Consider the following 50089-nt stretch of genomic DNA (forward strand, 5'->3'; position numbering starts at 1 on the left):
CGGTAGGCTTTGCTAACCCAATTTCCGCAATTTGCGCTACTTCTGGAGTAACTGGTGCTGTAATTGTGCCATTATCCTCAGAAAATGACACTTCTAGCAGTTCCTGCTCATTACCTGTATCAGGCAATAGCTCAATTAGAGTATTTATTGTATCAGCGCTAGCTGGCTGATTGCCAGTCTCCAAGCTGTCTATTGCGGAAACTGCTTGTGGTGTAGAGAAATTAACAAATTCTAGGTCTGTATCTTTTTCAAAAAATAGTTCTTCCTGTAAATCTGATGATACTGTAGTTTCAACTGGAATCTGTCGGGTTGTTTGTGGGTTAATGTTGCCTAGATCGAACAGATCCGTATCTGCTGTTACAGCCTCAGAATCCACCACAGTTGGAGGGACAGATGTGGCCTCAACGATGTTCAACGTTGATTCTGAGGCTGTGGAAACCTCAAGACTTGGATTATTAATATCTCCGGTACCAAACAAACTGGCGTAAAGTTGGTCTACTTCATCACCAATTAATGCAGAAATATCTTGCGCTAATCCGGTCTGGTTGGAAGATTGAGACGAGTTTATACCAAGCTGCAACAGCACTGCATCTAAATCTTCTGTAATGTTAGTATCCTGTTGCTTAGGATCAGTTGTGAGTGAAGATGTTTCTGGCTGTATAGCCTCCAAGGCTTGGGGTGCAACTCCAGCAGAAATCTCGGCGGAGTCAGGCAATGATGGTGATGTATCAGATTCGACCTTAAGGAAAGATGACTGGAAACTAGGGGATTGCTGCTGCAAATGCTGGGTCAAATTGTTGAGAAAGCTGGCCATCAGCTGTTCGCCTTGCATCCCCTGACTATGCATTCTTGCCAATGCTTGCGACAGGGACTCGTGATAAGTATTAATGTTGCGTTGTAGTGCTTCAAATACTATATTTACAGTCCCATCTAGTGATAATAAACGTTGATCTAACTCCCCAGACAGGTGAGTTAAACGCTCCGCAGGGTCTGGGGATTGTAATAACGGTTGAGTTGCAGAGATTTCTCGTTCTGAGTTTCCACTATTTGCTCCTGAAGAACTGGCGGAATTTTCCCGCGTCTGTGCTGGCAGTGGCGTTAAAGTTGGCACAAGACGACTCATGAGTACTTGTAAAAACTCAGTAATTATCTGTTCCTGGTTTGTCAACTGCTGCGCTAAGGAGTAATTTTGCAATCGCCTTTGCTCTAGCTGCCTAATTTCCTGTATGAGAGCGGCTCGCTCTTGCAAGAGCAATTCTAATTCCGATCGCAATGGCTGGATCAAGCTCGAAAATTCACTTTTTAATTGTCCTGACCCAATAGCACTCTGTTCCTGATTGGGTTCGGGACGGGGTAGTGGATACTGATCATTACCTCGATCAATAAATTTTGTTAATAAAGGCGATGGCTTTGCCAACGTCAAGGGCGATCGCAGTTCTTTAGAAGACTGATTTGGGATGCCATTCTCTAATGCTTTTTCTTCTAGCCTCACCAAGAAGTTGCGAATTCGTTCTAAAACTTCTTTAGGCTCTTGCACCTGACCAGACAGAAATCTAGACAGCTTGCCACCACTGGCAAGTAAGTTGTCAATGTCTGCGATCAGCTTTTGAATTTCGTCTGCACTGGAAGTCACTTTTATCACCTTACTTAGAGATGGATGTATGTCAATTAATGTAACAATTACTTTACAATCACTCTATCCCTATGGGGATCTTGCTACGCGCAGCGTCCGCCATAAGAAAAGTTTTGAGTGGCAAAAGCAGCTGCTTGGACTTGTGACTGTCATTATGTTAAGGATTACCGCGAGTCGTGGCAATCTTCAGTCAGCTTTTGTATGAGAAGCCTAGTACCGCAAGGCGGAAGTCAAAAATCAAAAGTATTATAGAATAAGCCCTTTAGGAATTTTAGATGGTTACTCTATTTACGCCGTAGCGTACTAGTTTTACAGATCATTAATTGCCTATTTTTGAAAATCGCTAAAATACCTGAGCAATAATTTACTCCCTTTAGTATCATTAATGTTGTTTGCCTATATTCTGAACTAATCAAATTTGGAGTGCAGCTATCCCCTAAGCAATAAAACCGTCGGCTATAAACTATTTTTTGCAAAACTTTTATCCTGTTTAAACTTATAGGTAAAGATTATTTAGAAAAACGTTCTTGTCGCTTTCTTATGTAGCATAGTTTAGTTTTCTTTTTGAAAGGGAGCTGTGCAATGATAGCTTAGGCTGAAAATGGCGCTCTTGTTTGTTGTGTGTATATATAGCCGCTTGAATAAAGATGTCGTAATGGAAGACCGATCTAGCTTGCAAGCACAGGCTAATTCCTGGATGATCACCTCGGCTCCCTTTTTTCAAGGGTTGCCAGAAACTGCTGTAGAATCAGCCCTCATCCATCTTGTTACCCGCACTCACCCAGCCAATCAGGTAATTCTGCTAGAAAATGACTGGGGCGGTTCTGTGTATTTTATTTTGAACGGATGGGTAAAAATTCGCACGTACAATCTGGAGGGAAAAGAGGTAACGTTAAATATTCTTGGCAAAGGGGAATTGTTCGGCGAAATGGCGGCGCTAGATGAAGTACCTCGATCCACTGATGTGATTACCTTGGCCCCGACGGTAATCGGTAGTATGCCTGCTCAGGATTTTGTCAAGTTACTTCAGATAGAACCTTTAGCTGGAGTTAGATTAGCGCAACTAATGGCGCGACGTTTGCGCCAAGTAAATCGCCGATTGCGGTTGCGGGAATCTGATAGCCAGTCACGGGTGGCAGATACATTGGTATTTTTGGCAGAAGGACAGGGAAAAAAAGGGCAAACAGGAACTGAAATCCCTAATTTACCTCATCGGGAATTGAGTAGTTTGAGCGGACTGGCACGGGAAACTGTGACAAGAGTGTTGACAAGACTGGAAAAAAAAGGCTTGATTAAACGGGATCAAGAGACTATTTGCATTCCCGATGTGTCAGCTTTGGAAAGAATGATTGTTTAAAACTTGTCAGATATGAGTATTTTAGATTCTTTGCCAGATGAGCCAGAGGAAAATCTATCCCCTGATTCTTCAACTCCCCACAATCATTGGTTAGACAAAGAACAGCAGTTAATGCCTCCTCAACTCAAGGCTGATGCACCCTTAAGGATGGTGGAAACGGCATTTTTAGCAAGTGCTGCTAGCTTGATTTGGTTTATTAATTTCTACTTTCCCTTGGGGCCAGTTTTGCGGATATTTTTTCCCGTACCAATCGCTCTAGTTTATCTGCGTTGGGGTAGGCGTGCGGCATGGATGTCAGCACTCACTTCTGGGTTACTGCTGACGGTACTAATGGGACCAGCCCGCAGTTTGCTGTTTGTCATGCCTTACGGATTTATGGGCGTGCTTTTAGGAGCAACGTGGTGTCGTCGTCGTGTTCCCTGGATTGTTTCTATCACCTTGGGTACGCTGTTGGGTACTTTGGGAGTCTTTTTTCGGCTGTGGTTGCTGTCTGTTTTGTCAGGTGAAGACCTATGGATTTATGTAATTACCCAGGTGACTGAGTTTATAGAGTGGGTATTTTTTAACTTGAGTTTGTTGACCAGTCCCAGTGTGTTTTTGATTCAAGTGGGAGCGATCGCTTTAATTGTACTCAACAACTTTATCTACCTTTTTGTGGTACACCTGGCAGCATGGTTCCTTTTTGATCGTCTGGGTAACCCCATTCCCCCTCCACCACGCTGGGTGCAAGTCCTTATGGATTATGAAGGACAGTGAGGAGGTGTGAGTTAATACTAAGGACTTGCGAAAAAATAAAGCGATCAATTCTCCTTGAACCTTGACGAGTAGGTGTAATTTGAAACGAAAAATCTGTATGCGATCGCCTACTTCTTGAATTAAACCTAAAACCTCCTACCAGAGTCAATTCACCCCGTTGAACTCACGCTATATTAGGTTCCTTTGGCATTATTCCCGGAACCATCATGTACGTTTATATTGGTTCTTTAGTTGGTAATCTTGCCACGCTCAACACCTATCATCAATCAATTACTCCAGAAACTCAAATCTGGCAATGGGTAATACGAGTAGTTGGGTTAATTGCTACCGTTGCCGTGACTGTATATATTACAAAAATTGCTCAGAAAGCGCTTGCTCAAGTGTGGCAATAGAAGAAATCACAATCTACGATCAAATTAACAATCATTCAGATATTTAAAAGTATTGATGCCAAAAAATTGCAGAAATTTTTTAGCTTAAGTGTATTAACTATGACTAGCCCTTTCAAGGTGACTCGTAAAATATCGGCTTTTTTCTCAGTATTCTCTCTGCCTCTGCGGTTACAATTTGGAGAAATTGGGGAGCGTAAAGGAGAAGGTGCGACCTTTAATAACATTGGGTCAGTTTACCTCTACTTGGGTCAGTACCCGAAAGCCTTAGAGTTTTTTCAACAAGCATTAGCCATTAACAAACAAGTTGGCGACAAGTCGGGGGAAGGTGCGACCCTGAATAACATTGGGTCAGTTTACCACAAGACCCAAATACCCGTGTCATTTTTATCCCCCAAGCCGAGTTATTTTTCGTTCCCTTCCCAGCTTTGCAAGATCAGTCTGGCAAATACCTAATCGAAAAACATACTATTCTCACCGCTCCCGCTATCCAAGTTTTGCAGTTAACCCATCAGCAAAAAATAAACAAGCGCAAAGCAATAAAAAATCGTCCTGCATTGGTAGTCGGTAATCCGACAATGCCCCAGCAGTTGTTACCGCTACCAGGTGCAGAACAAGAAGCACTGCAAATTGCTGTAAATCATTGATTGCTGAAACGTTTATACAGGAAAGTTTCAATTGTATCTGTCAATTCCCAAACGGACAAAATAATTTAAAGGCTGTATTCCTTATTAAACAAGCATAAAAAATAAAAGACTGAGCTGTCTAAGTTTATCGGAATTTGTAATTTTGAATTCCCCTAAAAGGTAGTTGACTTTAGTATTTTCAATTCTTAAAAGAGGTTTCGCCAATGAGCAATTCAGATTTAGAGATAGTCACAGTTCGCCCAACGGATGAGTATAACCAAAAGTTGGTGTCTTACGTTCATCCGCCAAATTGGATTAATCCTCAACCCGCCGATGTTTACGATTTGGTAGTAATTGGTGCTGGTACGGCAGGATTAGTAGTGGCTGCGGGTGCGGCGGGTCTAGATTTGGGTTTAAAAGTGGCGATAATTGAAAAGCATCTCATGGGTGGAGATTGCTTAAATGTTGGTTGTGTACCATCTAAAACTATTATTCGGTCTGCCCGCGTTGTTGGCGAAATCTGGGATGCTCAAAACTTGGGAGTTAATATTCCCCAGCATAATATTGATGTTGATTTTCCCAAAGTGATGGCAAGAATGCGGCGGATAAGAGCTGGTATTAGCCATAACGACTCGGCGGAACGATTTCAAAACTTGGGTGTCGATGTCTTTTTGGGTAGCGGGCGATTTGCAACTAAAAATACAGTGAAAGTTGACGACAAAACCCTCCGGTTTAAAAAAGCTGTAATTGCGACAGGCACAAGAGCTGCACAATTGTCGATTCCAGGAATTGAAAAGGCGGGTTATCTAACTAATGAGACGGTTTTTTCCCTGATTCAACGACCGGAACGTTTAGCGGTGATTGGTGGCGGCCCCATTGGTTGCGAATTGGCGCAAGCTTTCCGGCGTTTAGGTTCTGAGGTGGTACTGTTCCATAACGGTTCTCATCTTCTAAATAAAGAAGATGCTGAGGCTGCTAAAATTCTCCAACAGGTTTTGATTAGCGAAGGAATTCGCGTGGTTCTGAATTCTAAGTTGGAAGAAGTAGTAACTGTTACCGAGGGAAAACGGCTTTACTTTTCTTCTAATGGTCATCGAGATTCGGTGACAGTAGATGAAATTTTAGTTGGTGCAGGGCGATCGCCAAATGTCGAAGGTCTGAATTTAGAAGCAGTGGGTGTAAAATATGACAATTGCCAAGGTGTAAAGGTAAATGATTATCTTCAAACGACGAATTCCAAAATTTATGCAGCTGGCGATATCTGCATGAACTGGAAGTTTACCCATGCTGCTGATGCTGCGGCGCAGATTGTGATTAAAAATACGCTGTTTTCTCCCTTTGGCATAGGACGCTCGAAACTCAGTAGTTTGGTGATGCCGTGGGTAACTTATACTGACCCAGAAATTGCCCATGTAGGATTATCCGAACACGAGGCGCAGAAATTGGGTATTGAGGTGACGACAATTAACATACCTTTTAGTAGTGTAGACCGAGCGATCGCAGATGGTGAAGAATCAGGATTTCTCAAAATCCATCATAAAAAGGAGTCTGATGAAATTATCGGTGCAACTATTGTCGCCAGTCACGCAGGTGAGATGATATCAGTTGTAACTACAGCAATGGTGAATAAAATCGGTTTGAGTAAATTAAGTAGTGTAATTCATCCTTATCCCACTCAAGCCGAAGCGATTAAAAAAGCTGCTGATGCTTATCGTCGAACCCTGCTAAAATCAAATACCAAAAAGTTATTGGGATTTTTAACAAAGTTATCTTGAATTGGGCATGGGGCATGGGGCATGGGGATTAGGGGAAAGGTGACAGGTGACAGGTTACAGTGAACAATTTGTACCCTGTAACCTGTACCCTATTCCCTGGTTGCCTCCCCTGCTTTCTCTGCTTTCCCACTCCCGAAACATATTAGTCTCTAAACAGCTCGGAAGCGATCAATCTCACCCTCGGTCAAGTTTGCGTAGTACAAATTACCATCTTTTCCAGTGGTGATTTGTGTAGGGACTCCTAAATTTGGCCTGTCTGCTTGAGAAGCAAACCGCTTAACTGAGACAATTTTACCCTGACTATCCAATGTCAAAGCATCGATAGTTCCTTGACTGAAATCACCAACAAATAAGGCACCTTGATAGATTGAAGGAAAAGTACTGCCTGTGTAAAAGTCACCCATGACAATCGAATTAGAACCAAAATGCTTATAAGTGTAAGCTGGTGCTGTAACAGGTTTACCACTACTATAGAAGGCTTTTGCTGCGTCTAAGGTAGCATACTTTGGTTGTTTCAGACTGATGATCTTGCCATTTGTATCAAGGCCACCTTCATAGAATGGCCAGCCAAAGTTAGCTCCTGGTTTTCCGATATTGATCTCTTCGTAAGAATCGAAGCCAACATCACCAATTACAGGGGTATTGGTATTTTTATCAATTGTGAAACGGAAGGGGTTACGCAAACCTAAGTTATAAACTTTGGAACTATTGCTATTAGGATCACCGTTGTAGAAAGGATTACTTGATAAGCCTTGACCTGTAATCGCATCAATCCGCAGGATCTTGCCGGACAGATTATTGACATCCTGGACGCGAATTGCTCGCGGATCTATTCCATTGTAAGAAGTGCCATCTCCCAAGCTCACAAACAGAGAACCATCGGTGCCAAAGCGCACAGAACCAACTGAGTGAGATTCACTATCGTTAGCTATAAAATTTTGGATATTTTGGACTTTATCCTGATTATTGAGATAATCCTGTAAACTGGTAAACGGCTTACCAGTATCTTTGTTGATAATTCCTGATGGGGCGTAGCCAAGTGAGACATTTGTACTATTTCCATCTGGGTGGCTAATATTTTCCCAAGTGCCATTAGTACCCAGCAGCACAACTGCACTGCCAGCAATAGCAGTGGTGTAATTAGTCTTGGGATCAGCTTCAACCCTAATTAGCCGTGCAGTCCGATTCCCATTCTGATCGGGATTGTCTAATGTGCTATTGGGATTATTTTTAGAGTTGCTTGGATTAGTTTCTGGTGGGTCGTAGGTATACAACAGGTAAACGTAGTTTTTGGGGTTTGTGGCTTTGCCAAAATCTGGATGTACGGCAATGCCTAAAAGACCGCGATCGCGCGTATCATTAACCTGTCCAGAGATATCGATAAATGGTGTTGATAATAAAGTGCCGTTGTTCAAGACTCGCACTACCCCATTTTTCTGGGCAATGAACATGCGCTTCCCATCAGATGTCCAGTCAAAAGCTGTAGGTTGATTCAAACCAGAAGCTACCGTCTCTAAAGCAAAGTTACCAGCGTCATCATCAATAATAGTGATGGTTGTCTTTTGAGTATTTAGCTGCACTCCAACTGCGTTACTGAACTTCAAAGTGAATGTTTCATTTACCTCCCCAACGTTGTCATTCTTAAGGGCTATAGAAATGGTTTTGCTGGCTTGTCCTGCTGCAAAGGACAAGGTTCCAGATACATCGTGGTAGTCAGATCCAGCTTTAGCAGTCCCATCCACGGTTATGTAGTCCAGGCTAGCAACCCCCAAAGTGTTACCCCGTGTAACTGTCACCGTCGCAGTACCGTCATTCTCATTAACTACTGGCTGAGTAAAATCGAGGCTAGAGTGATCGTTATCTTGAATCGTAATTCCGAGAGTTCTTTGAAGTCCTAGTGTTGCCCCCTCTGTCTGATCGATGACAAAACTAAAGGTTTCATCTGCTTCTGCTAAAGAATCGTCATTGATCGCAATAGATATCTGTCTACTGCTTTGTCCTGGCGCAAAAATAAGTGTTCCAGCGCTTTCGATGCCTTCACTTCCGTAGTCAACTCCTGCTGTGGCAGTACCAGCTATAGTTGCATATTTGATTGAAGATGTGCTGCTTAAATCACCACTTCTCAACAACGTTATGGTCACACTATCAACACCTTCGTTGACAGTCATGGAAGATGATCCTAATGTGATAGCGGTTTGAATATTTGGTGAATATAGTTGTGACTGAGGAATAATTTCTTTGGTCTGAGAAGAACTTGACCAAGACAGTTGAGAAACGGCATCGTATTTATTTTCGTAGTACTCAAGTTTAATATCGTACTTCTGCCCTGCAACTAGTGCGATCGCGCCACTGTATTCTGTGGCAGATTGATTGACAAACTTATTGATGATTTGCTGACCATTCACCCACAGTCGCACACCATCATCACTAGTGGTGTAGAAGTTGTAAGTCTCGCTGTACTTGGCTTGCACCTGACCTGTCCAACGCACTGAGAAGGTATCTCCATTAATGGATGGATCTGGAGAAGCAAGACCCCAGTTAAAGTTGACTGTCGGATCTGTGCGAGTTTGCTTCAAGTTAGTGAAGTCGATGTTGTCGTAGTACTCTGCTTTAAGTCCGTTGCCATTACTAGATATCTTGACATTACTATACAGTTGCGACTGAGGAATGATTTCTTTGGTCTGAGAAGAACTTGACCAAGACAGTTGAGAAACGGCATCGTATTTATTTTCATAGTACTCAAGTTTAATATCGTACTTCTGCCCTGCAACTAGTGCGATCGCGCCACTGTATTCTGTGGCAGATTGATTGACAAACTTATTGATGATTTGCTGACCATTCACCCACAGTCGCACACCATCATCACTAGTGGTGTAGAAGTTGTAAGTCTCGCTGTACTTGGCTTCTACCTGACCTGTCCAACGCACTGAGAAGGTATCTGCACTGATAGATGGATCTGGAGAAGCAAGACCCCAGTTAAAGTTGATTGTCGGATCTGTGCGAGTTTGCTTCAAGTTAGTGAAGTCGATGTTGTCGTAGTACTCTGCTTTAAGTCCATCCCCTTGAGATAACACGCGATCAATGCTTTGTAGAGGTGATTGAAGACTTATTGGACTTAGAGATGTTGACAACTGTTGATTTTGTGAATTGGTCATTGAGATATATGCCTCACAATAGTACTAAAAGTAATTCCATAATCAATGTTTAAAAATCAGTTTTGTATTGAATATTTTAAAAATATGTAAGTTAAAAAAATTACATATTTTTTAAAATAATTAGCTGATTATCATGTTGATTGACATTGATATTATGGATTGAATTGCTGATACAATTTTCTATTGTCTGTCTAGTCTTTTACTAATTCGCTTTACTACTACCTCTGCTAGGGCTATTTCGTTATAGACCTAAACTGCCCATAACTAAAGTTACTCTACTCTCTGATAGCTAAAGTCCGTTTTTACGGATTACAACCTTTTCTCAGTCGCTTTTAGACGACTTTGGCTATTAGACTCAGAATGAATTCTGAGGCGGGCTAGATTACAATGAAATAGCCTTGCTATCTATACTGTTTATTTGTATCAACCTGAAAATAAAACAGTATGAAGTTATATACCTTGTTTTACTTTGCCTAAAACTAAGATATATATAAATGTGTATGATAAAAGATACCACAAATTACTTCAAGGGTGTATTATTCCTTATAAATATTTGTTTGAACTCGACAAATTTCTGAGTTTTGATGGATGTAAATATCAGTTTCATGAATTTAATCAAAAATGATTAGTTACGTCTATTGGGAGCTTCTAATCTCACTGATATGCAGGTGCATGAAGTTGAGGTGAAGCAACACTAATCAGGGCAGATATACACCTAAGTAGCTAAAATAATATCTTTACATATTATTATTTAAGTATTTTCATGGGATTAATTAATTTTCCATTTGACAATAAATAAAGATATTATGTCTATCTTCTTTATAGAACTTTGTTTAAAGGTTTACATTGATATATCTTTTTTAAAGGAATATCAAAGTTTTGATGATTTTTTTAAAAAAATTACTAATCAGCCCGATGAAGTTGATGTATTTCACTTACATAGTTATTAATTACATGAAATTTGGATAAAGAAGGCTTGTAATCTTTAAAGATTTGAAAAAATATTATTTATCTATGCTTCATCTTGAGTGTTAGTTCATATCTTTGTCACAAGGTCGAGCAGAGAATAGTACTCAATACGCTTGGGTTAAGGCTAAAACTCTTTATCGTCAATTTTTTTAACGTAGACGCTGCTTCACCGATGCGGCGCGGTTTTCTCCCAAGGGCGATGGGGGTTTCCCCCATGAGCGACTGCACCAACCCGAAGGGCTTGCCGCAGGTTACCGCCAAGGACGCAAAGAGAAGAAAGAAATGCTTAAGAGGATGTTTTAAAAGGGTTTTTTGCTCTTTATAATTAGCACAGATAAGTATCTCAATACGTGGGTAAAACTTTGGTTTTTCATCAGAGCTAACCCAAGTCAGAACGGCAAAATTATACCTTCTGGTACTTTTAAAACATCCTCTAACTGAACTATATTGGAGTAATGCCAATACGGTTTTGATAAGATAATTTGTCTATCGATAACGCTTGTCTTGACTAGCAATTGCAATGTTAAGACACACCACAACACCCAACCAATAACCTTAACCGAACTGTATTGGAGTAGTACTAACAAGCAAGTGAGTGAAGCGAAAAGTTTTGCAAAAGCCTCACTAGTCATGTATTTAAGCTATAAAACACAATCTGCTGGAATTAATAGATTATCGTAACTTTTCGAGTAAACTTGTTGTCGATGAACTATCCAGGGAATCGTTACGTGACAACTTGTCTACGAGACGCTTTGCATAGCATGATCCCCTACGGGGTGCGCTGAACGTAAGGAATTATCAGCGTCTAAAACCCTGATTATTGATTTATTTATAAAAGTTTTCAATTTATTTCAAGTCAGAAAATCACAAGTTTAACCTTACACATTCCCATTTTTCCTTAGACTAAAAGCAACAACCTTGTTCAAACTGGCTAGACAAACAATTTAAACTTTACCGTCTAGAATGTCTCACGTAGATAATTGGCCAGGAGGCGATATCTAACACAAGCCGAAGAAGCGTCTACGTAGGGGTATTATTGGGAAGGATGTTAGGTAAGCTGTTGTGTTTTTAATTTGCACATTGAGACGGCAAAGGAGCAGAGCAAAGGTTTTGCAGGTTTTACTTCACAGATTATGAGGCAACTTCTAGACGCGACAGCTTATGATCGCTACTGTGTGGGCTTATTTTTTGCAAGGATGATTAGAAGTAGCGATTGCTTTTTTTAGCTTCTATCTCCGGTTCAGCACTGCCGTTTCTATTCCACTACCTTCGTTTAGATCCGGCATTAATGTCAGCACAATTCATTACTACAACAGTTGATGTCGTGGGCGTTTTGATTTACTTCAATTTGGCAAAAGTAATTTAAAAGTTATGAAAAAAGTCATTAGTCACTTGTACTGAGTGTTGCCGTAAAACCTGCGGCATGCAGCTTCTCGTAGAGAAGTATTAGTCATTGGTCATTAGTGAAGAATAAAGCACAAATGACTAACTTTTACAATTCTGATTCTGTATCTGGAGCAACAATTTCGCCAGTACCTAATTGCAGTATCAAGTCCTGCTCAGTAATCAATCCACTAAGTTCTTTCACTTGTAAATTCATGTCTTCACAAGCTTGTCTGAGTTCTCGTGCAAATTTATTGAGGTCTTCACCATAGCCACATTGATAAGCAGCAGTTTCAATTCCTTGTTTGGCATTTGCTCTAGCACAATCTACCAGTTCCGTGCCATGCAGTGGTGTAGGAGATGCCATAAACGTACTTATTATTTCTTAAATGTTTGCTGTTAGATAGAGTATCAATATTACCACATTTATTCATCCCTCTAATGGAAGACCATCAGGGTAGAGTTAAAAGTTAAGAGTTAGGAGTTAAGAGTTAAAAGTTAAGAGTTATAAATTAAGAAGATATCTGTTATAACTAATCCAAACTCCAAACTCCTAACTATTTCACTTAACCATTGACAACATCTCCACCATTTACATGTAACACTTGTCCAGAGACATAAGAAGCATCATCAGAGGCTAAATATACATAGCTAGGAGCAACTTCTTCTGGTTCTCCGGCACGTTGCATTGGTACTTGTTTACCAAAAGTTTCAACTTTCTCTTCAGGAAAAGTTGAGGGAATTAAAGGTGTCCAAATTGGCCCTGGCGCCACAGCATTAACGCGAATTCCTTTAGATACCAAATTTTTTGATAAGGAACGAGTAAAAGCAACGATCGCACCTTTTGTAGAGGAATAATCTAGTAGCTGTGGATTACCTTTATAAGCTGTTACCGATGTAGTATTGACGATAGAACTGCCTGCTTGTAAATGCTTGAGTGCAGCCTTAGTCATGAAAAACATCGAGAATATATTGGTGCGGAAAGTTCGCTCTAGTTGTTCTTTGGTGATTTCTTCGATACTTTCTTTGGGATGTTGTTCGGCGGCGTTGTTGATCAGAATATCCAGTTTGCCAAACTCCCGAACTGTTTGTTGAATAGCTTGCTGACAAAAAGTTTCATCGCCAATATCGCCTGCAATGGTTACTGCACGACGTCCTTGTTTTTCTACCAATTGTTTTGTTTCTTTGGCATCATCGTGTTCATTGAGATAAAGAATTGCCACATCTGCACCTTCTTTAGCAAATGCGATCGCTACAGCACGACCAATACCACTATCTGCACCCGTAATCAATGCTACTTTATCTTGTAACTTACCACTACCCCGATATTGGGCATCATCTGCTTTGGGTTTTGGTGTCATTTCTGATTCAACACCTGGTGTTTCTTGCTGCTGTGGCGGTTGTAATTTTTGCTCTTTTTGCTCTTTTGATTTAGCCATAGGTTTTGTCTCGGTAATTTAATATTGGATGTTAGGAAAAGCCTTTTCCAGTCTCTAGTACACGTCGGCGGAAATAAATCTACCATTTCATTACAGCTAGAAAGCCCAGAATTAAAAGCATGGCTTTTGACTTTCACTTTACAGGACTAGTGCCCATTTAAAAAATTATCTGTTATCAGTTATCAGTTAAAAAATGCAACTCAATTGGGAGCCTGATAACTGTTCATTGTTCACTTATAACTGATTTAAATCCCCAATAGAGTTACCGTGATAACTGATAACTATTGACTGTTCACTGATTTAAAAGTAAACCTTGGATCGAAACTTCAACCCAAGGTTTACTTTTTACTTTGGCTCTCACTAGTCATTTGCAACTTTAGGCGTTTATAGTCTCCATGCTTCCCAAACGTACTTATGACTGGCAATTGTACGCGACTTACATTATTTATCCTTACACTTTACACACACTATTCACCTAATCACAAAAAACAAGTACATAACTTTCATAGGACAAATAATTTATGCTTTTCATCTGCTTTTAAGTTAACTATTATATCGCTGTAGTTTATCATTCTATAGAGGTAAAATAAGCTGAAATTTGCTCAACCTTAAGAGGTAAAATAAATTAAATAAATTAAAGTTAATAAAATTACTCAATTAATCTATAATCATTGATTATACCTCAAGAAATGAACCATTTTCGCTAAATGGAAATCAATATTTATACTTTCTGACTTCGTGGTTGCAAAAATACTTACTTTAATAGCATCGATTTTAGTTAATGTTAATATTTATTTAGACTGATATATACATAGTTGTCTTGTTGCAGACTAAAAGGTATTTGACGACTAGTTTGCATAATAGCCCAAAAGCCCCCATGGTGCGCTACATTGAGATTATTAGAGGGTAGGGATTATGGCAATACTAAATATTTCTGAGTCAGAGCAAGTTGAAAAGTTTCACCACTTACAATTAACCCTGAGCGATCGCTGGAAAACGAGCGAGTCATTTGACAATAATGAAGCGGATATTTTAATTATTCCCTCCCTGAGTATCGACCAGCGCGAACTCCAAAAAATCGAAGGCTGCGAACATTATGAAGAAAGATTACTATTTTCTTTAATTAGGTTACAGAATCCCCGAACTCGGCTGGTTTATGTAACATCAGTACCGTTGCATCCTAGTATCATTGATTATTATTTGCAACTATTGCCAGGAATTCCCTTTTCTCATGCTCGCAACCGTTTGCTGCTACTTTCTACTTACGATTCCTCCCTTAAGCCTCTGAGTCAAAAAATTCTAGAACGCCCCCGCCTGCTAACGCGGATTCATCAGGCTTTGAGGCTCGATAAATCATTTATGATCTGCTACAACTCTTCGTACTGGGAAGGCGAATTATCTGTAAAATTGGGTGTACCACTGTATGCTGCTGCACCAGATTTACAGATTTGGGGGACAAAAAGTGGCAGTCGGCAAATCTTTGCCGAAAGTGGAGTACCTTGTCCAGATGGCAGCGAAAAAGTTTGGAACCACACAGATTTGGCAGAAGCTACTAGTGATTTGTGGGAACGCCAACCGACATTAAAACGGGTAGTAGTGAAACTCAACGAAGGCATTTCTGGAGAAGGGAATGCGCTGCTAGATTTTAGACCAATTGAGAATGTAGCACCCGATAAAGGGACTCATGCCCAAAGGGTAGCAGCAATTAGCGATCGCTTCTCAACAATGCGCTTTCAAGCAAAACAAGAAACTTGGGACAATTTTTCTGGAAGACTTCCTGAATTAGGGGGAATCGCCGAAGCATTTGTGGAAGGGGAAATTAAGCGATCGCCCAGCGTCCAAGGAAGGATCACACCCAATGGCGAAGTGGAAATCCTTTCAACCCATGACCAAATTCTCGGAGGCCCAGACGGTCAGATATATCTTGGTTGTCGCTTTCCGGCTGATGAAAGCTATCGGTTGCAATTACAGCAATTGGGGTTACAAGTTGGGAGAAAGTTAGCAGAGAAAGGCACTTTAGAGCGATTTGGTGTAGATTTTATTGCCGTTGACAAAGGTAACAAAGAGTGGGATCTTCAGGCGATCGAAATTAACCTGCGTAAAGGCGGTACAACTCATCCATTCATGACCTTGAAATTATTAACGAACGGCCGCTATGACCTTTCCACGGGTTTATTTTATAGTCAGCAAGGTCGTCCAAAATATTACATTGCCACTGATAATCTGCAAAAAGAGCGCTATCAAGGATTATTACCTAATGATTTGATGGATATTATTGCTGAACACAGACTGCACTTTGACAGTGGTACAGAAACAGGTACAGTGTTTCATCTGATGGGTTGCCTTTCGCAGTTTGGCAAATTGGGATTAACCAGTATTGGTGATTCCCCGCAACAAGCACAAGACATTTATAACAAAGTCGTCAAAGTTCTTGATGAAGAAACCCGCAGCGAAAATCCTGATTTATCGGCGGTTTCAGATTATTCTTTTCCAGTGGTTTGGGATGAATATAGTTAAAGAATATTGTTTGCCACATTCTTTTATATCATGTCTGGGTAATTAGTTATGATTCCCATAGTCATTGCACCCCACCTTGCCAAAGCTTTGAAATTGGCTCTCCTTCTCCCAATTTTGGGAGAAGGGGTTGGGGGAGGAGGGTAAGGCGATCGCGTTTCAAGATGTATTCTTTTGCCGTTAACCTGACTTGCTACCCGGATTTCTCAGTAAGAAGATGTAAAGTCTTGTAAAAATAATTCACTTTTGCATAAAACTCGCCTGCTCAAGCTAGAGATAAAAATAGAGGGAAAGTAAACTTCTGGAGTGCTAAACATCCTCTTAAGCATTCAAGCTTGATTTCAAATACCACTAACAGCAATTTGAGAATTGAATTGATTGCAAAAGTAGTGAAAAAATTGATTGAGTCAGGTAAAAGTTATGGCAAATATAATTGAAACCAAGGGTAACCTGTTCGTTGGTGGCGATGGCAATGATAATTTCTCAATCGGTGGGTATCAATATGACCCCGACGCCTTCGGCTTTAGACCATATACTTCATCAGCCAATAACACCCTCAACGGTGGCGCTGGTGATGATGACTTGAGTGTTCAGGGTTCAGAAGGCGATAACCTGCTTAATGGTGATGCTGGTGACGATACTCTTGACACCAGTTATCTATTGGTAGGCGATAGTGGTCCATACCTTATTCCCTCCGAAGGTAATAACACCCTCAACGGTGGCGCTGGTGATGATCGCTTGTATGCTAACTCTTCATCAGGCAATAACTTGCTCAATGGTGACGATGGTAACGATTCTCTCTTTAGTTATGGCTTCTTCCAGATAGAGCAGGGTAGATATTATGACATTGTTCCTGGCAATAACACCCTCGACGGTGGCGCTGGTAATGATACGTTAAATATTGACTATTCAACAGGTAATAACGTACTCTCTGGAGGCGATGGTAAAGATACGTTGGATATTGGGTATTCAACAGGTAATAACGTACTCTCTGGAGGCGATGGCAATGATTCTCTTAGTACCTCTGGCGGTTACGGATACAACGGCGGACTCCCAGAAGTGTATCGTGAGGCATCCGGCAATAACACCCTCGACGGTGGCGCTGGTAATGATACGTTGAATATTGACAATTCAAGTGGTAATAACGTAGTCTCTGGAGGGAATGGTAATGATTCTCTTAGTGCCTCTGGTGCGTTAGGCAATAACACCCTCAACGGTGGCACTGGGAATGACACCCTAATAGGAGGATCTGGTACTGATACCTTTGTTTTCAATAGTTTTAATGAAGGCATTGATAGTCTTTATGGCTTCAACGCGACCAATGAAGTTATTCAAGTATCGGCTGCTGGTTTTGATTGCAGATTATCAATCGGTTCACTTAAGGCAAATCAGTTTACTATTGGAACATCTGCAACCACTTGCACTCAACGATTTATCTATGACTTCACCACAGGTGCGCTGTACTTTGACCGAGATGGTAGTGGGGGTAGTTTTTCTCAAATACAATTTGCACAACTATTTGGTGGAGTTTCACTAACCGAAAACAATTTTGTGGTTGTTTAATTACAGCAGTATTTAGAATTCAGAAGTAATATGTGTCCGGTTAAAGACTTACAGCACTTTGCAAGTAACTGAGGTATAAAATGCAGAAATTAAAATCAGTAGACTGAAAAGTTCTGCGTTAGCGTAAAGCCTACGGCATAGCTTCGCTTACCGCGCAGCGTTCCGCAGGAAAGCTCACTGAAAGTATCGTATCTAAAAAATTGATAATGCGACGACATATTCCATCACCTTTTGGGACTTTAGGGAAAAGTGCGACGCCGAATAGCCCATCGGAGATATTGCTTTTGATGTTTCTCTTGATGTAGCACTGACTAGGTGCAGTATTTAACTTAGCACAACTTGAAGCGTTTCTTGCCAATCTAACTGCAACTTTGAGTGAGCATTGCCGCTATTAATGGCAATTTCTACCCAGCCGTGACTGCCAACTAAAGCTATTATCTCTCCCACCTTGACATCACTGTAAGTTTCACAGCCTGGTATACTCAATCCAGCGACTTGCACACACCAAGTTTTGCCTTGTACGTAACTCCCTGCAATGTTGCTCACTAAGTTGCCAAAGTGGTCAATATATTGAATGCAACCCACTACACCAGTGGTTGTTTGCTTGCACTCGCCTATATCCAGTTTTACCAAACTTGCTGGATCAATTTCTTGTCCTAGCTGTTTGAGGGGAATACCACTAGCAAGACTAGCTCCCACTGGTGCAAAGATATCTCTACCGTGAAAAGTCATGCTTGGTTGAGAAGTTCGCCAATAGTTAAGATTTGTTAGTTCAACGGCTGCGATCGCTGGACTTTGACTGAGTACCCCACTGAATATACCATTATCTGGGCCGACGAGAAACCCTTGAGCAAATTCTACTGCGATCGCTCGTCGCTTGCTTCCTACACCCGGATCTACTACTGCAACATGCACTGTTCCAACAGGGAAATAGGAATAAGCATTCATCAGGGAAAACCTGGCTGCGGCTATGTCTTGCGGCGGAATTTGGTGCGTTAAGTCTACCACCGTCAGTCTGGGATTGATTTGGAATATAACACCTTTCATTATGCCTACATAAACATCGCGATCGCCGAAATCGCTCACTAAAGTCACAAGTGACTGTTGACCTATATGCCTCTGAAACATGTTTTTGCTAAAACATACATAAACTAAGAAAATTCTGTAGCAACAGCTACAAAATATGTGTTATGTTAAGAATACAAGATATAAAGCAAAAAATTAAAGAGGGTAATCACTATGAATCAAAGTAGACTACAAAGTGCCAGAAAGACACAAGAAGCTCACAGAGAGAATATTCAAAAAAGCCTAGAACATCGCTTGCAAGTAGCTAGAGCAAAAGGTGACGAACAGCTGATTCATCAACTGGAAGCTGAGATGAGGTATTCTAGCTAAACCAAATTTTCAATGTTCTTAGTTTGTTGTGTAACCCGCTACGGCGGGTTTTTTTTGTATTTAAGGTATTTCCTGACAATTTCGCTCTTACAGCCTTTTCAATTAATTAAATTACCCCACTCCCCAGTAGAGACGCTATTAATCGCGTCTCTCATATTCCCCATTCTCCACCTTTACACTTCCGGTTCAACACCTAAGGCTCGTAACTATTCCCTAGTTTACTAAGACTTTGGTTTATAAATCGAAGCAACGTACAATTCTTTCAACTGTTTAGCATCTACACTCGAAGGTGCATCTGTTAACAAACAACGTGCTTGTTGTGTCTTCGGAAAAGCAATGACATCTCGAATGGATTCTTCGCCAGCTAGCAACATTACCAAACGATCTAAACCGTAGGCAATGCCACCATGCGGTGGTGTACCATATTCAAATGCTTCCAAGAGAAAGCCAAATTTATTTTTTGCTTCTTCTGAAGATAAACCGATCGCTTCAAACACTTGCTGTTGAATTTCTCGCTGATAAATCCGCAGACTTCCGCCGCCAACTTCTACGCCGTTGAGTACTAAGTCGTAAGCTTGAGCGCGTGCAGTTTTTAAGTCGCTCAAATCATCAGGATGGGGTGCTGTAAATGGGTGGTGGAGTGCTTCTAGACGCTTTTCGTCAGCATTCCACTCGAACATCGGGAAATCTGTAATCCAGAGTAAGTTGATTTTTTCTGGATCGATTAAGCCAAATTCTCTAGCGATCACTTGCCGTAATCTATCTAATGTCTTATTAACTGTACCAGCATCACCAGCCCCAAACAATAGCAAATGTCCAGCTTTTGCACCTGTACGACGTAAAATTTCTGCTTTTTGTTCTTCACTGAGGTTATCTTTTATCGCACCAATGGTGTCAATTTCGCCATCATCTCTGACGCGGATATAAGCTAAACCTCTAGCACCGGCTTCGCTGGCTTCTTTAAATAAGTCGCCGCCTGGTTTAATGCGGACATTAGAAATTACATCGTTACCGTTGGGAATGGGTAAGATTTTGACGATACCACCATTGATAACAGTGTCCCGAAAGACTTTGAAACTAGAGTCTTTGACGATATTTGAGACATCAACTAATTCCAAACCATAACGGGTATCTGGTTTATCACTACCGTAGCGTTCCATCCCCTCAGCGTAAGTGAGGCGGGGGAAAGGACGCTGTAACTCAACGCCTTTAACCATTTTGAAGATATGGCAAACTAAATTCTCATTCAGTTCGATGATTTCTTCTTGGGACATGAAGCTCATTTCCATGTCCAACTGGGTAAATTCTGGTTGTCTGTCGGCACGTAAATCTTCATCACGAAAGCAACGGGCTATCTGATAATATCTATCTAAGCCGGATACCATCAGCAATTGTTTAAATAGCTGGGGTGATTGCGGCAAAGCATACCATTCACCAGGATTGACGCGGCTGGGTAGAACATAATCCCGCGCCCCTTCTGGGGTTGAACGGGTAAGTATTGGGGTTTCGACTTCGATAAAACCTTCCAAATCTTCCAGATAACGACGCATGGCTTTGACAATTTGATGACGCAGTTGCAAATTTTGCGCCATGCGTTCGCGTCGCAAATCCAAATAACGATATTTCAGCCGTAAGTCTTCCCGCACTGTCTCGGTGTCAACTACGGAAACTTGGAAAGGTAACTGTTTGCCAACAGCATTCAGGAGTTGAATTTTATCAGCGTAGATTTCTACCTCGCCTGTTGGGATGCGGGTATTCAACGATTCTTCGGGACGTTGTGTTACCCTACCAGTGATTTCGACAACATATTCATTTCGTAGGGCATTCGCCTGTTCGTAAGAATCTGGGGTGCGTTGCGGATCGCTGACGATTTGGACAATTCCAGAGCGATCGCGTAAATCTAAAAATATCACACCACCGTGATCGCGGCGACGGTCTACCCATCCGTAAAAGGTAACTGTTTCTCCAATATGTTCTTTTCGGAGTTCGCCGCAATAGTGAGTTCGCATAAGTCTTAGTTATTGTTTCCGGGCTAGATTGGGAAGAAAATGTCAAAGCTTTCCCATTATCTAGCATCAATAGTAATTGTAGTAGTTCTAGTTGAAGAAAAAATCAAATAATTTCACATTATATATAAAGGTAAAAAAAGCCATAACACCCGAAGGCTGGGTTTTGCATACACAGGAAGGTAGAAAAGCCATGACACAGACAGTAGCAATCATGGAGCGATTACCAGTTTAACCGATGCCCATACTCGTTTCGGTTTAGTCCGAATTGAAAACGAGCTTTCCCAGAGTGGTCTGAAAGCTTACCTGAAATTACTGAAGCTGAAAAAATATCCCTAGATGTACTTCAGCGCAGATATTTATATCACCGCGCTGAAGGTGATTTGTTATATGGGACAGTGATGTTGTTAGTGGTGTCTCCCTTACTTGCACTAGCAGGATTTTATAATCCTCCTTTTAAAATTGCCGCAGAGTCATCAGTAGAGTTGGTGCTGGATGATGGAGAGGAACCTGGATTTCTCACTTGTGAGAAATCCAGGTTGAAGTGTGGTGACAAAAACTTCAACATTATTTACAAAAGCTTGAGTGTTGATAACAAACGTTGTAATACTAATCAATAACATTACAACATTAAGAAGAAACATTGTAATATTGATGACCAACATTACAACATTAAGAAGAAACATTGTAATATTGATGACCAACATTACAACATTAAGAAGAAACATTGTAATGTTAATGACCAACTTTGTAAGTTGGATAAGCCCAGGTTAATTATACTGGCGCTAACATTGATATTACTAATATGCGCTCCCTAAAAAATAGTAGTGTACGATACCGTTTTTGGAAGAATGGAAAAAAGCTGATGTCTGGGAGAAAAAAAACTCCACGCCACTTGCTCTGTGGAGTTTTTGGGCATCAGCAAGAAACTACCTGTTTGGCCAATGTTCTGCTTGGTCCAAGCGACGGGGAGAACAACCTCGTCCACCCACGGAGTGCGTAGAAAGACGAAGTCCAGGGATAGGTTTTCCGTCGCTTTGAATAAATGTATTAAATAATACTGTTTTTGAGCTAACAATCAGATTTGCAGGTATTTATCACACAGCGATAAGCTAAACTACATCTAGTTTGCATAATCTAAAATTGTACATTTATTGTGGGGTGGGCGTCTCGCCCGCCCAATATATGCTATATGCAAATTAAATGTGGAACAGCTTACCTTCTCTACCAGAGGCTACGCCAACGGTGAGCTTTCCTGCAAAACGCTGCGCGGTAAGCGAAGCTATGCCGTAGGCTTTACACTAACGCAGAAGTTTTCGGTCTACTCAGTGTTGCCCTGAGCTGCGTGAATACTCAAACACGCTTCAATTCTCCAGATATCTATTCAATTTTGATTCAAACTCACCTTTTATAGGTTAGCAATGGAGAAATTAAACTCGTTTTGGATGGTTGCATTAATATAGTATTGTTCAATAAATTCGATAATTTTACTTATTTTGGCTCCAAGTTCGGCATTCATTCGTCATTTTTTCAAACTTGCCTCAGTAAATGTACTTTCAAATTTAATGGTTCCGTTGGCTGGACTGTTAGATGTAATGTTTTTAGGTCATTTAACAGAAATTCGTCATTTAGCAGGTGTGGCACTAGCAACAATTCTGTTCAATTACATTTATTGGACATTCGGTTTCTTACGCATGGGTACAACTGGAATGGTTGCACAGGCAATAGGACGTAAAGATAATCAATCAGTTGTGTTGATTGGTTTACAGCATGGAATTTTAGCATTGATATTAGGACTTATTATTCTTATACTGCAACAACCTTTACAATTGTTGGGGTTTGCAATTCTAAGTGCAACGTTAGAAGTGAAAAAATCTGGTGTTGAGTTTTATAATGCTTTAGTTTGGGGTGCGCCAGCAACGCTAATTAACTTTGTCTTGATTGGTTGGTTTCTGGGACAGGCGAAAAGTAGTAAAGTATTGTTGCTTTCAGCCGTTAGTAACTGTGCAAATGTCTTACTTGATTATTTGTTTATTGTTCAATGGGGATGGCAAAGTAGAGGAGCAGGTTTAGCAACAGCTATCAGTCAATATTTCATGCTCATGGTAGGTATTTTGCTATGTTCTCAAGAAATTTCATTTAGACAAATACGCACTTTCAACAAAAAACTATTTGACCTGTCCGCCTTCAAGTCAGCCTTAATGCTCAATGGTGAAATTATTATTCGGACTTTTGTCTTGATCTCGACAATGGCGATGTTTACTAACTTGAGTTCAATTTTAGGAACTGAAATTCTAGCAGCAAATACTGTACTGATGCAAATCGTGGGCTTGGCAGCATATTTTATTGATGGTTTGGCATTCGCTACTGAAAGTTTGGCAGGAATTTATCAAGGTAGTGGTAATACTATTTCTTTAAAACAACTGTTACAAATTTCTCTAATCAGCAGTTTAATTATTGGGTTAACCTTTGCTGCTGTATTTATCTTTGCTCCAGAATTACTCTTAAGAGTATTGACTAATCATACTGAAATTATCAATAATTTGCGTTCTTATATTCCTTGGTTACTACCAGTTTTAGGATTTGGTTCGATTGCTTATGCACTAGACGGTTATTTTTTAGGGCTAACTCAAGGTCATATACTTCGCCAAGCTATGCTGCAAGCTACAGCGATCGGTTTTATTCCATTAGCCATCATAGCTTGGTATTTCCATAATAGTCATCTACTATGGTTATCAATGGCTTCATTTATGGCAGCAAGAACAATAACTTTAACATTGCGCTTGCCAACGACACTAAGTAAGTAATCATACCACAAGGCAAACTTATCTCAAGTCCTATTGGCTATCAATTTTATCTCAAAGTCTAGTTCCTTGTGTAATCAAAAACCTGTCTTGGCTCAAGACCAAATATTAGTATCAATATTAGCTAGACCCCTATTATCATTGAAGACGTTGACTAAATCATTTTTCCCGTCTGCGTTAAAATCGCCGACTAGCCATTTTTGAGTATCCACAAACCCGCCTTGGCCAGTTGCCAATCGCTGGATACTAAAACTCTCACCATTAGATAAGTGAATATCGATATTGGCTAGACCCCCATTATCATTGAAGACGTTGACTAAATCATCTTTCCCATCTGCGTTAAAATCGCCAACTAGCCATTTTTGAGCATCCCAAAAATTGCCTTGACCAGTTGCCCATCGCTGGATATCAAAACTTTTACCATTAGATAAGTGAATATCAATATTGGCTAGACCCCCATTATCATTGAAGACGTTGACTAAATCATCTTTCCCATCTCCGTTAAAATCACCAACTAGCCATTTTTGAGCATCCCAAAAATTGCCTTGACCAGTTGCCCATCGCTGGATATCAAAACTCTTACCATTAGATAAGTGAGTATCGATATCAGCTAGACCTCCATCATTGAAGACGTTGACTAAATCATCTTTTCCATCTCCATTAAAATCGCCGACTAGCCATTTTTGAGTATCCTCAAACCCGCCTTGACCAGTTGCCCATCGCTGGATATCAAAACTCTCACCATTAGATAAGTGAGTATCAATATTGGCTAGACCCCCATTATCATTGAAGACATTGACTAAATCATCTTTTCCATCTGCGTTAAAATCGCCGACTAGCCATTTTTGAGCATCCCAAAAATTGCCTTGACCAGTTGCCCATCGCTGGATATCAAAACTCTTACCATTAGATAAGTGAGTATCGATATTAGCTAAACCCCCATTATCATCGAAGACGTTGACTAAATCATCTTTCCCATCTGCGTTAAAATCGCCGACTAACCATTTTTGAGCATCCCAAAAATTGCCTTGGCCAGTTGCCCATCGCTGGATATTAGGAAAGTTTAAAGTACCACTGATAGAGTACTGCCCCAAACTGCCGTAATCCGTGTAGCCAGTTGAAAGAGGATCTTCTTTTCCTATACCATCAATTTTGAGGTAATAATTTCCAGCAACAACATTTGTTGTAATACTTGCAGATAGTAAATCTGTTGGATTGGACGATGCAATTAAGGTACCAGCAGAATTGTATAGTTCTGCCAAAATGTCTAAGTTTGGCCCTCGACTCGAAGGATTCACTATCAAGCTAATTAGACCAGTATCTGTGACAAAACTATAAAAATCTACATCTGTATTGCGCTCAATGATGCCACTATCAGTGATAGACGTACTAGAAATGGTTAGTAGCTTTGCTGTCGCAATTGTATCACCGCAATCATCAGCTCGGTAGGTGAACCCATTTTGAGTGGTAATAATTTGCAAATCATCCTCAGTATTGTTAGCAGAAGCATACTCGCCTTTACTCCACTGGGTTAGCTCCTGGTAATACGCTGTTCCCATGATCGGTGCCCAGCCAGTCTCTCCACTACCATGTCCTTCGTAGTATTCTTCAGCAGGGGTTATTCGTCCATCATGGTCGAGTCCCAGCGTATGACCTACTTCATGAGAGATACCATCAGCCGTATCCTTCTCATCACCGTTTATCATATTTTTAGCAAAAACAAAGGCAGGAGTATCACTATTCCAGTTGAAAGAACCAACTTTGGCGACTCCTCCCAGTCCTTCACCATACCAATCGTAACTGCTACCGCCGATCGCAACACGCACCCCCCAGCGAGTATCATCACTGCCGCTCTTAATCAGATCGTTAATATCTGCTGGAGCTTGCGTTGTGACATTAACATTAAACGGGCTGAAATCCTCAGCGACGCGCTGCCAGATATACTGAATTCTTTCAAGTTCAGCCGAGCTAAAGAATGCTGTATCGCCGTCGAGGTCGAAGGCAGGGGTGATAATGTTAGCCGGACGTTTACTTGTGTTCCAGGAAGTACCAGAGGTGATATTTCCGTCGAAATCTAAATAAATTGTCTGATTAGCTCCTAGTAAGCTGTTGAGGAAAAAAGTTTTAGACAGGTCTAAAAAAGCTGATACTGACATATAATTTCATCCTTAAAGGAAACCTCTATTAATTTCTCAATATCAAGCAGATAACTTTACGTGTTTTCCTATGCAATCTTTACAAAAAGTTATAATCTGCTCTCACCGATACTGGAAATATTTGCATTTCATCTCGCAGGATGGTATAAACTAACTGACAAACTGCTGTTGATATACCATAGCTAGTATTTCCTTTGCGTTCAAAAATGTTATAGCCTCGTTTACGAGTTAACATGTGCGTACTCTTGCTGAATTTGTTCTAGCGTTGCTCCTTGTAGTGTGGGAAATTCAGTTAACGGAATTCCCCCAATAAATGCACTAGACCAAACGACAAATTTACTGTCTCCATGCTCTCCAATCACATAAGCATGAACGTCTTATGGGAGCATTCAGTCGCTTTCCAAGTAGCGATGTCTACAACGGTCACTGAGCCTGTCCTGAGCGTAGCCGTAAAGCCTGCGGCATAGCTACGCTTAAGGCGAAGCCTCTCGTAGAGAAGGGCGCAGTCGTTCGCGCAGCGTCTCGTAGAGAAGTGCGGGCTACGCCTACGCAATCCGCGTGTAAGTACATTCACTCTTATTGTTAACGATAAGTATGATTGAATTCGGTGCAACTCGATCCAATTCTTTGAGCGTCAAACGTATAATCTGTGCATTGTCGCTCAATGTATCTAATTGGTAAGTAGAGATGTAGAGAGTAATCTTTGTATACTATATAGGGGAATAAAGACAGCGATCGCCTGGTATGGATGTAAGCAATGCAACGCTTGATAGTAAAGTCATTGTAAAAGCAAGCTAGAACGATTTACCAGCCTTGGAGAAATTGCAGGGGAAAAAGTTTTGAGTGAGTTGTTTGCTTTGTATTCAGAACCAGTGAGTGATTCGGCTGAATTCGGTCAAAACACTAAGTTGGCAAGCACAACTTGATGGCGCATACTTTGTTTTGCCTGGAAATCACGAGAGATATCGCTCCCGTCACGAGGTAGACCGCTCCCATAACTTGGGGAACTGCTCCCGTCACGAGGTAGACCGCTCCCATAACTTGGGGAACCGCTTCCGTCACGAGGTAGACCGCTCCCATAACTTGGGGAACCGCTCCCGTCACGAGGTAGACTGCTCCCATAACTTGGGGAACCGCTCCCGTCACGAGGTAGACCGCTCCCATAACTTGGGGAACCGCTCCCGTTACGAGGTAGACCGCTCCCGTCACGAGTTAGACCGCTACAGTTGCAATATTAATAACTACAGCTTAAGTATAGTGACAGCAACTTAAATATTGCTGATGATAACTTAAGCATTCAAAGGTAAGGGCGCACAGTCATGCGCCTATACCGCGTGTTGCATCCAAAATTTTTGTATTTTCCTTATTTTGCCAAAATCCGAAATATTGCACAGCAAACTTGTATAAAATCTCAGTGATACCAATTCTCTAAAATCCGTCACCAGATCAAAACCCCCAAACCTAGATTTTATCTGACTTTCTTAATTACGAATTACGAATTACGAACTTGTATTGAGCGCAGTCGAAATATTACGAATTACGAATTATGCCGCCAGACTACTCCGGTCAAAATCTCCGAGGTCGCTCTTTTAAAGGTCAAAACCTGACTGGGGCAAACTTTAGCAAGGCAGATATTAGAGGAGCAAACTTTACCAACGCGATTCTTAAAGATGCTGACTTCACAGGTGGTAAGGCTGGACTACAGCGACATTGGACTATTGGGTTGCTTATAGCCTCATGGCTGCTATCGGTAATATCAGGGCTTTTCTCAATCTTTGTTGGTTTAATAATCGCATATATTTTTGATATCAAAAGCACTCAAAACGTCATCATCGGGATAGTTTCCCTAATTGTGATACTGGTTTTTTTTATTATTACCATTCGTAAGAGTCTAACAGCAGGTTTAGTAGCCGGAGCCTTCGCCTTCGCCTTCGCCTTCGCCGGAGCCATAGCCGGAGCCATAGCCATAGCCGGAGCCATAGCCTTCGCCATAGCCTTCGCCTTCGTCGGAGCCATAGCCGGAGCCATAGCCGGAGCCATAGCCGGAGCCTTCGCCTTCGCCTTTGCCATAGCCGGAGCCATAGCCTTCGCCTTCGCCGGAGCCGGAGCCGTAGCCTTCGCCGGAGCCTTTACATTATTTAGCGCTTACATTGGCTGGCGTAGTTTAACGGGAGATGAAAAAGATGCTTGGATTCGCTCATTTGCTCTCGCCTTTGCTGCGACAGGTGGAACTAGCTTCCGCAATGCCGATTTAACCGATGCTGATTTTACTGGTGCAATCCTGAAAAACACAGATTTTAGAAAAGCAAACCTAACACGCACCCGTTTTTATGAAGCAAAAAAACTTGACTTTGCCAGAGTTGACGACACCATATTAATTAAGTTAGCTGTTATAAAATTACTCGTCACTGGTAATGGTCGAGGAAAATCTTATGCTCGTGCAAACCTGAAAGGCGCTAACCTGATAGGTGCAGATTTAAAAGAAGCGAATCTAAAAGACGCTTATATTAGTGAAGCCACCTTTCAAGGAGCTTGTTTAGAAGGGGCAAACCTGACTTTAACTCAAGCTGTAGGTACTAACTTCACCAGCGCCCAAATGACAGGTGCTTGTGTGGAAGCGTGGAATATTGAAAGTACAACTAAATTAGATAATATAGATTGTCGCTTTATCTATCTTTTAGAATATCCCAAGCCTGAAACAGACGACCGCGAACGCCGTCCTAATAGTGGCGAGTTTCAACCAAGAGAATTTACCAAGCTATTTGAAGAGGTTTTAAATACTGTTGATTTAATTTTCCGTGATGGTATCGACTGGAAAGCTTTTGTTAACGCCTTCCAAACAGTACAAAATCAAAATGAAGACACAGAATTAGCTCTACAGAGTATTGAAAATAAAGGTGATGGCGTAGTAGTCGTTAAAGTTGGTGTATCTGATGGTGCTGATAAAGAAAAGATTCATAGTGATTTTGCACAAAGTTATCAACTGGCATTGCAAGCTGTAGAAGAAAAATATAAAGCATTATTACAAGCTAAAGAAGAGGATATAGCTTTTCATCGCCAACAAAGTGCAAAGATTCCAGAGATGATTATGTTGTTAGCAAAGCAATCTATTAATGTTCAAGTTGACAATAAAGTAGAGAATAAAAATATGACTAATAGCAATGATGCTAGCCGTAAAATTGAAATTGGCAGTGTTGGCAGAGACTTTAATGCTAGTGGACAAGCTTTAAATTTGGGTGATATTAGCGGTACGGTAACGAATACCATTAACCAGTTACCAACGTCTCCCGAACCTGAGAAACCGGGAATTAAGGAATTGTTGACGCAATTGCAAGCAGCGATTGAGGCTGATACAAATTTACCGCAAGAAGATAAAGCTGAAGCATTAGAACAAGTGAAAGCTTTAGCAGAAGCGGGGAAAAGTCCTCAAGAGGGGGCGATGCAAAAGGCGGCGAAAACGGCTATGAAGATTTTGAAAGGGACAATTTCTAGTTTACCCAGTGCTACAAAGTTGGTTGAACAATGCAGCAATCTATTGCCGTTGATTTCAAATTTTTTGGGTTTAGGGTGATTCGCCCGTGATTCACTTTGACCTCTCTTTCATTCCTCTCTCCTAAAAGGCTACGGTGTACACATAAGTCTGAAACAGTTCACTCATCTGAGTTTAAGCCTAAGTTTTACCCCTCCCTAACCCTCCCCTTTCCAAGGGGAGGAAACTGTATTTCTAGTTTCCCCCCTTGGAAAGGGGGGATTAAGGGGGGTAATTCGTTTTACAAGGGGAGATTAAGGGGAGTAATTCGACTTGTGTGTACACCATAGCTCCTAAAAGGAGAGAAGTTTTAAATCTTATTCCCCAACGCTACAAGGGTTGGGGTTGGGGGTTAGGTCTCTATTTAACTTTGAGATTAAGGTAGAATTATAAGTAAAAGTATTAAGAATTTTAAATAAACTAATCAATGTCCAGCATTTTTCTTGACAAAAGTAACTCTCATGTCGTCATTATTGGTGCAGGAATAGGTGGACTGACTGCTGGAGCATTATTAGCTCATAGAGGTTACAGCGTCTTAATTTTGGAGCAGGCCCTTGTACCAGGAGGCTGTGCTTCGACGTTTAAACGGCAGGGATTTACCTTTGATGTAGGTGCAACTCAGGTGGCGGGGTTGGAACCAGGGGGAATTCACCACCGCATTTTCTCCGAATTGTCAATAGATTTACCGCCAGCAACGCCTTGTGATCCTGCTTGTGCGGTGTATTTACCTGGGGAAAGCACACCGATTAATGTCTGGCGCAACCAAGAGAAATGGCAAGAGGAACGACAAAAACAGTTCCCCGGTAGCGAACCGTTTTGGCAATTGATGGCAACTTTATTTGATGCCAGTTGGGAATTTCAAGGACGCGATCCGGTGCTACCACCACGTAATTTATGGGATTTGTGGCAACTAACGCAAGCGGTACGTCCCAGTACATTAATCACTGTACCCTTTACGTTGTTTACGGTAGAAGATGCTTTACGGTTGTGTGGACTGGGAAATAACCAACGACTAAGAACTTTTTTAGATTTGCAACTGAAGTTGTATTCTCAAGTTAATGCAGAACAAACAGCATTACTCTATGCAGCCACAGCGTTGAGTGTATCCCAACTGCCCCAAGGATTGTTTCACCTCCAGGGAAGTATGCAAGTATTAAGCGATCGCCTGGTACAATCTTTAGAAAGAGATGGCGGCAAATTGTTGATGCGCCACACTGTAGAACAAATCAAAGTAGAAAACGGTAAAGCTACTGCTGTTGTAGTTAGAAATCAAAAAACTGGCGAAGTCTGGACAGAAGCCGCCGACCATATAGTTAGCAATGTCACCGTGCAAAACTTGGTACAGTTATTGGGAGAACAAGCGCCATCTGGATATAAAAACCGGGTGGAAAAATTGCCCCAAGCATCGGGCGCGTTTGTGGTGTATTTGGGTGTAGATGGCAGCGCGATTCCGCCTGAATGCCCTCCCCACCTGCAATTTATGTACGATGTCAATGGCCCCATTGGCGAGAATAATTCTTTATTTGTTTCCGTCAGTCATCCTGGAGATGGCCGCGCACCGGAAGGGAAAGCGACAATTATTGCTTCTTCGTTTGTCGATCCTGCACAGTGGTGGCAGACTGAAGATTATGAAGGACTAAAAGAAAAGTTTACCCAAGAAGCGATCGCTCGTCTTGCCCAATACTTCTATCTCAAACCAGAAACGATTATTCATCAAGAAGCGGCAACACCGCGCACCTTTGCTCATTTCACAGCCCGCGATCGCGGTATAGTTGGCGGTATTGGTCAAAGAATACCCACCTTTGGCCCCTTTGGGTTCGCCAATCGTACACCCATCCAGCATTTATGGTTAGTTGGTGATTCTACCCATCCAGGGGAAGGTACTGCTGGGGTGAGTTATTCGGCGCTAACGGTAGTCAGGCAAATTGAGGCGGAAAAACTAGATTAGGTTCATCTAATTCCGCTATCGTAATTAATTATTAGTGATATCATGTCCGGCTAATTAGTTACAGTATTAATCAGTTTTGATCAAAATCCGTGAGTTGTCCCCCAAATCCGAAGAAGTGTTCGTCTGCCTCGGATGCTCCATGCAGATAAATTCGATTTATTGCGGCTGCCCCCGCACCCTCCAATTGCAGTTTAAATTGCAATTGATTTGCTGCGATCGGTGTAAAAGTCAAAGGATAATTGACTGTGCAGCCTTGTCCGGTGAGCGTCCCATGCAAGACCAGCCCTGTGTTGCTCACTTCGATAGTATCCAGGGTTTGTGCTGCACATGAAGAGATAATTTTGTCTTTCACCGAAAAAGATCCTTCAGGTATGCCAAATTCACTTATATTTGCCTGTCCCGTCGCCGCACCCACAAATGCAACATTCGGGATGCTTGAGAGCAGCCGTTTCGGTTCTGTCGCGTGCCTTACCAGGAGCGCAGGCGTCTGCCCATTTTCGGCAAAAGATAAAACAAAATTTCCGATTGGAAAAGAACCGCTTATATGGGAGGTAAGAGCCGGATTCGTACGCGGTAGATTGAACTGGATCAGTCTATACAGATTTTGGATGACCGACGCTGCAACAAGCACTAAGAAGAAAGTACTGAGTGCTATACCCCACACTTTGATGAACTGATTTCTCGCGCGAGACGCGCGAAATGCAATGACAGCAAAAATGATTGCGCTAATGAATGAAACGAGAAATATTAGAAATTGCATAAAGCATTAATATAAAAATAAGTTGTACAAATAATATTTTTGCCAAAATAAGGGCCTACAAAAATTTTGGCTTGCACTGATCTGCCAAAATGACTCATACATAACCCTGATTTCTCATAAAGAGATAAAAAAGGAGGTCAACAACTGCGAAAAATGCTTATCCTATAAGCATTTCAGCAGCTATAAAGCATGACCCAATATTAACAGCTCGTACATCAAAACAATTCAAATTTTCAGTTGAAAAGTCACATATTCCTGCTACTATACCGCAGTGGTCAATATCTTGTACTGTTATATTTAATGGTGATGCTTTCATGCTTCAAAAATGCAGCATTTACTTCATTTTTAAAAATACAGCATTTTCCGAACGCACCTGCAGAATGTGCGATAGATTAAGGCATACGCTTGGGTTATACGGGCTTGCGTGCTGCAAGAATCAAAAACAAGGGGATGCGTTTTACGCAGATCCTCAATGATAAATCCAGCTTTATTGAGGAGATGGAAATAGTCTTCGACCGTGCGGTGATATTTTTGCACCGTGTCGCCGAGCCAATGCGTGACTCGCAGTCCGGTTGTAAAATAGTCATCGACAATGCTAAAGTACGTTGAAACGCATTGAAATCAAAGAAATTAAGATGCATTGGAGCTGATGGGTTAGACTTCATACTAATTTGCCAACAGTATCCGGTTCTGGGCTTAATGCCAAAACTCCTCCTTCCTTAGCAGGCAAGTCATACTTGTAACCGATGGCAAACAGGACACAAAACTGGTCAAATTAAGTTATTGTTGCGAATGCTGGAGTAATGACAGACAGCGTTTTAATTCTTGGTGGACGAGGGCGGATTGGTAGCAGTGTTGCTCAGGATCTCGCTACCCATACGCAGGCACAAATTACGATTACTGGACGTTCTGCGGAGTTTGGGAAGGCTGTTAGCTTATCTTCAGGAGGACAAGTACAGTTTTTGGTATTGGACTTGGCAGAAGTTGACAAGTTACGAGATGCGATCGCAAACTCTAACTTAGTCATCCACTGTGCTGGCCCATTTCACTATCGAGATACTAATGTTCTTGAAACCTGTATTGCTCAAGGTGTTAATTATGTAGATGTTAGTGACCATCGTTCTTATACCAGCAAAGCTCTCAATTTTAGTGAAAAAGCTGCTGCTGCTGGCGTGACAGCAATTATTAATACTGGCATTTTTCCTGGTATTTCTAATAGCATGGTGCGTCAGGGTGTTGAACAATTTGATAAATCAGAAAAAATCCATTTAAGTTATTTAGTTTCCGGTTCTGGCGGTGCTGGGATTACAGTGATGCGGACAACTTTTCTTGGGTTGCAGTATCCTTTTGAGACTTGGATAGATGGAAAATGGCAGATAATCAAGCCTTATAGTGAAAGAGAAGTAGTTGAGTTTCCACCTCCCTATGGACGCAGTGGAGTTTACTGGTTTGATATGCCAGAAACTTTTACACTGCCCAAAGCTTTCCCATCAGTAAAAACTGTAATTACTAAGTTTGGCTCTGTTCCCGATTTTTACAATCACCTAACTTGGATTGCTGCACATATTTTTCCCAAGTGGCTAATGCAGCGTCGTTACATGATTGAATTTCTGTCTCATGTCAGCCATTCAATGACAGATGTTACTAATAATTTTACTGGAATTGGTGTAGCAGTTCGTTCAGAAGTTACAGGGCAAAAAGATGGTGAAACAGCCGTTTATTGTTCAACTGTAGTGCATGAAAATACAGCAGTAGCTTCTGGTTGCGGCACAGGTAGTATTGCCCAGTTATTGCTAGAAGGTAAACTCAAAAAACCAGGTGTTTTTGCTGTGGAAGAAGCGCTACCAACAAATTTATTTGAAGAAGTAATGCAAAGCCGAGGAATTAAAATTAATCATAGTTGGTTATAAATTAATGCACTTGAGTTAAGCACACTGAGTGAGAATTTCATCCGATTTTACGAAATATTCAAATACAGAGGTGGGGGCGTACAAATGTACGCCCTTACTATAGGTAAAAATTAATATACCTTGCGGTAGAAGTAAAAACTGTACGCAAACACTTAGGATGCCTGTGAGCCTGAAATATTGAATATATTTATACATCACCACGGCTCATAACAATAGGAGCGTTTTTTTGTGCAAAAAATTTTATTAACTTTAAAGCAAGCATTACGTTCAAGCTTTTTGGTTGTTGGTTTAATTATTTTCATCAGCTTGTCAGGTTCTTTCATTTTCGTTCAGCAAGCTAGTTATGCAACTACTCTTGAAGAATTAAAGCTAATACCGCGAGAGTATAAACCAAATTCTCAAGAAAAAATTAATCGTGCTAACGAATATGACCCAGGTGTTGGTGTTCAAGAAGAAGAACGAGAAGAAGCTTATGAGGAAGCAATAAAAGATTCAAAAGACCTTAATACTATAGAGAAGGCTTACGAAAGGAATTTAAAGGCTGAACAAGAAGGAAAGCCCCAAGAAAGTTTTGGTGAAAAAGCTAAAGAAGTTATTGAAAAGGTGACAGGTAAATAGGAAATAGTAAACCTAATCTTTAACTCTTTCCCACCAAGGGACGCAAAGTAAGCTACAAAGCCTCTCTCCAGTTTGACAATCGGGTTTATAAATTTAAATTGTAGGGTGTGTTATGCCAAAGGCTAATGCACCTTAAATTATTGATGGTGTCGTACTCTCGGCGATAATGCACCTTACAAAAATTGCTTTTACTCAAATTCATCTATTGTGGCGCGAGGAGTAATCTTTCTCTCATTAGCAAGATTGCGCTCATACCACTTCATTAATGGAGTTGTACTAATTCCATGCACAATCACCGAAACTACAATAGTAGTGTAAGTTATCCAACCAATTTGTTCGCCTGTTTCACCTTTTAAGTCATGACCAAACGCATAGGCAAGATAATATAAAGAACCAACACCGCGAATCCCAAACCATCCAAATAATAACCGAGTTCCTGGGTGCAAGGTACGGCGATGTGACTCTAAAGGAGGTTTACCTATTGTGCTAATCCAAACTCCTACAGGTCTGATTATCAAGAATAACAAAATTATCACTAACAAAGATTGCCCAGCATACTTGAGCATTGGCTGTAATAACAATATTGAACCCAACAGTAAAATTGTCCCAACTTCCAGCAGCTTTTCAATTTGCTCAACAAATTCCAATTGTGCTAGCGGCTTTTCAGGATTTCTGTAACTGCGTTGAACAACTAACCCAGCAACAAATACTGCTAGAAACCCGTAGCCATTCACCATTTCTGTTAAGGAATAAGTTAGGAAAATTGTGCTAATAGCAACAAAATCTTCCATTAATTCATCAGTAGCACGGCGTTTTTGGATTCTTTGTTCAATCCAAACTATAGATTTGGCAACAACAATTCCCATAACAATACCAGCTGCGATCGCCCAAATTAAATCAACTGCAATCCACTGTTTAAACCAGCTTTCCCAGTGATCATTTTCTAATGCATGAAGACCAAAATAGACGAAGGGAAAAGCTAAAGCATCATTTAACCCACCTTCAGAAGTTAAACCAAATCTCAACTCATCTTGGTCGTTTATATCGGTCAATTGTACTTCTGATGCTAATACTGGATCAGTCGGTGCAAGAATTGCTCCTAATAAAATTGCTTCTCCCCAATTCATTCCTAAAAATAATTTACCCACAACAGCCAAAGCAAAAATTGAAATTGGCATCAGAAATACAATTAATCGGGCTGTAATATCCCAAGTCTTCAACCTTAGAGGACGAACAATTCTTAAGCCGCAACTAAATACAGAAATAATTACTACAAGTTCTGTTATTCTTTCCAGTACTTCGGCATTAAAAACTTCATCTCGACGTAATTGAATCAGCCCAAAGGCGTAAGGACCCAGCAAAATACCAACTAGGAGGTAGATCAGGGCAAAAGAAAGAGGTAAACGAGCAATCCAACCTGACCCTAATGTGACCATTAGTAAAAGTAGACCAATCACAAGTAGGTCAATAATATAGATATCTACCATATAGCGATTTACATAAAAATTAGCCGTTATTTTATAAGTTTAGTTGTAAGAGCGTGGTGTTATAAATTACCTATGGGCAGATTTTCTAAAATTAAAGATTGGGGATTCACACCTACCTGCAAATTTGAGAAGAACACCGCTGTGCGCTTCTATCAATGGTTTATATTTCAATACAGTTCAGTTAGCGTAAAAATAAACTGCGTAGGTTGGGTTGAACTAAGTAAAACCCAACAAACCATTTAAAATGTTGGGTTAACCTGCGGGAAGTCCCTTTGGGTCTACGTTCCTCAATCCAACCTCCGATTCCCCTTAACCCAAGCGTATTGGTCTATATTTCCTACTGTCTCACTCAGATATGACCAATTTAGTACAAATATACTATAATATAGATAGCATTTACAAAGCCGAGCCAAATATATAACGGCTGTGTGAAAACCTTCTGGAAGATGGATTCAAGGGTTAGTTCGATGATGAAGCATTACATTCTCAACCTCAATCCGACTGCCAAGCATGAATGGGATCGGTGTATTTTACGTGACCCGTTGACTGCCAAACGCCCAGACATTGCCAAATTAATTGCTGAAGCGGTTGGTGCTGATACAGGCAGTTATTTAGTGAGCGTAAATATCGAAGTTCAAGTTTTGGAGCAAGCCGCAGTCCCTCAAGCCGAACAACTCTCGCTTTCATTTCCAGAAGTGAGTGTGCCGTCACAACCACAACTGCGGGAAGCGGCTTGAGCTAAAGTGCAAAGTTTAGCAGAAAATAATGCCTGCATAAGCAGGCTTACTTCATGTAGCCGCAGACTTCAGTCTGACGGCTAACAGAATCATGAGTATATTTGACCTGAGAGGAAAATTATTAAATGATGCAACTGAGTCATTATCCAGCTGCAATCGCACAAGCTGCCCAACGGGCTAATGAAATAGACTCTCAGTTGATGGCAGTGCAGCACCAAATTAACCGATTTGAAGGCAATGCGGATCGTGTCGCCGCATTTGAGATGGATTTGAAAAATGATGCTCAACGCAAGGCTCGTCGCTTTGAAGTGCTGCTTGTGAATCAGGAATATCAAAAAGCAATAGACACCCAAATTCGATTAACTGTTGAGAAAGCAAATGCCATCGCTCATTTAGAATATCTGCGTAACCAGTTTAGCGTAGCTAAGTTAGAGGCAAGATTCGCGATCGCTCAACAACTCTCTGATTTAGAATCTCGTGAATTAGTTGGTTTGTAATTACATCCATAAATCCAGATTCAAATCTAGGTTATCCTGCAATCTGACTTTTCCTGTTAAGTCTCTTTTGCAAGCTGCCAACCTTCACTCTTGTCGTGCAATTCCTGGATACCAATGGGTGTATTACAAATGGGACTAAGAAAAGCAAAAACGCTGATCAATTAAGCAGTCTGCAATTGTTTAGGTAATTCTTGCCGGGATTTGGTCAATCTGGGGTATGGTTTGGGGCGGCGTTTGGTAACTCGTGGTTCAGTGCGTGCGGGACGTTCAGGAACTATGGAAGGAGGTAGAGCATTAAATTCATCTTTATTCAATCCTTTTGGACAAGTTTTAGGTTTATACCAAGTAACTAATTTGTCGCAATCTTCAACAATTTTACCTTTTCGCATAGTTGTTATTCGAGATTGATGTTTACGGAATACGGCATCACAGTTAAGATTTTTGATAGTAAACATATCTGCGTAAACAAAAAGCTCTATCCCCTAAAAGCACATCGCACTCATCCATCGTTTCATGGGTGAATTGCTGTAATTCTTACAGAGTATAGCTAATAGCTTTTCTTAGTGCCATTCGACTCTAAATATTTGCTACAACTTCCCCAGTCTTGCTGATGTCATAACCGCCGAGAATTTGTAATTGCGATCGCACTAGCCGATTTCCTAAGATATTGAGAAACTGCTCTACTGGTGCTTCTTCTAAGTATTCTTTGAGAATTACCAAGTCGTATCGCGCACTATGAAGAGGGATAAATCCTAAACCAAAGGTAGCAGCTATGGATGCCGTACTAATACCTGCATCAGCGATTCCTGAAACTATAGATAAAGCAACATCTTGATGGTTGTGAACAATACGATCAAATCTTTTCACAACATCGAATGGCACTCGTTCTTCTTGGAGTTTGCGTTCTAAAAGCATCCGATTGCCAGAACCCACTTCATGGGTGACAACAGTCGCTCCAAATTCTACTAAGTCGGAAACTGTTTTAATTTTCATTGGGTTTCCTGGTGGGACTAACAATCCTTCTTGCCAAATTCCAAGAGTAATCAAGACGGCATCCTTACCTGTTAATACTTTTCGCACAAAGGGAATATTATGTTCCCCAGTTTGGGGATCGTATAAGTGCATCCCTGCAATATGTACCTCACCTCGTTCTAGACTATGCAATGCAGCCATGCTGTGGGCAAAACGATAATGAACTCGTAGCTGTGGATGCCAACGTTCAGTTGCTCTTGCTAAAAGTGAAAGCACAGGTGTACAACCAGCAATCACAACTGTATTGTGTAGTTTGTCTATATCATCTAGAAGCCGAACGGAGAACCTGTCTACCCTTACAGTTGATGCTCCTGTGTTGGAAAGTTCTGATGGTCGGTTTCCTTTGCTCGGACTTTCCGCTACGTCGCTAACGCCACTTCCTGCAATGGGATGGCTGACTGCGACTAGCTCACCATCAGATGGAATCATTTCAAGGCGAAAAGCATCTCTGCCTAATAGGGGATAAGCTATCCATCGATCTCCAATTCGCGCTAGACTAACTTGCGATCGCTGTATATTAGAGGTTGATCCGGCAAGAATTGCCTCAATTTTGGGTAAATCTTCCTCTTCTAGCCAGAATAAGTCTTCTACTTGGCAACCAAGTGCTTTAGCTAAACGTAAACAAATAGTAACAGAAGGCGCACATTGTCCTGTTTCTACAGCAGCAATAGCCTGACGGGTAACACCAACCATATTAGCCAGGTCTTGCTGACTCATGCCCAGACGATTTCTAATTGGCTTTAGGTTATTGCAAATATTTCTATCTTGCTTCATGAGGCTGTATCTCTCTTACAAAAAGCCGTAACAGACACATTTTACTGTCTAAGTAATAGCAAGGGTCTTATAATATGCGTCTTTTATACTGCAAGTCCTGTTAGTGCTTTTGTAATTTTGGGTACATATTGTTAATATACTTATCAGATTTTGTTTTTACGGTAAGTCAAGTAATTTCTGACTTTTTGTTAGTTTGGTACTATGTTTTTATCCTTTTTCAGCAAGTATATCATACATGTAGCCAAAATAATTGCTAAAAAATAAAAAGTTTTCCCTTGAATTTTTTTACAATATAGTGTGCTTATAGCAATTCTCGTTTGAATTAGGGACACGGCATTGCCCATTGGTGTCAACTTAATGTGAAACCCTTGTCAAGATGTGATATTCACTCCTCTGGCTGACCGTCACGATCCGCGTTACCCCACCCCGGTTTTGTCTAAAGCCAAAACCGCTATAACTAGAAATGACCAAATTTCTTAATATGGTAATCTGCTGTATGATACACGCGGAAATTTGAAAACAGAGAAATGAGTCTGAAAAAAGGCAAAATTGGAACTTTGTTTCTCATCAGTCATCTCATCTTCATATCTGGGTGCGCTGGAAGTGGATATATTCCTCCATAAATTTCTTCTGAGCCTGTGAAGTTTTCCATTATCAGCACCAATGATGGTATCGGCTTTATCAATGAAGCTGGTCAAGTAGTTATTAAACAACAGTTTCTAGAAGCACAACCTTTTTCTGATGGCTTGGCGGCTGTAAAGGTTGAAGAACGTTGGGGTTTTATCAATCATAAAGGTGAGTTTGTAATTCAGCCAAAATATACTCGTGTTCAACCGTTTTCAGACAAACTAGCATTAGTTTCTTTAGAAGAAGGATTACCTATCTTTATTGATCAGCAGGGAAACGTGGTAATTGAACCCAAACCAAATTGGAGCTTTGTTGGTGGCTTCAAGGATGGATTAGCTCCTGTAATAGTTAAAAGGAAATGGGGCTTTATTAATACTAAAGGAGAGATAGCTATTGAGCCAAAGTTTGATGGTGTTAGAAGTTTTTCTGATGGCTTGGCATTTGTCAAAGTTGGAGCAGATTATGAAGCATTGGTAGGGTATATCGATCACTCAGGAAAATTATCGGTTCCCTTTGAATCCTTTGAATATAAGGAAGGAACTGACTTTGCCATGAACAGAGCTATAGTTACTACAAATAAGTATAACGACTATATGTTAATTGATCAGACCGGAAAGGTGATAAAAAATCAACTAAGCTTGACTTGTGGTACTGATTTTAAAAGTATTGTCAAGGGAGTTACAGAAGGATTATTACCAGTACGTTTAGAGTTAACTAATCAAACAACAAATTATAATGGATATGGATGTGGTTATATTGATATGCAAGAAAAGATTGCTATTCCCCCTGATCCTAAAATCCAAAAAGCAAAACCCTTTTATGAAGGTTTAGCGGCTGTCCAAATCAAAGGTAAATGGGGCTATATCAATAGAACTGGTTTGAGAGTTATTGAACCAAAATTTAACGGAGTGTCACATTTTACAGATGGACTAGCTTATGTAATAGTTAATGCAGCCAGTCAAGGTTTTATTAACCATTCTGGTCAGTTTGTTTAGCAACCTGTAACTTTTAAATGAGAGCGATCACTCTTACTACTCCCAAGGTGAAGCAATGGTTTTTGCGCTGAAGCACTTCTGGTACATTCAGTCTAATTGCTGTTTCTCCACAGTTTAAGCATTTCACTTTCGCCTGTAAAATTAAGGGTTTGCCTTTTAGCAAAAACAAGGTTTGCTTGATGTCAATACTCCTAAATTGGGAAAGATATTGTCGATATAAAAGTTTTTCTGATTTTATATATTAACGATTTTAAGCCTAAATATTTTTGTGCTACGTATCCGTTGTATCTGTGCTTGTATGTTAACCACCTGTCAGCATACAACGCTTGCAACTTTAAAGCGATATCTACGACAAGTTCGACTACGCACAATTCATACTTGAATTCAGCAACGCCCAGACGAAATTTTTATGCAAGTAGTGAATTTAAGGTATTCCTTTTTATGGTTTTCGGATAATGCTACAAAATAGCTACCTGGTTGTAGGCAGAGGACACATTGGTTTAGCAACAGCTGTCTATTTGAGTACTCAAGGATATAGTGTTTACCTTTTCTCTCGACGTTCTTCTATTGTTGCCCAGACAAGAACCATTCACTCAATTGGATCGGTTTCTCCCGGAAGTTATCGAGTTGCAGCTTGTTCCAACAACATTTATGAGTTGGCGGCACTAAATGGTGGTAAGCTACCACTCAACGTATTGATATGTTGTCGCGGTCAAGACATCGAACCCTACGCCAAGATTTTAGCTGAATATGTCAATCCTCAAATGAACGTTTTGGTTTTCTGTGCTAGTCGCTTTGCAGGTCGGGTTTTTTGTCAGGAACTCCAGAGATTGGGAATAGCTAAGGAACAGTTGCCTGTTGTAGCTGATGTCAACAATACTCCGTTCGTCAGTCGCGGTAATATGGAGGATCGAGTTAAGATTAGCACGCTTACCAACAAGTTTTTTGTGGCGGCTCAGAACCAAACCATGACAAGTCGGATTGTGAGCGCTTACCAAGCTGTCTTTAGTAATTTATGCGCTGCTGGCTCGGTTTTAGAAATTAATCTCAATAAAGTTAATGACATTATCCACCTTCCCCTGCTTCTAACTTCATTAGCTAGATGGGAATCTGGTGAGGATTACAACCCTTATCATAACCTTGGCCCTCGTACTGTTGGACTTATTGACCACCTGGATCGCGATCGCCTAGCAGTAGGTAAAGCACTGCAAGTGCCTAACTTAATTGATATCAAAAGCCACTATCAAATTGCATACGGAACCACGGCATCGTCCCTATATGAACACATGCAGCAGGTTGGAGCTTACTCCAGTACGACGCTGTATAACCCTCATCACCGCTATTTAGTTGAAGATCTGCCTTATGGCTGTTTTCCCCTACAAGTTTTAGCTCGCCTAGCTGGAGTAGAAACACCATTTCTAGATAGTTGCATCACAATCGGAAATAAGTTCCTTGAAATACCTCTGGAGTGGAACGCTGAGTTTCTGGAATTAGATCGGCATCAGCTCATTGACATACTCACCAGGCTTCAGCCACAGGAAAACACTTGACGGTTCACAGCAACTTGCTACTCTTCGTCGTTTTACAATCGCTCTTTGTCCGTTTAAGGTCGTGCCGATGCCCCATGCCCACCATCTCTATATTTCTTACTAAGTCCCGCAATTTAGGCACAAACAGGATGTGGAAAGGGAAAGATGATTCGCGTATGATATTCGCCGTCTACTGACTTTAACTCATCGAACTCACGTTTTCTTAGTATTGTAGAAATTGGTAGAATTGGCTACCTCATAATCCCGTTGAAGAATTGAAAAGTCATGATGGCTCAAAATAATGGCAATGGCAACATCCATCATACTTTGCGATTCATTCAGTTTCTCTTCCAAATAAATATGCCAATAAACTTTCACATCACTTTCGAAAATTGGCTTTTCAATTGTTGTAACAACACCGTCTTGCTTGGGATGAATCGAGTAAGCACTGTACTTCCACTCATTCTTGTCCTTGAGAACAATGTCAGGGGAATCACCAATCTGTAATTGGAGATGTAACTCGTTTAAACGTACCTCCTGATATATGTCAAACATTCTCGATACAAGCTCTCCAGGACTGCGTGCAGCCACTTCCATCAGAATTGGTTCTTCACTACCTTTTTGTAAGAAGAAATCAATATTGATTACACCATTTTGGGGGTAACCGTGTTCTAAACTTTGTAACGTATCATTTGAGAATTGCCAAAGTTTTTGAAATTCTGGATCTTCTTCTCTAACAACAATATTGCCGAGTCGAGCGCCATAAATAAACTCATCATTCGGTCGATAGTGTTTGCAAGCAGCAAAATAACAAGGTTGACCATTTTTCATGACAAGACTTGTATTGTATAGTTTACCTTTAATGAATTCATTGAATTCAAATTCTTGAGATGAATTTACATTGCTGTCACACCAGGCTTTCAACTCATCAATAGTATGAATTCTTTTAGTTTTTTCACTTCCGGCTCCCGTAACTGGTTTGATAAAGATGTGATTACCTAGTTCTTGTTGAACAAAATTTAAGTATGAAACTGGGTCTTTACGGTATTGGTCTTGAGCAAAAATTAGATACTTTGGCACTCGAATTAGGGAATTTTTCAGGGCAGATTTGAGGTAACTTTTATCGGTAAACTGGCGGATCGTTGCTGGGCGATCGCCTTCCAAATTTAAAGCCTCACGCAACTGTGCAGCTAACAACACTGAATACTCATCATTGGTAACAATCCGATTGTTATCCAAAAGTTTATAATCAGTTTGAATCTGTTGATAGGTTTGAATCAGATTTTGCAAATTATAAGGTTCTACTATCTGCACAAGATCCAAGTACTGATACTGGGAGGATACAACCTTACTAAGTCCTCGTCTACTACAGAGTAAAACCAGATTTCTATTATCCGATTGGATATGCTTAAAATCAGTTTCGTAGGGAAGCATATCATGCAGCACAAAAATAGTCTGCTTATTGCTATCTATCTTACTACTATCCAAGGCAGCTGGATTTGACTCCTCATGGAGCATTTTTTGTATTAACTGGAGAATTTCTTGTGCACATCCCCATGACAGAGTTACTCCTGACCCTCCATGTCCATAATTATAAAATACGTGTGTATTTAAAACCCTTTCTACACAAACATTTTCCTCTGTTAATGGTCGTAAACCAGTCCTAACAGGCTCTTTCTCATCTAGTGGGAGTTCTCTTAATTCCTGTAGAAACTCCAAACAGCCATCATACATCTGTCGGATAATTGGAACCTCAAGAGATAAGTTGGTATCCCATTGGTCTTGCTGTGTTAATCCTCCCAAAACTACTAAATCATCCCCTTTAGGAACTATGTAAACGATGTCTTGCTCACTGGAAGAAGATTCTTCGTGGGAAATACAATGAGCCTCCGTCACAACTTTCCCTAAATTCTTAACCCTGACAAGTGCGCCTCTCAAGGGATACATGGAAGTATCTCCTGTAGTTGTGATCGAACCTAGTCCAGTACAATTAACAATTGCCCTTGCATTAAAACGACGAAGTAATTCTTGTTCATTTTCAACCACATTGACAGTGATTTTATCATGGATAATCTTACATCCAATATCCTTTACGTATTGAAGTAACCACTTCATATAAACATCAGTGTTTGTCATCGGAGCCATGTGTTTATAAGCATCTTTTATACCTCCTTGAAAATTTAAATCAATTGTTTGTTTGACAATCTGTAAGCCTCTTTCAAATCCATCAACTTTATCCTTCAACTCATTCATTTTGCGAAGTTCAGTAGGTCGATTTTCTAAAACATCCTTAAAATAGAAATACGCATCCCTTAAATAAATTCCTGTTTTTTCTGAACCAAACTCTGCGTATATTTTTTTGAATTTATTATAAGTAGTCATACACCACTCTTTAGAGCGTTCCAGGGATCTAGGAGATCCATGACGACCACAGACTGCTGGTGGCCATTCCCACAATGCACCTGCTACAACAGAGGTTAAATCTGGAGCAAAACGATCTGCAACAATCACAACACCAAAACCGGCCTCTCTCAAACATATAGCGGTTGTCAGACCACTTACTCCCGCCCCAATTACTAAAATATTTACATCTTTGTCTAGCAATAGATCGCTCATTAAGGATTGTCTCACTTTTTCTCAGTAGAAAACAAATGTATTAGCTTACCCATTAATGATATTAATTCGGGTAATTTTAGGTTGGCTTAGGGTTAATCAATTCTTAGTATTTGGTCTTTCATACGAGTATTACTTAGCAATATTTTTGGGTTAATAACTAAACAGTACTAATAATGAAAAAACGAGTAACTAGTTTGAAGGTGTTTTTAAAATTGGTTCGCTTATTTTCAAAACAGTTAGAAAAAATACGGAATGAAAGAATAAGGATTAAGTGCGTTTATCCCAGATTGCGAACCGACAGGTCAGCGCTTTTGCAGAGCAGACGCTCACACGATCGCTATCGCCAGCATTGTGAATTAATCTTGAGTATTGGTTCACCACTGACCACTATCCAAAAACTTTATTTCTCTTAAATCTTATGAATACATGATTTATCAAAAAAAGAACTCAAGAGTCAGAGTAAAGTCAAGCGATCGCGGTAAAATTATTGAAAATATATGTCATTAATCTTAATTCGTAGTAATTATGACCGTCACGCTGACAGAGAAAGAGGAGCGGGAACTGTGGGCGGAAGCTAATCACAATAGCCCACAACAACCAGAACCAGAGCCATTTACAATCCTTTGGAAAGTACCTAAGCAACTAGCACCGCTAGCAGCAACCACCCAATCCCAAGCTTTATTGCAGCAAGTTGTAAAACGAGTCAATCAAATACAGCCAGAACAACGAGCGGAAATTTCCGCTTATACCCAAATCTTAGCGGGATTAAAATACAAAAAGGACTTGATTAGAAATTTATTTTGGGAGAGTATGATGCGCGAGTCAGTGATTTATCAACAAATCCTTGCCGAAGGGGAACAAAGAGGAGAACAACACGGACGACAACAAGGAGAACGATCGCTCATTCTCCGACTGCTAACTCGCCGCGTGGGAGAATTATCCCAAGAGGTACAATCAAGGATTGTACCTCTCTCTATTGAACAATTGGAAAATCTTGGAGAAGCATTGTTAGATTTTCAGGCGTTCGCAGATTTAGAAACCTGGTTTAGTGGATTAGAGTAACTTGTTCTTCATATACTTTTAGGCGATCGCTTCTCACTACTTCAGTTGTCGGACTTGTGCGACAGTTAAACCCGTTTTCTGGGCGATTGTTTCTTGATCTAATAAATCCAGTAGCGATCGCGCTATCTCTAGTGCCTTGAGTTTTTCTCCTTCAAGTGGCTTACTTCGACTACGCTCAGTACAAGTCGGTACAAGTCGCTCAGTAAATGACTAATCACAACCCTCTCCTGAAGGAGACGCTCTTGCTAGCTTGCTTCCCCAGAGGGGTACATGAGTAAATATACGATTTAAATGCGTAACAGCTTATTAGTTTCTTTGAGTAGTGCGGGAAGACTGTCTTGTTCCTTGCGCGTCTTTTACCGAAGGCAATTATTCTGCTGCACCTGTCGTTGAAAATAAATCTTCAAGTCAAGTGGAACAATTGAATTAACACGCTTAACATCTCAAGAGAAAACCAATTTACAGGTATTGAGAGCAAAGGTTATCTTCATGATGACTTTGTTTTGCTGATGTTAATCAGGAAGTTGCTACCTCGATATCCGTGGTGTAAGATTGCAATTGTGAATGAGGTGTTAATTGAGTGGGAGGGTTAGCAATTTTAGTTGCCAAATCAGTGCTGTTGTTAACAGTTTTTGCTTCTTCCAAAGCTTCTCGACCTGTAATCAATCTAGAGCGACGATTACGAGTAATATAATTCCACGCCCACTGAAATACTACTACTAATTTAGTATCAAACTCGATTAAGAAGTAGATATGAACGACTAACCAAAATATCCAAGCAAGGAAACCTTGGAGTTTAATGAAGCTTAAATCTACAACAGCTAAATTTTTGCCAATCATTGCCAAACTACCTACGTCATTGTAACGAAATTGTGGTAGTATTTGACCTTTAAGGCGTTTTTGAATGAGTTTAGCTACATACTCTCCTTCTTGTTTGGCTACGGGTGCAACACCAGGTAAGGGTTTTCCATCTTGATAAGAGAAGTTGCCTAAATCTCCGATGACAAAGATATTTTTATAACCTTTAATCGTCAAGTCTGGTTCTACAATCACACGTCCAGAGCGATCACACTCTACACCTGTGCGGTTTGCTAAAACTTGCCCCATAGCGGAACCTTTCACACCTGCTGCCCATAATATAGTTTTTGAGGCAATTTCTTCAACTTCCTCGCCTTGCTTGAAAGTAACGATATCATTTTCAATATTCGTCACCCTGGTTTTTGTGTTGACTACCACACCCAACTTTTGCAAGGATACTTTTCCTACTTCTGATAACTGTGATGCCATATGAGGGAGGATGTACTCGCCTCCTTGCAATAACAAAATCTTAGTTTCTGAAGTATCGATATTGCGGAAATCTTCTTTGAGAGTTTTATGTGCCAACTCTGCGATCGCACCCGCTAATTCTACACCTGTAGGGCCACCACCGACAATTACAAAGGTCAACCAAGCACGGCGTAGTTCCGGATCGGTTTCTTTTTCTGCTGCTTCAAATGCCGAAAATATCCGGCGACGCATTTCTACCGCATCTTCAACAGTTTTTAAGCCAGGAGCCAATGGTCTCCAGTTATCGTGACCATAATAGAAATGGTTAGCACCTGTGGCAACAACTAATGTATCGTAGGGTATTGTTCTATCACCTAAAATAACTTCTTGGGTTTCTGGATCGATATCATTTACCTCTCCCAAGAACACATGTGTATTCTTGCTTTTGCGGAATATAGATCGCAATGGTGAGGAAATGTCAGCAGGTGATAGCGTCCCTGTCGCAACTTGATATAAAAGCGGCTGAAATAGGTGAAAGTTACGTTTATCGATGAGAGTAACATTGACATTCGCTTTCTTGAGAGTCTTTGCTGTATACAGTCCACCAAAGCCTCCACCAATGATTACAACCTGATGTGGTACATTCTTCTCAAGTGAAACTACCATAAAAAATATTTCCTTGTGTTAAGAGTCTTGTAACCTTTCTTAACAAAGGTGTAGCAGAATTATGATCTTCATTGCTGTTTATTTAGAACATTTGAAAAATAATGAAAGTAGTCAAAGTTATCTGCCCTTCGGGCGGCTCTATCAGAGGGCAGGAGACAGAAGAAAAAATAAGTGTTAAGCAATACCTTTGCCAAAATAAGAGCCTACAAAAATTTTGGCAAAATTGGCGATCGCACAGGTATTTGTTGGACTTGCACCGTCTCTATTCATGTTTAACATCAGGCGAACAAATATCTGAAATGAAAGCTGGCGATCGCATCGTTAAAATAGATATTGCTTTCAACCCTGCCGATTTTTTACAGAATTATGTTCCAGGATATCTGAGCAATTTACCTCCAAAATTAAGACAACTTCTGGAGTCTCCAGATGCCAAACCTTATTGGGAAAATGATGATATAATCACTTTCCAGATGCAAATAGCACTAGAGCCGCCCAAAAGTAGAAAAGCCCAAGTACACACATCAGCCGAGTATTGAAAAACTAAACAGATTAATCAATACCTTCGCTAAAAATAGAGCTATGTATTTGTCACATCTATCTTAACAAAAAAGTGAAATGATAATTACTTAAATAATCTGGTTTTAACAATTTTAAAATAGCTTTTAATTATTGATTATCGCAGAAAAAAGATTGGTAAAAAAAAGCTACAAAATTATAAAATATTGTATTTATAAAATAATTTTTTCTCTGCTAATCGCTATTTAGTTTGGTTAGATCAATTTAATTGATTAAGAAAATATTATTTCAGCTATATGTACGCTAAGAAGTAGTTTATATTTATTATTAAAATGCTGCAATTTATTGATTAGAGAGTTAACTAGTGACACAAACAACTCAATACGCACACTATATGCAGGCTGACCAACGCCCTAGTACCAAGGAGCCGATAGAACTCTCACCTTTAGTCGGTGACTGGATCAATACTAAATCGGATACTAAGTATTTGGTGCGGGTAGTTCTGACTGAGCAAGACGGTCGCCTGACGTTTCAGGGTTATGGAGCCAACGAACCCAATCCAATTGACTGGGGTAAGGTTGAAGCAGTGCCTTACGCTGCGGGAACTTCACTTATAGCAGCAGGATTCCACGCTTTTTACAAGTTAGACGGGGTTGAGACACATCTGGTGGCAAACCAAAAGTTGGGAATCTTAGTCATCCAGTCATATACCCGTTATGTAGATGGTAGTGGTCGAACCGATCATTTTGCCCGTGAGTTTTATCATCGTTAGTCACAAGAGGAAGATTTCAAGATGGAGCGAAACGAAATTTACGGGAACCAGCCCCAGGACAATGCGATCGATTTCACGCCTTTTTTAGGAACCTGGATAAACTCGAACACAAAGACTAAATGGATCGAGAAATTTATCTTAACCAAGCACAATGAGCAAATTATTATGCACGCTTATGGTGCTGAATCTCTCAAAGATTGGGGTGAGACTGAGGTGACACCGTTTGTAGATAATATCAATGAGAAAGCTTTCAGTGCAAAATTCGATGTCAATTCAGTAGAATCCTTGTTAGCAGCGAACATGAACAAAGGCTTGTGGGTCATTGCTGCGTTTCACAAGTTCAAGGATGGTAGCCAACCCAATTTTCTGTGTCGAGAGTTTTACTATCAAGTGGATTAAAAGAGCTTCACAAGCCTTGCTGTACAAAGAGTCTAGAGTTTAACACCTAAAACACTGCCTACCCATCTAAACGCTGTAACTAAAAGCCTTATCATTATCCATGTTTTCAAGGGACTGGGTGATAAGGGATTTCCAAAAAATAAAATCCTTAGTCAAGAGGAATGATAATAATTGTAGAGGATGGGGAGTTAGAGCTGTTGATCGCAGTCCTAACTCCTTTTTTGTAATAAGTTCAACAATGTATATAGGACTTACGCACTGAAGCCTGAAACCTAGATCCCCCTTAGTCCCCGATACATTGGGAGCACTTTTAATAATACCTTAGCCAATTTATGAGGGGCTAAAGTCTGTGGAAACGGCATGAATCCGTCCTAAAGAAGTAAGCTTGGCAAAAATTTGAGCTAACAAAATAGGGTCAGGCTGTTGGGG

38 protein-coding genes and 3 pseudogenes (1 of these 41 running past the window's edge) are annotated in these 50089 nt (G+C 40.6%); 26 read left to right on the plus strand and 15 right to left on the minus strand.

What is annotated here, in order from left to right; genetic code table 11:
- Nucleotides 1-1633: the 5' portion of a hypothetical protein gene (locus V7L20_RS09705; RefSeq protein ID WP_334743869.1), read on the minus strand. 2429 nt of this gene lie to the left of the window's left edge; only the first 1633 of its 4062 coding nucleotides appear in the window; the start codon lies at nt 1631-1633; the stop codon falls past the left edge of the window.
- 655 nt (nt 1634-2288) lie between these two features.
- Between V7L20_RS09705 and V7L20_RS09710 the strand changes: the two genes are divergently transcribed.
- The 6 genes and pseudogenes from V7L20_RS09710 (at nt 2289) to V7L20_RS09735 (ending at nt 6536) form a co-directional block, all read left to right on the plus strand.
- Entirely contained in the window at nt 2289-2990 is a 702-nt protein-coding gene (locus V7L20_RS09710) for a Crp/Fnr family transcriptional regulator (protein WP_334743870.1), read from the plus strand.
- 12 nt (nt 2991-3002) lie between these two features.
- Entirely contained in the window at nt 3003-3746 is a 744-nt protein-coding gene (locus tag V7L20_RS09715) for a DUF2232 domain-containing protein (RefSeq protein WP_334743871.1), read from the plus strand.
- A gap of 170 nt (nt 3747-3916) precedes the next feature.
- Nucleotides 3917-4138 (plus strand): annotated as a pseudogene (locus V7L20_RS09720) (TVP38/TMEM64 family protein); the annotation flags it as partial.
- A 99-nt stretch (nt 4139-4237) separates the two neighbouring features.
- Complete coding sequence (locus V7L20_RS09725; protein ID WP_334743872.1) at nt 4238-4591, plus strand: tetratricopeptide repeat protein; 354 nt, start codon at nt 4238-4240, stop codon at nt 4589-4591.
- Nucleotides 4513-4782, plus strand: a pseudogene (locus V7L20_RS09730) (CHAT domain-containing protein); the annotation flags it as partial. The gene V7L20_RS09725 and the pseudogene V7L20_RS09730, both read left to right, overlap by 79 nt.
- Nucleotides 4783-4985: 203 nt before the next feature.
- Entirely contained in the window at nt 4986-6536 is a 1551-nt protein-coding gene (locus tag V7L20_RS09735) for a mercuric reductase (RefSeq protein WP_334743873.1), read from the plus strand.
- A gap of 149 nt (nt 6537-6685) precedes the next feature.
- Here the strand turns inward: V7L20_RS09735 and V7L20_RS09740 are convergent, their stop codons facing one another.
- Nucleotides 6686-9691, minus strand: coding sequence for a PA14 domain-containing protein (locus V7L20_RS09740; RefSeq protein ID WP_334743874.1), 3006 nt, complete (start codon nt 9689-9691; stop codon nt 6686-6688).
- A 2133-nt stretch (nt 9692-11824) separates the two neighbouring features.
- Between V7L20_RS09740 and V7L20_RS09745 the strand changes: the two are divergent.
- Nucleotides 11825-12026 (plus strand): annotated as a pseudogene (locus V7L20_RS09745) (magnesium transporter); the annotation flags it as partial.
- A 126-nt stretch (nt 12027-12152) separates the two neighbouring features.
- On the opposite strand, the gene V7L20_RS09750 reads toward V7L20_RS09745, so the two are convergent.
- Nucleotides 12153-12410: a hypothetical protein gene (locus V7L20_RS09750; RefSeq protein ID WP_334743875.1), complete on the minus strand. Its 258-nt coding sequence runs from the start codon at nt 12408-12410 to the stop codon at nt 12153-12155.
- A 199-nt stretch (nt 12411-12609) separates the two neighbouring features.
- On the minus strand, nt 12610-13482 hold the full coding sequence (locus V7L20_RS09755) for an SDR family oxidoreductase (RefSeq protein WP_334743876.1): 873 nt from the start codon (nt 13480-13482) through the stop codon (nt 12610-12612).
- 915 nt (nt 13483-14397) lie between these two features.
- Here V7L20_RS09755 and V7L20_RS09760 point away from each other — a divergent pair.
- Both V7L20_RS09760 and V7L20_RS09765 read left to right on the plus strand, forming a co-directional pair.
- Nucleotides 14398-15999, plus strand: coding sequence for a peptide ligase PGM1-related protein (locus V7L20_RS09760; protein ID WP_334743877.1), 1602 nt, complete (start codon nt 14398-14400; stop codon nt 15997-15999).
- Between the two features lie 417 nt (nt 16000-16416).
- Entirely contained in the window at nt 16417-17559 is a 1143-nt protein-coding gene (locus tag V7L20_RS09765; RefSeq protein ID WP_334743878.1) for a calcium-binding protein, read from the plus strand.
- 324 nt (nt 17560-17883) lie between these two features.
- On the opposite strand, the gene V7L20_RS09770 is transcribed toward V7L20_RS09765, so the two are convergent.
- Nucleotides 17884-18687 carry an SAM hydrolase/SAM-dependent halogenase family protein gene (locus V7L20_RS09770; RefSeq protein ID WP_334743879.1) on the minus strand — a complete coding sequence of 268 codons (804 nt, stop codon included), beginning with the start codon at nt 18685-18687 and terminating at the stop codon, nt 17884-17886.
- Nucleotides 18688-18798: 111 nt separating this feature from the next.
- On the opposite strand from V7L20_RS09770, the gene pirA reads away from it, so the two are divergent.
- On the plus strand, nt 18799-18954 hold the full coding sequence (gene pirA / locus V7L20_RS09775) for an arginine synthesis PII-interacting regulator PirA (RefSeq protein ID WP_334743880.1): 156 nt from the start codon (nt 18799-18801) through the stop codon (nt 18952-18954).
- A 221-nt stretch (nt 18955-19175) separates the two neighbouring features.
- On the opposite strand, the gene aspS is transcribed toward pirA, so the two are convergent.
- Complete coding sequence (gene aspS / locus V7L20_RS09780; RefSeq protein WP_334743881.1) at nt 19176-20963, minus strand: aspartate--tRNA ligase; 1788 nt, start codon at nt 20961-20963, stop codon at nt 19176-19178.
- Between the two features lie 380 nt (nt 20964-21343).
- On the opposite strand from aspS, the gene V7L20_RS09785 reads away from it, so the two are divergent.
- Together V7L20_RS09785 and gntT are read left to right on the plus strand one after the other, a co-directional pair.
- Nucleotides 21344-21580, plus strand: coding sequence for a hypothetical protein (locus tag V7L20_RS09785; RefSeq protein WP_334743882.1), 237 nt, complete (start codon nt 21344-21346; stop codon nt 21578-21580).
- Between the two features lie 945 nt (nt 21581-22525).
- Nucleotides 22526-23767, plus strand: coding sequence for a guanitoxin biosynthesis MATE family efflux transporter GntT (gene gntT / locus V7L20_RS09790; protein WP_442943519.1), 1242 nt, complete (start codon nt 22526-22528; stop codon nt 23765-23767).
- A 92-nt stretch (nt 23768-23859) separates the two neighbouring features.
- On the opposite strand, the gene V7L20_RS09795 is transcribed toward gntT, so the two are convergent.
- The 3 genes from V7L20_RS09795 to V7L20_RS32585 all read right to left on the minus strand — a co-directional run bounded on the left by V7L20_RS09795 (nt 23860) and on the right by V7L20_RS32585 (nt 26282).
- Complete coding sequence (locus tag V7L20_RS09795; protein ID WP_334743884.1) at nt 23860-25920, minus strand: FG-GAP repeat domain-containing protein; 2061 nt, start codon at nt 25918-25920, stop codon at nt 23860-23862.
- A 79-nt stretch (nt 25921-25999) separates the two neighbouring features.
- The gene (locus V7L20_RS09800) at nt 26000-26155 is read right to left on the minus strand and encodes a hypothetical protein (protein ID WP_334743885.1); all 156 of its coding nucleotides are present in this window, start codon (nt 26153-26155) and stop codon (nt 26000-26002) included.
- On the minus strand, nt 26142-26282 hold the full coding sequence (locus V7L20_RS32585; RefSeq protein WP_442943520.1) for a hypothetical protein: 141 nt from the start codon (nt 26280-26282) through the stop codon (nt 26142-26144). The genes V7L20_RS09800 and V7L20_RS32585 overlap by 14 nt, the downstream gene beginning before the upstream one ends.
- A 514-nt stretch (nt 26283-26796) precedes the next feature.
- Here V7L20_RS32585 and V7L20_RS09805 point away from each other — a divergent pair.
- The 3 genes from V7L20_RS09805 to crtD all read left to right on the plus strand — a co-directional run bounded on the left by V7L20_RS09805 (nt 26797) and on the right by crtD (nt 31397).
- Nucleotides 26797-27192: a hypothetical protein gene (locus V7L20_RS09805; RefSeq protein ID WP_334743886.1), complete on the plus strand. Its 396-nt coding sequence runs from the start codon at nt 26797-26799 to the stop codon at nt 27190-27192.
- Nucleotides 27193-27466: 274 nt separating this feature from the next.
- Complete coding sequence (locus V7L20_RS09810; RefSeq protein WP_334743887.1) at nt 27467-29491, plus strand: pentapeptide repeat-containing protein; 2025 nt, start codon at nt 27467-27469, stop codon at nt 29489-29491.
- A 385-nt stretch (nt 29492-29876) separates the two neighbouring features.
- On the plus strand, nt 29877-31397 hold the full coding sequence (crtD, locus tag V7L20_RS09815; RefSeq protein ID WP_334743888.1) for a C-3',4' desaturase CrtD: 1521 nt from the start codon (nt 29877-29879) through the stop codon (nt 31395-31397).
- Between the two features lie 70 nt (nt 31398-31467).
- Here crtD and V7L20_RS09820 read toward each other — a convergent pair whose 3' ends face one another.
- Nucleotides 31468-31812, minus strand: coding sequence for a hypothetical protein (locus V7L20_RS09820; RefSeq protein WP_334743889.1), 345 nt, complete (start codon nt 31810-31812; stop codon nt 31468-31470).
- Nucleotides 31813-32562: 750 nt separating this feature from the next.
- Between V7L20_RS09820 and V7L20_RS09825 the strand changes: the two genes are divergently transcribed.
- The 3 genes from V7L20_RS09825 (at nt 32563) to V7L20_RS09835 (ending at nt 34685) form a co-directional block, all read left to right on the plus strand.
- Entirely contained in the window at nt 32563-32766 is a 204-nt protein-coding gene (locus V7L20_RS09825; RefSeq protein WP_334743890.1) for a hypothetical protein, read from the plus strand.
- Between the two features lie 194 nt (nt 32767-32960).
- Nucleotides 32961-34067: a saccharopine dehydrogenase family protein gene (locus V7L20_RS09830; protein ID WP_334743891.1), complete on the plus strand. Its 1107-nt coding sequence runs from the start codon at nt 32961-32963 to the stop codon at nt 34065-34067.
- Between the two features lie 228 nt (nt 34068-34295).
- Nucleotides 34296-34685: a hypothetical protein gene (locus V7L20_RS09835; RefSeq protein ID WP_334743892.1), complete on the plus strand. Its 390-nt coding sequence runs from the start codon at nt 34296-34298 to the stop codon at nt 34683-34685.
- 188 nt (nt 34686-34873) lie between these two features.
- Here the strand turns inward: V7L20_RS09835 and V7L20_RS09840 are convergent, their stop codons facing one another.
- Entirely contained in the window at nt 34874-36172 is a 1299-nt protein-coding gene (locus tag V7L20_RS09840; RefSeq protein WP_334743893.1) for a cation:proton antiporter, read from the minus strand.
- Between the two features lie 467 nt (nt 36173-36639).
- Here V7L20_RS09840 and V7L20_RS09845 point away from each other — a divergent pair, with 467 nt between their 5' ends.
- Entirely contained in the window at nt 36640-36909 is a 270-nt protein-coding gene (locus V7L20_RS09845; protein ID WP_100900343.1) for a hypothetical protein, read from the plus strand.
- Between the two features lie 125 nt (nt 36910-37034).
- The gene (locus tag V7L20_RS09850) at nt 37035-37406 is read left to right on the plus strand and encodes a hypothetical protein (RefSeq protein WP_334743894.1); all 372 of its coding nucleotides are present in this window, start codon (nt 37035-37037) and stop codon (nt 37404-37406) included.
- Nucleotides 37407-37567: 161 nt separating this feature from the next.
- Here the strand turns inward: V7L20_RS09850 and V7L20_RS09855 are convergent, their stop codons facing one another.
- Together V7L20_RS09855 and V7L20_RS09860 are read right to left on the minus strand one after the other, a co-directional pair.
- On the minus strand, nt 37568-37861 hold the full coding sequence (locus V7L20_RS09855; RefSeq protein WP_334743911.1) for a hypothetical protein: 294 nt from the start codon (nt 37859-37861) through the stop codon (nt 37568-37570).
- Between the two features lie 121 nt (nt 37862-37982).
- Complete coding sequence (locus V7L20_RS09860; protein ID WP_334743895.1) at nt 37983-39212, minus strand: substrate-binding domain-containing protein; 1230 nt, start codon at nt 39210-39212, stop codon at nt 37983-37985.
- 638 nt (nt 39213-39850) lie between these two features.
- Between V7L20_RS09860 and V7L20_RS09865 the strand changes: the two genes are divergently transcribed.
- Both V7L20_RS09865 and V7L20_RS09870 read left to right on the plus strand, forming a co-directional pair.
- Nucleotides 39851-40834, plus strand: coding sequence for a WG repeat-containing protein (locus tag V7L20_RS09865; RefSeq protein WP_334743896.1), 984 nt, complete (start codon nt 39851-39853; stop codon nt 40832-40834).
- A 455-nt stretch (nt 40835-41289) separates the two neighbouring features.
- On the plus strand, nt 41290-42384 hold the full coding sequence (locus V7L20_RS09870) for an NAD/NADP octopine/nopaline dehydrogenase family protein (RefSeq protein ID WP_334743897.1): 1095 nt from the start codon (nt 41290-41292) through the stop codon (nt 42382-42384).
- 192 nt (nt 42385-42576) lie between these two features.
- Here V7L20_RS09870 and V7L20_RS09875 read toward each other — a convergent pair whose 3' ends face one another.
- On the minus strand, nt 42577-44979 hold the full coding sequence (locus V7L20_RS09875; protein WP_334743898.1) for an FAD-dependent oxidoreductase: 2403 nt from the start codon (nt 44977-44979) through the stop codon (nt 42577-42579).
- Between the two features lie 525 nt (nt 44980-45504).
- Between V7L20_RS09875 and V7L20_RS09880 the strand changes: the two genes are divergently transcribed.
- Nucleotides 45505-46041 carry a DUF4351 domain-containing protein gene (locus tag V7L20_RS09880; protein ID WP_442943521.1) on the plus strand — a complete coding sequence of 179 codons (537 nt, stop codon included), beginning with the start codon at nt 45505-45507 and terminating at the stop codon, nt 46039-46041.
- A gap of 516 nt (nt 46042-46557) precedes the next feature.
- Here the strand turns inward: V7L20_RS09880 and V7L20_RS09885 are convergent.
- A complete protein-coding gene (locus tag V7L20_RS09885; protein ID WP_334743899.1) occupies nt 46558-47973 on the minus strand; it encodes an NAD(P)/FAD-dependent oxidoreductase in 1416 nt (471 codons plus the stop codon).
- A gap of 101 nt (nt 47974-48074) precedes the next feature.
- Here V7L20_RS09885 and V7L20_RS09890 point away from each other — a divergent pair, with 101 nt between their 5' ends.
- From V7L20_RS09890 to V7L20_RS09900, 3 genes are all read left to right on the plus strand, one after another.
- The gene (locus tag V7L20_RS09890; protein WP_334743900.1) at nt 48075-48509 is read left to right on the plus strand and encodes a hypothetical protein; all 435 of its coding nucleotides are present in this window, start codon (nt 48075-48077) and stop codon (nt 48507-48509) included.
- A 344-nt stretch (nt 48510-48853) separates the two neighbouring features.
- The gene (locus V7L20_RS09895) at nt 48854-49261 is read left to right on the plus strand and encodes a hypothetical protein (protein WP_334743901.1); all 408 of its coding nucleotides are present in this window, start codon (nt 48854-48856) and stop codon (nt 49259-49261) included.
- Between the two features lie 21 nt (nt 49262-49282).
- Entirely contained in the window at nt 49283-49660 is a 378-nt protein-coding gene (locus tag V7L20_RS09900) for a hypothetical protein (protein WP_334743902.1), read from the plus strand.
- Nucleotides 49661-50089 lie beyond the last annotated feature (429 nt).

The organism is Nostoc sp., assembly GCF_036916735.1.
Taxonomy (GTDB): domain Bacteria; phylum Cyanobacteriota; class Cyanobacteriia; order Cyanobacteriales; family Nostocaceae; genus Nostoc.

Excerpts from the sequence above, each read along its gene's own strand:
- V7L20_RS09795 (WP_334743884.1), bottom strand. The coding sequence starts at position 25,920 with ATGTCAGTATCAGCTTTTTTAGACCTGTCTAAAACTTTTTTCCTCAAC.
- V7L20_RS09890 (WP_334743900.1), top strand. The coding sequence starts at position 48,075 with ATGAAAGTAGTCAAAGTTATCTGCCCTTCGGGCGGCTCTATCAGAGGG.
- aspS (WP_334743881.1), bottom strand. The coding sequence starts at position 20,963 with ATGCGAACTCACTATTGCGGCGAACTCCGAAAAGAACATATTGGAGAA.
- V7L20_RS09855 (WP_334743911.1), bottom strand. The coding sequence starts at position 37,861 with ATGTTTACTATCAAAAATCTTAACTGTGATGCCGTATTCCGTAAACAT.
- V7L20_RS09740 (WP_334743874.1), bottom strand. The coding sequence starts at position 9,691 with ATGACCAATTCACAAAATCAACAGTTGTCAACATCTCTAAGTCCAATA.
- pirA (WP_334743880.1), top strand. The coding sequence starts at position 18,799 with ATGAATCAAAGTAGACTACAAAGTGCCAGAAAGACACAAGAAGCTCAC.
- V7L20_RS09750 (WP_334743875.1), bottom strand. The coding sequence starts at position 12,410 with ATGGCATCTCCTACACCACTGCATGGCACGGAACTGGTAGATTGTGCT.
- V7L20_RS09765 (WP_334743878.1), top strand. The coding sequence starts at position 16,417 with ATGGCAAATATAATTGAAACCAAGGGTAACCTGTTCGTTGGTGGCGAT.
- V7L20_RS09710 (WP_334743870.1), top strand. The coding sequence starts at position 2,289 with ATGGAAGACCGATCTAGCTTGCAAGCACAGGCTAATTCCTGGATGATC.
- V7L20_RS09845 (WP_100900343.1), top strand. The coding sequence starts at position 36,640 with ATGATGAAGCATTACATTCTCAACCTCAATCCGACTGCCAAGCATGAA.
- V7L20_RS09850 (WP_334743894.1), top strand. The coding sequence starts at position 37,035 with ATGATGCAACTGAGTCATTATCCAGCTGCAATCGCACAAGCTGCCCAA.
- V7L20_RS09880 (WP_442943521.1), top strand. The coding sequence starts at position 45,505 with ATGACCGTCACGCTGACAGAGAAAGAGGAGCGGGAACTGTGGGCGGAA.
- V7L20_RS09760 (WP_334743877.1), top strand. The coding sequence starts at position 14,398 with ATGGCAATACTAAATATTTCTGAGTCAGAGCAAGTTGAAAAGTTTCAC.
- V7L20_RS09810 (WP_334743887.1), top strand. The coding sequence starts at position 27,467 with ATGCCGCCAGACTACTCCGGTCAAAATCTCCGAGGTCGCTCTTTTAAA.
- gntT (WP_442943519.1), top strand. The coding sequence starts at position 22,526 with ATGGTTCCGTTGGCTGGACTGTTAGATGTAATGTTTTTAGGTCATTTA.
- V7L20_RS09755 (WP_334743876.1), bottom strand. The coding sequence starts at position 13,482 with ATGGCTAAATCAAAAGAGCAAAAAGAGCAAAAATTACAACCGCCACAG.
- V7L20_RS09735 (WP_334743873.1), top strand. The coding sequence starts at position 4,986 with ATGAGCAATTCAGATTTAGAGATAGTCACAGTTCGCCCAACGGATGAG.
- V7L20_RS09900 (WP_334743902.1), top strand. The coding sequence starts at position 49,283 with ATGGAGCGAAACGAAATTTACGGGAACCAGCCCCAGGACAATGCGATC.
- V7L20_RS09715 (WP_334743871.1), top strand. The coding sequence starts at position 3,003 with ATGAGTATTTTAGATTCTTTGCCAGATGAGCCAGAGGAAAATCTATCC.
- V7L20_RS09770 (WP_334743879.1), bottom strand. The coding sequence starts at position 18,687 with ATGTTTCAGAGGCATATAGGTCAACAGTCACTTGTGACTTTAGTGAGC.
- crtD (WP_334743888.1), top strand. The coding sequence starts at position 29,877 with ATGTCCAGCATTTTTCTTGACAAAAGTAACTCTCATGTCGTCATTATT.
- V7L20_RS09870 (WP_334743897.1), top strand. The coding sequence starts at position 41,290 with ATGCTACAAAATAGCTACCTGGTTGTAGGCAGAGGACACATTGGTTTA.
- V7L20_RS09875 (WP_334743898.1), bottom strand. The coding sequence starts at position 44,979 with ATGAGCGATCTATTGCTAGACAAAGATGTAAATATTTTAGTAATTGGG.
- V7L20_RS09860 (WP_334743895.1), bottom strand. The coding sequence starts at position 39,212 with ATGAAGCAAGATAGAAATATTTGCAATAACCTAAAGCCAATTAGAAAT.
- V7L20_RS09830 (WP_334743891.1), top strand. The coding sequence starts at position 32,961 with ATGACAGACAGCGTTTTAATTCTTGGTGGACGAGGGCGGATTGGTAGC.
- V7L20_RS09840 (WP_334743893.1), bottom strand. The coding sequence starts at position 36,172 with ATGGTAGATATCTATATTATTGACCTACTTGTGATTGGTCTACTTTTA.
- V7L20_RS09800 (WP_334743885.1), bottom strand. The coding sequence starts at position 26,155 with ATGTTAACTCGTAAACGAGGCTATAACATTTTTGAACGCAAAGGAAAT.
- V7L20_RS09885 (WP_334743899.1), bottom strand. The coding sequence starts at position 47,973 with ATGGTAGTTTCACTTGAGAAGAATGTACCACATCAGGTTGTAATCATT.
- V7L20_RS09725 (WP_334743872.1), top strand. The coding sequence starts at position 4,238 with ATGACTAGCCCTTTCAAGGTGACTCGTAAAATATCGGCTTTTTTCTCA.